Source organism: Brevibacillus sp. FW301-21C12A, from assembly GCF_058788915.1.
On record NZ_JBYTBG010000006.1, the window covers coordinates 143104 to 184151 of the forward strand.

Annotated in this window: 35 protein-coding genes and 1 pseudogene; 20 read left to right on the plus strand and 16 right to left on the minus strand. The window is 56.0% G+C overall.

Going from position 1 to position 41048, the window contains the following annotated elements; all coding sequences use genetic code 11:
- The 3 genes and pseudogenes from AC3WQH_RS06430 to AC3WQH_RS06440 form a co-directional block, all read right to left on the minus strand.
- Window positions 1–1247: pseudogene (locus tag AC3WQH_RS06430) on the minus strand (hypothetical protein); the annotation flags it as partial.
- A 167-nt stretch (window positions 1248–1414) separates the two neighbouring features.
- Window positions 1415–2617, minus strand: coding sequence for a BMQ_0737 family morphogenetic spore coat protein (locus AC3WQH_RS06435; protein WP_007783300.1), 1203 nt, complete (start codon window positions 2615–2617; stop codon window positions 1415–1417).
- A gap of 106 nt (window positions 2618–2723) precedes the next feature.
- Window positions 2724–3608 carry a glycosyltransferase family 2 protein gene (locus AC3WQH_RS06440; protein ID WP_026557779.1) on the minus strand — a complete coding sequence of 295 codons (885 nt, stop codon included), beginning with the start codon at window positions 3606–3608 and terminating at the stop codon, window positions 2724–2726.
- A gap of 143 nt (window positions 3609–3751) precedes the next feature.
- Between AC3WQH_RS06440 and AC3WQH_RS06445 the strand changes: the two genes are divergently transcribed.
- On the plus strand, window positions 3752–5368 hold the full coding sequence (locus AC3WQH_RS06445) for a hypothetical protein (RefSeq protein ID WP_492331950.1): 1617 nt from the start codon (window positions 3752–3754) through the stop codon (window positions 5366–5368).
- Between the two features lie 55 nt (window positions 5369–5423).
- Here the strand turns inward: AC3WQH_RS06445 and AC3WQH_RS06450 are convergent, their stop codons facing one another.
- Entirely contained in the window at window positions 5424–6521 is a 1098-nt protein-coding gene (locus AC3WQH_RS06450; protein ID WP_492331951.1) for a peptidoglycan-binding protein, read from the minus strand.
- A gap of 94 nt (window positions 6522–6615) precedes the next feature.
- On the opposite strand from AC3WQH_RS06450, the gene AC3WQH_RS06455 reads away from it, so the two are divergent.
- Window positions 6616–6960 (plus strand): DUF1360 domain-containing protein, encoded by a 345-nt coding sequence (locus tag AC3WQH_RS06455; protein ID WP_005833772.1) that lies wholly within the window; start codon window positions 6616–6618, stop codon window positions 6958–6960.
- A 6-nt stretch (window positions 6961–6966) separates the two neighbouring features.
- Here the strand turns inward: AC3WQH_RS06455 and AC3WQH_RS06460 are convergent, their stop codons facing one another.
- Both AC3WQH_RS06460 and AC3WQH_RS06465 read right to left on the minus strand, forming a co-directional pair.
- Window positions 6967–8154 carry a glycosyltransferase family 2 protein gene (locus AC3WQH_RS06460; protein WP_039971545.1) on the minus strand — a complete coding sequence of 396 codons (1188 nt, stop codon included), beginning with the start codon at window positions 8152–8154 and terminating at the stop codon, window positions 6967–6969.
- Between the two features lie 197 nt (window positions 8155–8351).
- Window positions 8352–9200 carry a DUF1698 domain-containing protein gene (locus AC3WQH_RS06465; protein WP_005833768.1) on the minus strand — a complete coding sequence of 283 codons (849 nt, stop codon included), beginning with the start codon at window positions 9198–9200 and terminating at the stop codon, window positions 8352–8354.
- Window positions 9201–9416: 216 nt separating this feature from the next.
- Here AC3WQH_RS06465 and AC3WQH_RS06470 point away from each other — a divergent pair, with 216 nt between their 5' ends.
- From AC3WQH_RS06470 to AC3WQH_RS06490, 5 genes are all read left to right on the plus strand, one after another.
- Window positions 9417–10265: a hypothetical protein gene (locus AC3WQH_RS06470; RefSeq protein ID WP_005833766.1), complete on the plus strand. Its 849-nt coding sequence runs from the start codon at window positions 9417–9419 to the stop codon at window positions 10263–10265.
- Between the two features lie 178 nt (window positions 10266–10443).
- Window positions 10444–11814, plus strand: a complete 1371-nt coding sequence (locus AC3WQH_RS06475) for a sugar phosphate nucleotidyltransferase (protein WP_005833764.1) — start codon at window positions 10444–10446, stop codon at window positions 11812–11814.
- Complete coding sequence (gene rfbG / locus AC3WQH_RS06480) at window positions 11811–12914, plus strand: CDP-glucose 4,6-dehydratase (protein ID WP_197186398.1); 1104 nt, start codon at window positions 11811–11813, stop codon at window positions 12912–12914. Before AC3WQH_RS06475 ends, rfbG begins: the two co-directional genes overlap by 4 nt.
- Window positions 12911–13678 (plus strand): glucose-1-phosphate cytidylyltransferase, encoded by a 768-nt coding sequence (rfbF, locus tag AC3WQH_RS06485; protein WP_290426454.1) that lies wholly within the window; start codon window positions 12911–12913, stop codon window positions 13676–13678. The genes rfbG and rfbF overlap by 4 nt, the downstream gene beginning before the upstream one ends.
- A gap of 31 nt (window positions 13679–13709) precedes the next feature.
- Complete coding sequence (locus tag AC3WQH_RS06490; protein ID WP_290426455.1) at window positions 13710–14606, plus strand: NAD-dependent epimerase/dehydratase family protein; 897 nt, start codon at window positions 13710–13712, stop codon at window positions 14604–14606.
- A 78-nt stretch (window positions 14607–14684) separates the two neighbouring features.
- Here AC3WQH_RS06490 and AC3WQH_RS06495 read toward each other — a convergent pair whose 3' ends face one another.
- The 5 genes from AC3WQH_RS06495 to AC3WQH_RS06515 are packed head-to-tail and all read right to left on the minus strand — an operon-like array spanning window position 14685 to window position 20452.
- Window positions 14685–16112, minus strand: a complete 1428-nt coding sequence (locus tag AC3WQH_RS06495; RefSeq protein WP_492331952.1) for an FkbM family methyltransferase — start codon at window positions 16110–16112, stop codon at window positions 14685–14687.
- Window positions 16113–16136: 24 nt separating this feature from the next.
- On the minus strand, window positions 16137–17243 hold the full coding sequence (locus AC3WQH_RS06500; RefSeq protein ID WP_221843294.1) for a glycosyltransferase family 4 protein: 1107 nt from the start codon (window positions 17241–17243) through the stop codon (window positions 16137–16139).
- On the minus strand, window positions 17240–18196 hold the full coding sequence (locus AC3WQH_RS06505; protein ID WP_238501447.1) for a GDP-L-fucose synthase family protein: 957 nt from the start codon (window positions 18194–18196) through the stop codon (window positions 17240–17242). The genes AC3WQH_RS06500 and AC3WQH_RS06505 overlap by 4 nt, the downstream gene beginning before the upstream one ends.
- A 31-nt stretch (window positions 18197–18227) precedes the next feature.
- Complete coding sequence (locus AC3WQH_RS06510; RefSeq protein ID WP_007783323.1) at window positions 18228–19469, minus strand: glycosyltransferase family 2 protein; 1242 nt, start codon at window positions 19467–19469, stop codon at window positions 18228–18230.
- Window positions 19469–20452 carry a GDP-mannose 4,6-dehydratase gene (locus tag AC3WQH_RS06515; protein ID WP_005833752.1) on the minus strand — a complete coding sequence of 328 codons (984 nt, stop codon included), beginning with the start codon at window positions 20450–20452 and terminating at the stop codon, window positions 19469–19471. Before AC3WQH_RS06515 ends, AC3WQH_RS06510 begins: the two co-directional genes overlap by 1 nt.
- A 269-nt stretch (window positions 20453–20721) precedes the next feature.
- Between AC3WQH_RS06515 and AC3WQH_RS06520 the strand changes: the two genes are divergently transcribed.
- Window positions 20722–21429: a hypothetical protein gene (locus tag AC3WQH_RS06520; RefSeq protein WP_197186401.1), complete on the plus strand. Its 708-nt coding sequence runs from the start codon at window positions 20722–20724 to the stop codon at window positions 21427–21429.
- Here the strand turns inward: AC3WQH_RS06520 and AC3WQH_RS06525 are convergent.
- The gene (locus AC3WQH_RS06525) at window positions 21426–23174 is read right to left on the minus strand and encodes a phospho-sugar mutase (RefSeq protein ID WP_492331953.1); all 1749 of its coding nucleotides are present in this window, start codon (window positions 23172–23174) and stop codon (window positions 21426–21428) included. The two genes, AC3WQH_RS06520 and AC3WQH_RS06525, sit on opposite strands and share 4 nt — an antisense overlap.
- Window positions 23175–23468: 294 nt before the next feature.
- On the opposite strand from AC3WQH_RS06525, the gene AC3WQH_RS06530 reads away from it, so the two are divergent.
- The 10 genes from AC3WQH_RS06530 (at window position 23469) to AC3WQH_RS06575 (ending at window position 35947) form a co-directional block, all read left to right on the plus strand.
- Window positions 23469–24437 carry a GDP-mannose 4,6-dehydratase gene (locus AC3WQH_RS06530; protein WP_005833747.1) on the plus strand — a complete coding sequence of 323 codons (969 nt, stop codon included), beginning with the start codon at window positions 23469–23471 and terminating at the stop codon, window positions 24435–24437.
- Between the two features lie 283 nt (window positions 24438–24720).
- Window positions 24721–25746: an asparaginase gene (locus tag AC3WQH_RS06535; RefSeq protein ID WP_005833746.1), complete on the plus strand. Its 1026-nt coding sequence runs from the start codon at window positions 24721–24723 to the stop codon at window positions 25744–25746.
- Between the two features lie 68 nt (window positions 25747–25814).
- On the plus strand, window positions 25815–27488 hold the full coding sequence (locus AC3WQH_RS06540; protein ID WP_005833744.1) for a peptide ABC transporter substrate-binding protein: 1674 nt from the start codon (window positions 25815–25817) through the stop codon (window positions 27486–27488).
- Window positions 27489–27562: 74 nt separating this feature from the next.
- Window positions 27563–29638 (plus strand): sigma-54 interaction domain-containing protein, encoded by a 2076-nt coding sequence (locus AC3WQH_RS06545; RefSeq protein WP_005833743.1) that lies wholly within the window; start codon window positions 27563–27565, stop codon window positions 29636–29638.
- Entirely contained in the window at window positions 29635–31071 is a 1437-nt protein-coding gene (gene pepV / locus AC3WQH_RS06550) for a dipeptidase PepV (RefSeq protein WP_005833741.1), read from the plus strand. The genes AC3WQH_RS06545 and pepV overlap by 4 nt, the downstream gene beginning before the upstream one ends.
- Window positions 31072–31086: 15 nt before the next feature.
- The gene (locus AC3WQH_RS06555) at window positions 31087–32019 is read left to right on the plus strand and encodes an ABC transporter permease (protein WP_005833739.1); all 933 of its coding nucleotides are present in this window, start codon (window positions 31087–31089) and stop codon (window positions 32017–32019) included.
- A 9-nt stretch (window positions 32020–32028) separates the two neighbouring features.
- Window positions 32029–32964 (plus strand): ABC transporter permease, encoded by a 936-nt coding sequence (locus AC3WQH_RS06560; RefSeq protein ID WP_206699011.1) that lies wholly within the window; start codon window positions 32029–32031, stop codon window positions 32962–32964.
- A gap of 23 nt (window positions 32965–32987) precedes the next feature.
- Window positions 32988–34010: an ABC transporter ATP-binding protein gene (locus AC3WQH_RS06565; protein ID WP_026557784.1), complete on the plus strand. Its 1023-nt coding sequence runs from the start codon at window positions 32988–32990 to the stop codon at window positions 34008–34010.
- A complete protein-coding gene (locus AC3WQH_RS06570) occupies window positions 34007–34957 on the plus strand; it encodes an ABC transporter ATP-binding protein (RefSeq protein WP_005833735.1) in 951 nt (316 codons plus the stop codon). The genes AC3WQH_RS06565 and AC3WQH_RS06570 overlap by 4 nt, the downstream gene beginning before the upstream one ends.
- A 246-nt stretch (window positions 34958–35203) precedes the next feature.
- Window positions 35204–35947, plus strand: coding sequence for a suppressor of fused domain protein (locus AC3WQH_RS06575; protein ID WP_290426461.1), 744 nt, complete (start codon window positions 35204–35206; stop codon window positions 35945–35947).
- A gap of 52 nt (window positions 35948–35999) precedes the next feature.
- On the opposite strand, the gene AC3WQH_RS06580 is transcribed toward AC3WQH_RS06575, so the two are convergent.
- The 4 genes from AC3WQH_RS06580 to AC3WQH_RS06595 form a co-directional block, all read right to left on the minus strand.
- Complete coding sequence (locus tag AC3WQH_RS06580) at window positions 36000–37067, minus strand: hypothetical protein (RefSeq protein WP_492331954.1); 1068 nt, start codon at window positions 37065–37067, stop codon at window positions 36000–36002.
- Complete coding sequence (locus AC3WQH_RS06585; RefSeq protein ID WP_005833729.1) at window positions 37051–37590, minus strand: RNA polymerase sigma factor; 540 nt, start codon at window positions 37588–37590, stop codon at window positions 37051–37053. Before AC3WQH_RS06585 ends, AC3WQH_RS06580 begins: the two co-directional genes overlap by 17 nt.
- Window positions 37591–37873: 283 nt before the next feature.
- Window positions 37874–38251, minus strand: a complete 378-nt coding sequence (locus AC3WQH_RS06590) for a DUF3899 domain-containing protein (RefSeq protein WP_007783343.1) — start codon at window positions 38249–38251, stop codon at window positions 37874–37876.
- An 18-nt stretch (window positions 38252–38269) separates the two neighbouring features.
- Window positions 38270–39142 carry a LysR family transcriptional regulator gene (locus tag AC3WQH_RS06595; RefSeq protein ID WP_026557787.1) on the minus strand — a complete coding sequence of 291 codons (873 nt, stop codon included), beginning with the start codon at window positions 39140–39142 and terminating at the stop codon, window positions 38270–38272.
- 131 nt (window positions 39143–39273) lie between these two features.
- Between AC3WQH_RS06595 and AC3WQH_RS06600 the strand changes: the two genes are divergently transcribed.
- Both AC3WQH_RS06600 and AC3WQH_RS06605 read left to right on the plus strand, forming a co-directional pair.
- Window positions 39274–40170, plus strand: coding sequence for a PhzF family phenazine biosynthesis protein (locus tag AC3WQH_RS06600; RefSeq protein WP_007783351.1), 897 nt, complete (start codon window positions 39274–39276; stop codon window positions 40168–40170).
- Between the two features lie 198 nt (window positions 40171–40368).
- The coding region (locus tag AC3WQH_RS06605; RefSeq protein WP_492331955.1) for a transposase at window positions 40369–41048 on the plus strand (680 nt) is incomplete at its 3' end.

Consider the following 41048-nt stretch of genomic DNA (forward strand, 5'->3'; position numbering starts at 1 on the left):
AACTGCTGTTGCTTCGCCAAAAGCTGCGTTTCGCGATCTTTGGCAGCTTCGAGCTGTTCGGAAGCGGCGTCCAGTTGCTTGCTCGTTTCGTCAAGCTGGGCAGAGGTGCTGTGCAACTGCGAGGTCGTGTCATCCAACTGTTTGCTCGTTTCGTCAAGCTGGGCAGAGGTGCTTTGAAGCTGCGAGGTCGCGTCTTCCAACTGCTTGCTCGTTACGTCGAGCTGGGCAGAGGTGCTGTGCAACTGCGAGGTCGTATCTTCCAACTGTTTGCTCGATGCATCGAGCTGCTGTGTGGCGGTGTGGAGCTGTTCCAGCGTCTGGACGTGCTGGTCGCTCAGTTCCTCGTAAGCTTGCTGGGCTGCTTGCAGCTCGGCGTCTTTTTGCGCCAGTTGCCCTTGCAACTGTTCCAACTGGGTAAGCTGCTCCTGCTCGATCTGCTGCGCGCTCTCGTATTCGGTGTGCATATGGTCAAACGCTTTTTTCCATGATTGTTCCTGCTGCTCCAGCCGGGTAATCGCCTCGAGCAAATGCTGGCGTTCCGCAAGCAGTTCTTCCATATTACTGCGCTGCTGTTGCTGCTCTTCATGCAGTTTCGCATTGATTTGCTCCTGGGAGGCGATAATCTGCGTCAATTCAGCTTCTTTTTGCCTCGCGCTTTCCAGTTGCTTTAGCGCGTGCTCGCTCGCAGACTCGAATGCTTTCAGCTCGGCCAGCCGTTGCTCCCATTGCGCTTCTTTTTTCTCGAAGCTCTCCACCCTGCGCTGCAGCAGTTCAATATGCTCCCGCAAGTGGGCTTCCTGGGCCTCGTGCTTGGAGAGCGCCTCTGCCAGACAGGGAGACTTTTCCTGGTTGTGTATTTCTTGTTTCAACTCTTCGATCGTTTGCTTCAGCTTGCCTTCCCGGTCTTTATAGGCGGCAATGGCCTTTTCGCGCTGCTGCGACAGGTTCTGGTAGTGGTCGAGCTTTGCTTCCAGCTCGGCGAGCAGCTTTTGCGACTGATCGGTGTACTGTTGCCATTCATTTGCTTTCTGATCCAGCGTGGAAAGCGTCTGCTGCAGCTCCTCCAGTTGGTTTTGGTACTCCTGGTTTTCCTGGCTGATCGCTTCTATTTGTTCTTCAAGCTCCACGACGCGCAGGCCCAGTTGGTTTGCTTTGTCTTCGTAGTAGTACGCCTGTTTTTTCAGCAAAAGGAGCTTCTCGTTTCCGGCTTTGGGCTTGCTTGTGCTGGAGGTTCTCTTTTTAAGCACCGTGTTGTCCTCCTTTTTTCCGTAAGATAATCCTCTATAGACATATGTAACGCATGCAAAATGGTGCATGTATCCCGGTAGAGCAAACGAAACCGCAGACGAAACGCAAAAAAGGGAGAAGCCATGGCCTTCTCCCGGTAGGAACGCATTTATTGGTCGCGGAGTCTTTACGGTGTGGTGATGACGATATCCTGGAAGGTGACGCAATCGCGCACAAGCAGTTGCTCGTCTGGAACGATGGTGATGTTGGCAGAGAAGACGAGAACGCCGTTTGTATCGGTCAGAGTCAGGATTATGACGTCCGGCAGGCCAAGGCCAGTTTCGGCGAGAGTCAACGAGTAGGTCAGGATCTCTTGGGTGCCGGTTGCGGTAAACGTTCTTACCCCGGTACCTGTCACGACGAGACCAGTCAACAGCTCGATGCCTGGCAGGACGGTAATGCATGTCGGCGAACTGATCGAAGTCGGCGAGAAGTTGAAGCTTTGGTCGCCCAACAGATCAGTAAGGACAGTGTCAAAGAAGTTAAAGGTAAACGAGCTGCTGGACGGATCGCAGCTTGGGCAGATGTCGGCGATCAGTTGGATAGTACCGACGGCGAGTTCGAGCGGGATACCGATGCTGATCGAAACGTTCGGAATCAGTGCGTTCACGGACGCCTGGCAATCGCAGTTGCGAACTGGGAAGATTGGCGGGCATTGTGGCGGGAACGTGATCGGCGGGCAACGGAAGGAAGGCGTTGGCGATGGTACAGGAATGTTGTTAGGACGTGGCGAGCAGAATTTGGCCAGCACTTCCAGTTTGACTTCCGCTTCGACCTGGATTTCCACGCAGACAATGACATCGAGTTGAACCATGCCGCCGAGGAGGACGTTTCCAGTTGGGTTGCACTCCAGGGCGCTGATGCGGCAAACGATGTTGTCCTCGTCGAGTGGTTCAGGCAGGCAGAGTACGACCTCCTGATCGAACTGGACGGTTGTCGTGAACTCGCAGAGTGGGGTTCCGTCTGCGAATATACGCACGACAACGGTTGCGCCGAACACGAAGCGGACGACACCTACGCGAACGGTGGTTCCATTGACGGTGATGTTTTCACGGCGAATGCTGACGACATTGCAAGAAGGTCCGGGAGACACAGGCTCCACGCACGAAATCGTGATTTCTTGCCCAGCGCGAATAGCTGCGTCCACAAGCGCTCGACAATCGTCGGGAAGGGCAATCTTGTTGCGGTAGCTGTTAGCTAGAACGACCCAGTCGTACACCTTTTGGACGCGAATACACTCTTCCTGAAGGTTGTTCGGGATCGGAGGAGTAGCGGTCGGCGTCGGTGTAGGGAGCTGGCGACCCATAATGGGCTTCACAGGATGTTTCACCGTAAGAATCCTTCCTTTCCTAGGGGATTTGCTTTGCAGTTACATACTATGTGGGCAAGGGGAAATTTGCTTGTCAACGAATGCCCATTTTTAGGTGAAGGACGGATCAAAACGGGATCTGGAACTGTTGGAAAAACCAGTTGTCATCGCGCTTGCGCTGGGCGAGGTAGCGGATTCGCTGGGCCGCTGCGCCGGAGGTGAGGACGTCGTCTTCGATCTCGTTCGCATTCGCGTACACGATGAGCTTTTTCGTCGCCTCGATCCGCTGTTCGTTAAAATGGCTGTACGCCATCCGCAGCATGTTGTAGTAGATGTGCTCGTGCACCACTGTATAAGGATGGGTTTGCCGGAACAGGTGCAAAATTTTCACGGACGGATGGACCAGGCAAGTGAATCCGAACAGCCACATTTTGATGGAAAATTCGATGTCTTCAAAGCCCCAGACGCGAAAGCCGCGATCAAAGCCGCCCACCTTCAAAAACGCCTCCCGCGTGACGAGAAAGCAGCCCCCTGGCAAAATCGCGACCGGAGAAGGGCGATGCGGGTTCGGATACCAGACGACGCCGAGCTTCTGATCGAGCTTTTGGCCGTAGCCGATCTTGTGCGGCTCGGTCATGGAGGCGATTCCCGGGGCGACGCCGTCCGCCTTTTTCGTGAGAACCAGCTCCAGCATGCGGTCGATCCAAAAGTTTTCAAAAGTGAGGTGAGCATCGCAAAAGATCAAATATTTTCCACGCGACTGCTCCACGCCCAGATTTCTCGCGGCAGCGGCCCCGATGCCTTCTGTCGTAATCAGCTTGATGTTTTTGCCGGTTTCCTGTTGGCGCAAAAAATGACAGCCATTATCAGTAGAAGCATCATCGACCACGATGACTTCATAGCTCATATTCGTTCTCGTATTGACGAGGGAAGTAATCGTGGAGCGCACATTGTCTCCTTCATTTTTTACAGGAATGATGATAGAGATCAGCGGCGGTTGCTCGACGGACATATGACCACTCCTTTCTAGTTGCCATGGTATGCCGTACAGCCTGGGAAGGAACGCCCAGTGCCAAAATTGCTCACTTTTGCCACTGGGCATTCATACAATATGGCGGAGTGAGTTTAGCTAGTGTCGTAAGGGAGTGAACGGAGATGGACGTCGAGGTCTACTACAGCGGGCAGCGTGGCGGGACGATGCCGTACGCGGCTCTGCCTGCTTTTCGCTTATTTTGCAAGCAAAACGGATTTCAACTGAAATGGGACCCGAAACAAAAACGGATTGATCTGGATTCGGGATTGAAAGGCAAGGTTTGCGTTCTCTTCACAGGAAGCTCTGCTACAGAAGCCGCCTATGAATGGGAAGTGCTGGGCAAGGTGCAGCGGTTCGTCTCCGATTATGGCATGGAGGTCGTGCTGACGAAAAACAACCTCGCCCTCGCCAAAAATACCGATATCGCGATTAGGTTCAGCATGAAGGAGCTGCGTCTGCTGGAAAAAACGCGGCTCGTTCTGTATCCGCACGAGAACGAGCGGCAAAGGGAGCTCATCAGATGCCTGCAGGCAGAGCTGAAGCAGACCGGAATCCCTTGCCAGCAAAAGGTGAGCAAAGGCGCCAAGCAAACTAGCGGAATCGTGCACATCCAACTGCAAATTCCGCTGCATACCGAAGTGCATCGCCGCAGGACGTATGGGGAAAAAATTGCTTTCTACCTCGCTTCGGGAATTTTGGAGTATATGCAGAGCGGCTTGCGCATTCAGCCGCTGGCCTACCTCCCGCCGAACATTTTGAAGCTGTTTTACTCCAGCGTATGGACAACGGAAGAAAGCCGTGCCGCAGATTCGACGACGCTGGCAGATGCTGAGGCGGAACTGCTGGATGAGGTAGAGCTGTTGCTTGATCGGCCGGAAGCGCACGAGGATGAGCGGGATGGAAAAGAGGAAAGCGAGCAGCAGGAAGCGGCTTTGCTGGCGGTTGAAAACGAAGGGGAGGAACGGGCGACCCAGGCGGTAGCGGGGCAGGCTGACGCGGGAACCGTGGAGCAGGCAGAAGCGGCGCAGCGAGCAGGAGCCGTGGAGCAGGCAGAAGCGGCGCAGCAAGCAGGAACCGTGGAGCAGGCAGAAGCGGCGCAGCGAGCAGGAGCCGTGGAGCAGGCAGAAGCGGCGCAGCGAGCAGGAGCCGTGGAGCAGGCAGGAGCGGCGCAACAAGCAGGAACGGTGCAGGTGCTGCAAGCAGAAGCAACTGCTCCTATTCCAATAGAAGCAACTACATCCGACCAGCCTCAAGAACCGTCCACAGAACCGCGGACGGCGGCAGAAGTGTTTTTCGACTATACGCTGATCCACTCCGACTCAGCCGAGAAGCCGTACTTGTTGATCGGCACGCTGCAAGTCAAAAATACGGGGACAGAGGTGCTGTACAACCCGATCGTGTGCCTGCGGGTGACGCCTGCCGATTCGATCAAGATGGGCGGGCAAATTTTGCCGCCAAAGCTCGTGGAAACGTTGGCCGTGCAAGGAAGCAACGGCCTGAAAGGCTGGAGATACCTCGACGACGACTGGTTCGCGCAGGCGATGGAGCGGGGCGAATACTGGATTGCGCCCATCCAGCCAGTGGTGATTCCCCCGCAGTCGGCAGAATCGTTTCAAAACTTCCAGGTTTCCTTCCTGAAGCAAGAGTCGGGCAAAGCGATCGTCGTGGAAGGAATCGTCCTCTGCAACGATCAATCGGTGCATTTTTCCGCCAACAACCGGATCGCTGTGTCGTTTTGAGCAAAAAAAAGCCACCATTTCGGAAGCGAAATGATGGCTTTTCCATTCGGGTGGTTTACTTTTTCAAAAACATTTGCACGAACGTTTTTCCGTGCGGGCCGCCGTTCACGACAGCAATCCCGACGTAGTCGTAGGTGGAGCTGACGATGTTCGCCTTGTGGCCCGAAGAGTTCATGAACATTTGATGGGCGCCGCTCACGGACGGATTTTGGGCAATGTTTTCTGCGGCCGCAATATAATGAATACCAAAGGTGTCCATCATCTGGAAAGGCGAGCCGTACGTCGGAGAGGTGTGGCTGAAGTAGCCTTTGCTGACCATTTCCTGCGCCTTGACGCGCGCTACTTTGACCAGTTGCATGTCTACCTGATACGGAGCGAGTCCGCGGCTCGCGCGCTCCTGGTTCACCAGTTGCACCATTTCTTTTTCGTCTGCCGTAAGCTCGGCAGGCAACGGCACTTGTGCGCCCGTGTCCGGCTTTTGCGGGGGTTCCGGCTGGGTTGGCGTCGGCGCTGGAGTTACTGGCGGCTTCGGCGTTGGAGTTGGTGCCGGGTCTGGCTTCGGTTGATTTTTGTTGTTCTTGTACTGGGTTTCAATCGCTTTGTACGTCTTCGCATCCGCTTCACCCGTCAACGTTTGCTTGTTGCGGGATTGGAACAGCATGACGGCAAAACGGGTCGAGTCGTCGAAATTGCCTGTCGCAGTTACCTTGTAGCCCAGGTCGGCGAGCATCTTTTGCAAATCTTTGACGCGCTCACCTGTGGAGCCCAGCTTGAGCGTCATCGACTGGTCGGCTGGCTGGGAAGGTTTGGCAGGTGTTTCCGGCTTTGGCGCAGGCTTTTTCGCAAGCGCATTGTACGTCTTTTTCAGCTTGTCGTAGGTAGCCTTGTTGACGATTCCCGTTTGCTTGAGCTTGTATTTCTTTTGAAATTGCTTGACGTTGTAAACCGTGTCGGCGGTATAAAGCTTGTCTACTTTCAGCTTATGGTCGAAGTGCAGGGCATCGAGCATTTTTTCCACTTCGAGTACACGCGCATTATTCATCCCTTTTTTCAAAGGGGAAAAAGTCGTTTTGGCAAAGGCTGGTTGTCCGATCATGGTGAAGGTGACGGACAGGGAAAGGATAGCTGCAATCTTCGAAATGTTGCGATTCATGTCATCACGCCTTTCTCTGGTTTGTCGCCCTCCCATGGTACTAGAGATTCCACCGCAAAGAAAACCACAAAATATTGGAAAGAGGGAAAAGTGGATGTTTGGCATCTCGTGGATTGACCTGGTCATTCTCGTGTTGGCCAGCTTTCGTCTCACTCATTTGATCGTCTATGACGAAATCACTTCTTTTCTGCGCAAGCCATTTTTTACCGTCGTGTACGAAGCGGACGCCAGCGGGCAAATGAATCGCCAATACCGGTTCAAAGGAGGAAAAGTGCGCCGCTGGATTGGCGAGCTGCTCAGTTGCCACTGGTGCATGGGCATGTGGGTGGCCGTATTGACGGTGGCGGTGTACGCGTATGTACCAGCCGCCTACCCGATTCTGCTCCTGCTGGCAATCGCGGGAGCGGCGGCCGTCATCGAAACGAGACTGTACATGTGAAGTCTGTCACGCTCTGGAAAACGTTTGGTACACCACAAATTCATCGTGGGAGAGCGGAATCACTTCTTCGGCCTGATAACCTCCGACCAGCCTGTTTTGCAAGGACGGGACAGACGATGGGGTGATGAGCGAAGAAGAGATGTCTACGCGATGAACGTTCGTGCGCGGATCGAGCGGAATTTCCAGGGCGAACTGCGATTTTTCTACGGCAAATGTCTTGGCTCGCCCCCCGTTTACGAGCGCAGTCAAGTGAAAAGGTTTTTCCAGCTTCGCGCGGGCCGCGGGAACTTGGCCTTTAATGAGCAGGATGTGCGCGGGATTCGCCGGATCGGACTGGACGATAATGCGCAGGACAGGGGGAGCCCATGAGCCGGCAAAACGGTTCATGCTCGTGACTTGCGCGGAATTGGAAGGGAACGACTTGTATATTTTCAACAGGTCAATGACGCCCATCCCGCGATATTGCGAGACGTGTGACACCCAACCGCTGGGAATGCTCGAATAATGCTTGGCGAGCGACTTGAACACTTCCGGAATCCCGACCGAGTGCCACTGGGTCGTCGACTTGCAGGTTGCGTGGATGCGCGCGTTGGCGAAAAACTCCGGGACGAAGCCGATCTGATGAAACTTGGCGATCCGCATCCAGAGTTCGTAGTCCATGCAAAAATGCAGCTTTTCGTCCACGCCGCCCATCTGCGCGATGACGTGGCGGCGAATAAAAGCAGCGGGCTGGCAGATGCAGCAGGTGTAGTACAACTGCTTGGAATCGGCGTGCGAGGAAGGAAATGTGTTGACGGCCTGGCTGTGTTCATTGATGACCTGGCATTTCCCATGAACCATTCCCCAAGCCGGGTGTTGCAAAAGCGCGTTAACCGCCTTGCGGATCGCTCCGGGAAGATAAGTATCGTCCGAGTTGAGCCAGCCGATGATCGTTCCTTGCGACATCGTAAAACCTTTGTTGAGCGCATGAGATTGCCCGTTGTCCGGCTCGGAAATATATCGGAAGCGGCTGTCCGCGTTGGCGTATTCCTGCAAAATGGCGAGTGTACCGTCTGTCGACCCGCCGTCGATCACGATCATCTCCAGATTCGGGTAGTCCTGGAGAAGCACGCTGTTGATCGTCTCGCGAATAAATTTTGCCTGGTTGAAGGAAGGGGTTACGATACTGACGAGAGGTAGCTGCCCACTAGACACTTCTGTCACTCCTTTCCAAGAAGTCAGCGCAGCAATAAACAGCACGCCTGCAATACAATATGTACAAGAACCGGATTTTGCATCGGGATACTTTTCTTATTTTTGTGGGCGGCAAAAAGCAAGCAGGTGTGCGCCCTCGCGATGGTGAGGGAGCGCACACCCGGTTGCCCGTCCACAGTGCCTCGTGCGTACAGCGATTACAGGTAGTCAGGAACCAAGCCCGGATTACGGTAAATGCGCAGCAGCTCCGCATACGAATCGGCGGCGGTTTCGCGCCCGCTGATCGCTCTTGCCACCATGGTGACGCGGCCGATCGGATAGTTGTTTTTCGTTCCCGAGCTGATCGTCGAGATGCTTTGCGGCAATACTTCAAACAGCGTGCTGGCGAGCATTTCCCGCAAGCACCTGATGGAAGGAATCCAGTAGGTGGTGATGTCGTGATAGATTCGGGTCATGTTGCCGGGAGGGCCGTTGTAGATCATTTTTGATTCGTTGTCGTCCAGGATGCAGGCGGTCTCCAAAAGCAGATGTCCTCCCGTCTTGATGACGCTGCGCGCTTGCGACAACGTCCACAGCGGATCGCGCACGTGATAGAGGAGGCCGGTATGCTGAACGATATCGAACAAGTTGTGGCGGATTTGCTGCGGGAACGGCAGCGGAACGGTAAAATCGTCCATCAGCAGCACTTTCAGCCCTTCCCACAGGTTGTACGGAGAAATGTTATACAACGGAAGCACCTTGCTGCCGAGAATGTCTTTGCACAGTTCAAAATTGGAGTACAGAGGCTGCATGCAATCGGTAGCGACGACAAGCGAGGCGCCGAGCTTCTCTGCCTCGAAAGCCCACATCCCGTCAAAGCTGGCGATGTCCAGCACGCGTTTGCCCGTGTAGCTGATGTGTGCTCTGGACTTGCGCGTACTCTCCCAGAGCGGCTCCAAAATTTTCAGGCCGGGGGTGGCGATCCCAGGGCGCAGTTGAATTTTATGGTACCATGTACGTTTTCCGATCTCGGCCAGGATTTCCCTGTCTGTCCATGTTCCTCCCACTCATGTACCTCCTTCGAGAAAATCGGCTGACTATGCCAAATAGCGATCATGCTACATTACGATATGAACGTCGCAGATGGCGGGAAACGGGTGTAATCCCCCATTCTCTGGCACAGGGCGGCGGATTTAGGCAGCAGGCGCAAGCAGTGGCCGTTTCCGCCGCAGCCAAAAACGCATAAGGTGAAGGAAAAATGAATGAACAGGAGGGGTGCACCGATGACCTTGCCTATCATTTTCATGCACAGGGGCGATGACGACTATCTAGCCTACAGCTTGCGGCAAGCAAAGCTCAGCAACCCCCAATCTCCCGTCTACCTGCTCGGCAAAGAGGCGAATCGCAAACATGCCGCTCCGGGCATCATCCATGTTCCGCTGGATTCGTACATGCAGACGGCGCAAATGTTTGCGAAGGTGTATCGGCACATGCATGTCATGAGCTACGAATATAATCTGTTCTGTTTTCAGCGCTGGTTTATTCTCCGCGACTTCATGCGCAAAAACAGGCTGCAGAGCTGCTTTTACCTGGACTCGGACGTGATGCTCTACACCAATGTCAATCAGCCCGAGTTTCAAGCGTTTTCCATGGAGTTCGCGTGGACAAGTTTCATAGGCTTGGACACGCTGGATCGATTCTGCAACATGACGATGCAATATTTTGTGAACCCGCAAATGTTTCGGCTGCTTGTGCAGAAGACTCTCGAATTCGACCAGGTGATCGAAGGGGTGCCACTTGTGTCGGATATGGTGCTTTTTCTGCTTTACTTCCGCTCTTACTCCGGCAGATCACATACGCACGGGACGTTTGGCGATGCCTTTTTCGACGAAAATTTGAATCGACCGCTCTGGGCCGAGAGTCTGGCAGGCAAGAAAAAAGTGTATGCAATCGACGGAAAGCTTTTTTGCAAGGATCTGGCCAGCGGTGCCTTCAAGCGGTTGTACTCGCTGCATTTTCAAGGGCTGACGGCCAAAAGCTACATGAAAGACTTCTGGTTTCCGCACATTCCCCGGCAGCCGGGAATCTACTTTTACGACTACGCCGCAGTCAAGTGGACCGCGCAGGCGTGAGCTGCGGAAATCCGATAGAGGCCATGCCCCGACCTGTAGCGTTGGGGCGTTTGTCTGGTAGGCGCGGTTGCGGAAAAAAGCGGGAGAACAGACCATTTTCACTCGCAAAACGGTCACCCTCTACCATCGTTTCATATGATGATTCATGCATGAAGTTTAACGGACAGAGGTGGCCTGGATGAAACTGGTGTTGCTATCGGGCGGTTCGGGCAAAAGACTGTGGCCGCTCTCCAACGATGTTCGCTCCAAACAGTTTTTGAAGCTGATTCGCAACGGGGAAAGCGAGCCGGAGTCCATGGTTCAGCGGGTGTGGAGGCAACTAGCTTCCAATCAATGTCTGGATATGGCCTATATTTCGACGAGTCAATCGCAGGTGGATCTCATATACAACCAACTGGGGCCGAATGTGCCGCTGATTTTGGAGCCGCAAAAAAGGGATACGTTTCCCACAATCGCGTTGATTGCCAGCTATTTGCACAGTGTCGAGCATTTGGGGCCAGACGAGGTTGTCACCGTCATGCCCGTAGATTCGTTTGTGGAGGACCATTTTTTTCAAAAGCTCAAAGGATTGGAGCGCGTCATCAAAGAGTCGGGAGCAGACCTCGCGCTGATGGGCGTCGCGCCGACGTATCCTTCAACCAAGTACGGCTATATCATTCCGGTCCAGACGAAAAAAGGTCCGCAAAGCTGCCTGCAGGTCGAGCGTTTTACCGAAAAGCCTTCTGTGGAGGCGGCAAACAAGCTGCTGGCGCAGGGCGCGCTGTGGAATTGCGGCGTTTTTGCGTTTCGCCTGGGCTATTTGCTGGGCGAATTGCAGAAGAAAAAGCTGCCTGTCGACTACGATGAGCTAGTCGCGCGCTATTTGGAGCTGCCGAAAATCAGCTTTGACTACGAGATTGTCGAGAAAGCCAAGCATGTCGTGGTCGTGCCCTACGAAGGCGACTGGAAGGACCTTGGGACCTGGAACACGCTGACAGAAGAGATGAGCGACAGCTCGGTTGGGCGTGTGCATCTGGAAGAGAGTGCCAACACGCACGTCATCAACGAATTGGACTTGCCGATTGTCACGATTGGCCTGTCGGATGTCGTTGTGGCCGCCAGCCCGGACGGGATTCTCGTCGCGGCAAAGGACAAAAGCCATATCGTCAAAGACATTGCCAACGACTGGTCGCGGCGGCCGATGTTCGAAGAGCGCAGGTGGGGCTGGTACCACGTCTTGCAGTTTCAGAAAATGAACGACAAGGTCGAGGTGTTGACCAAGCAGCTTCACCTGCACGCCGGAAAAAATTTGAGCTACCAATACCATCACTTTCGTAGCGAAGTCTGGATGATCGTGGAAGGCGAGGGCGATTTTGTCCTGAATGACCGTCTGCTCCGCGTCAAGCCAGGCGATGTGGTCGAAATCCCGGCAGGAGCCAAGCATGCCATCAAGGCGATAAGCGACCTGGATATTATCGAGGTGCAAATGGGCAGCAAGCTGGTCGAGGACGACATCGTTCGGCTGGGCATGAGCTGGCACGACATTATGGAAATGGTCAGTGAAGCATGATGCGACCAGACGCGACCTTTTGGCGAGGAAAAAAAGTGTTTCTGACGGGGCATACCGGCTTCAAAGGCTCGTGGATGTGCCTTTTGCTGCATGCGCTCGGCGCCCGGGTGACCGGCTACGCGCTGCCAGCGCCGACAGAGCCGGGTTTGTTTGCGCTGTGCCGCATCGACTCGTTGATTCATTCCGTGACAGGCGATATTCGCGCCAGCCAAAAGCTGACGGAAGAACTGCTCGCTGCAAGGCCCGACATCGTCATCCACATGGCTGCCCAGCCGCTGGTCGGGATGTCGTACGCCGAGCCTGTCGCTACGTATGAGACGAATGTGATGGGGACGGTGTACTTGCTGGAAGCGGTTCGTTCTGCGCGCGAGGCAGGGATTCCGGTCAGGGCGCTCGTCAATGTCACTACCGACAAATGTTACGAAAACAAAGAGTGGACGTGGGGGTATCGGGAGGTGGACACGCTGGGCGGGCACGATCCGTACTCCAACAGCAAGGCGTGCGCGGAATTTGTGACCGCCTGCTACCGGGCCTCCTTTTTTCAGGGGGGAACAGCGCAGGCTGATTTGCCGCCGATCGGCATTGCGACCGCACGCGCTGGCAATGTCATCGGCGGCGGCGACTTTACGCCTGGCCGCCTTGTTCCCGATCTGCTCCGCAGTCTGCTCGACGGCGAGCCGATGCAGCTTCGCCAACCGCAGGCGATCCGTCCCTGGCAGCATGTTTTGGAATCGCTGCACGGATATTTGCTGCTCGTGCAAAAGCTGTGCGAAGACAGCCAGCGCTACTCGGCGAGCTGGAACTTCGGGCCGGATGCGGACGATGCCAAAACCGTCGAGTGGCTGGCGGCGCGGCTGTGCGAAAAATGGGGGGCGCAGGCGACCTATCACATCCCCGACCGCGCCGCCTACCATGAGACGACGTCCTTGAAGCTGGACAGCTCCAGGGCGCGAGAGCTTTTGCACTGGCGGCCGCACTGGACAGTCGAGCAGGCGCTGGATCGCATCGTCGAATGGACAAGAGCCTACCAGCGCAAAGAAGACATGCGGCAGGTGTGCCTTGCGCACATCGAGCAATACAGAAAGGAGGGGGCTTCATGAAGGTCGTCATTTTGGCTGGCGGCTATGGCACGCGAATCGGCGAAGAATCGCAGCTTCGGCCGAAGCCCCTGATTGAAATCGGGGAAAAGCCGATCATTTGCCACATCATGTCCATCTACTCGAAGTACGGGTACAACGACTTCGTCATTTGCCTCGGCTACAAAGGCTACATGATTAAAGAGTTTTTCGCCCATTATTTTTTGCACCAGTCGGATGTGACGTTTGATTTTCGCCAGGGCAACGAAGTCATTTTGCACAATCGCTGCCGCGACCCGTGGAGGGTGACCTTGATCGATACGGGCAAAGATACGATGACGGGCGGCCGGATCAGGCGGATTCAGCCGTTCATCGGCGACGAGCCGTTTATGCTCACGTACGGCGATGGAGTAGGCAACATTGATATCGCCGCGCTCGTCGCCTATCACCAGTCGCACGGCAAGCTGGCGACGATTACCGCTGTGCAGCCTCCGGGCAGATTTGGCGCGCTCGACCTTGCTGCCAGCGGACAGGTCAAAGGTTTCCAGGAAAAGCCGAGTGGCGACGTGGGCTGGATCAATGCCGGATTTTTCGTGTTGCAGCCGGAGGTCTTTTCCTATCTGGCTGACGACGCGACGGTTTTTGAGCAGGGGCCGCTGGAGCAACTGGCGCAGGACGGGAAGCTCGCTGCCTATCGGCACACGGGCTTTTGGCATCCGATGGACACGCTGCGCGACAAAAACTACTTGGAGTCTTTATGGAAAAGCGGAAAAGCGGAGTGGAAGTAGCGCGGCCAGACGAGGCAAAAGGGGGCCGATTATGAAAGTATTGCTCACCGGAGCGACGGGCTTTTTGGGCAGCCATCTGGCGCGAGCGCTGCTGCGGGAGGGCCATCAGGTGACGATCTTGAAGCGGAGCACCTCGGATTGCTCTCGGCTGGAAGATATCGCCAGTGAGCTTGCCGCCTGCGATGCGGATGCGGCAGACCTGCTTTCTGTTTTTTCCCGGCACGGCCCTTTTGACGCCGTCATTCATGCCGCAACCGCTTACGGACGCCGGGACGAGTCGGACGCGGCGCTGGTGGAAGCCAATGTGCTGTTCCCTCTGCGCCTGCTCCACGCATGCTGCGAGCAAGGAACCGGGTTGTTTGTGAATACCGATACGTTTTCCCGCGCTTCCCCGGCTGCGGGCGCGACGCATTTGGCGGGCTATCATCTGACGAAAAAGCAGTTTGCCGAATGGGGAGCGCTCACCGCCAAACAGCACGGACTGACGTTTGCCAATATGCGGCTGGAACATGTGTACGGGCCAGGCGACCAGCCCGATAAATTCATCCCGTTCATCATCCGCCAATGCATGCGGGACGGGGCCAGGATCGCCCTTACTTCCGGCGAGCAGAAGCGAGATTTTGTGTATGTGGCTGACGTAGTGGAGGCGTATTTGCTCGTGCTGCGGCAAAAAGACTCGCTGCCAGCAAGGTACATGGACTATCAGGTGGGAACGGGCAGCGCGACCACGGTTCGCGAGCTGGTGGAAAAAATCCATTCGCTGACCCGCTCGACGGCGCAACTGCAATTCGGAGCACTGGCGCAGCGGCCGGGGGAGCTTATGTGCTCACAGGCCGACACACGCGCGCTTCAGGCGCTTGGCTGGCAAGGAAGAGTGTCGATGGAGGAAGGCTTGGCGCTGACCTTGCAACAAACAGCGAAAAATTGAAAACAACCCGGCTGCGCCCTTTCGTTTCGGGGGAGGCAGCCGGGTGTTTTTTTCGTCGGGGTTTTCTTTCGCTGCGGATCAAAGCAGGATTGTTTTGTTTGTGCAAAACAGGTCGCCGTGAAACGGCTTGATGGCATCCAGCAGTTGGGTGTACGAGGTGATTTTCATCAGCCCGCCATCCCGTTTTATCAGGTACAGATGCGAGTAGAGGGCGAACAAGCAGAGGAACAGCTCATTCGGGTCCTTGCCGAAATACCCGCGCAAGTTGTCAGGATTGAACTCGATGACCAGATCGGGGTCAAACGTTTTGAATGTCTCCATGCCCCCCTGCAATACTTGGATTTCGGAGCCTTCCACATCGAGCTTAATCAGGTCGATTCGCGACAGGCTGCGAGCGGCGACCCAGTCGTCCAGGCGCGTGCACGAGATCGTGTTCGTAGCGGCAGAGGTCGCTTCGCTGGCGATAAACGACCAGCCTCCCCCGCGATCCACCTCGCAAAACTCGATGATGCCGTTTCTGTCAAATACGCCGAGCGGAACAGGCTCTACGTTGCTTGCGCCATTGTCGTGCAACGTTTGCTTCATAAAGGCGAGGTTGACGGCAGAAGGCTCGAACGCGTACACCTTGCCGCGCGGCGCCAGATGGCTGAGCGCGAGCGAGATTGTGCCGAGATTGGCGCCGATGTCCAGGCACGTGTAATCGGGCTGGACGACGCGCTTCAGGACGTTGAGTACGTATTCTTCGTATAGGCCGCCCGCCATTTCGATGTAGTACAAAACGCTTTGGTCGGACGAGCTGCCGTGAACGAGAAACGATTTGTCGTCAAAAGGCAAGCGGAAGGTGACCGTTTTTTGCGCATTTTGCGGGATCGGCGTGTAGATGCGGATAATGTCGTCCTTGACCTCGAAGTGCAAATCAGGGCGCAGGTCGGCAACGTATTGCTTCAGTTCGGCGATGGTCGGGTAGTCTTTCAAGAGCGGGTTCGAGCCGATGAAGCAGCGGGCGTCGTCGATGAGAATGACGTGATTGCGAACGGGATGGGACAGGATGGCCGCCAGCTCCTCCAAAATCGGCGTATCCAGATTGCCTTTGGCGGATTCGGTCGACAGCGGGATGTAATGTCCGTCCAGCCAGAACAGGCAAGGCTCCGTGATGGAAGCGAGCAGCTCGGGCAGCACCTTGCTGCTGTCTCCGTGCAGGATGGATACGTGCTCGTCGGCGGCAAAATGGGTTTTGGCGGCGAGGTACAGGGCGGGGTCCAGCTCAATGGAATAAATGCGCGAGAACGCCGCCTTTTGCGCAGCTACCATGTAACCGCGGCATGTGCCTGTCTCAATGAAGGTGCGAATCTGATGGCGTTTTCCGTAGTCGGTGACGGCTGCGGTTTTGACCTCGTACTGCGGGGATTCCAGCAGCCAGAAATCCCACGTCTCCTGAGCGGTGAGGGGAAAGGGAATGCGCAACTCCTGTTGCCACACCCGCCGGATTTCGTCCATACGTGACATGAGCATGCTCCTTTCGTGATTGCGTTATTTTCCTGCCACCTGGTGCAAGACAGCGAGTGTCTGCTGCGCGCATTTGGACCAGGAAAACTTGCTCGCTTGCTGCAATCCTTTGGCGATGAGCCCAGAGCGCACTTCCTCGTTTTGCACTTCGACCATTTTTCTGGCGATGTCTTCGGGAGAAACCGGGTCGAATGTCAAGGCGGCGTCTCCGACGATCTCGGGAATGCTGCCGTTGTTCGAGCAGATGATCGGCAGCTCGGTCCGCATCGCCTCAACGAGCGGGATTCCGAAGCCTTCAAACAAGGACGGGAAGCAGAGGAAGTTCGCGTTGCGGAACAAATACGGCATTTCCTCCTGCAAAATGTAATCCAGCCACGTAATCTGGTCGGACAGTTGATGCTGGTTGATCGTCGCCATGACCTGCCCGTGCGCTTCCTGCGGCGCTCCGGTGAACACCATGTGGATTTTGAGCTTGTGCTCGTCGCGCAAATAGGCGAGTGCCTGCAGCAGCGAGACGTGGTTTTTGTGCCACCACGTGTTGGCCGGATAAAAGCCGTAATGCGCAGGCAGCTTGTATTTATGCCGGACAAGCTGATTTTTCGTCTCGTGGAACGGCAGGGTGAACTCATGCGCAGAGTCGAGATGGATGGCGTGCACGCGATTCGCCGGAACCCCGAATTTGGCGACGATGCTCTCCCGCGAGTATTCCGACAGAGTTAGCACCGCATTGGCTTTCAGCGCGGACGATTGGTAGGTCGACTTGCGCCACTGCAAGGAGTTGTCGTCGAAAAACTGCGGGTAAAACTCGTGCTGGATGTCGGGAATGTTAATGACGCTCGGAATGGAGACGTCAAACGGGTTCAACACCAAGAGCGGGCAAAACCACAGATCGAGGCGAAGGCCGCGAATCCAACTGTGGAACTGCTTGTGCGCATCAATGTGGTCGTGCATCATCACCTTCTGGATTTTCGGATGGTTGGGAAAGGTGTGGTAGTTGGTCTTGGTCAAAAACAAGAACCACTGGTTTTGATCGCCGCTTTGGATGGAGTAGGCCAGCAGGTTGCGCACGTACTGCTCCATGCCGCCGATTTTTCCGGGAATGCAGGCAAGCAGGTTCACTCCGATTTTCACAGTGTCTTCACCTCTTCGTCGCGCCTGTGCCGGCGGTACCAGTCGATCGTCTGCTGCAAGCCCGAGAGCAGCGGAGTGGAGGCGGTAAAACCGAACGCGGCTGTCGCTTTATCTGTCGCGAGCTTTCGCCGCGGCTGTCCGTCGGGCTTGCTTGCATCCCACACAATCCGGCCTTCGTACCCGCACAGCTTTTGAATCGTTTCGGCCAGCTCGCGAATCGTCATTTCCTCGCCAGAGCCGATGTTGACCGGATCAGAGGAGTCGTAGTGCTGTGTGGCGAGCACGATCGCGCGTGCGGCATCCTCTACATAAATAAACTCGCGGGTGACGTTGCCCGTGCCCCAGAGCACGATCTCGTCTCTGTTCTGTTCCTTGGCTTCCAGACATTTGCGGATGATGGCCGGAATGACGTGCGATGATTCCAGATCGAAGTTGTCGTGGGGACCGTACAGGTTTACGGGCAGCAAGTAAATGGAGTTGAAGCCGTACTGCTCGCGATACGCCTGCGATTGCACCAGCATCATTTTTTTCGCCAGGCCGTACGGGGCATTCGTCTCCTCCGGGTAGCCGCTCCACAAGTCTTCCTCCCGAAAAGGGACGGCCGCAAACTTCGGGTAGGAGCAGATCGTCCCGATGGCGACAAACTTTTTCACGCCAAACAGCCTCGCTTGCTCCATGAGCTGGGTGCCCATCATCAGGTTGTCGTAAAAAAATTTGCCGGGGTTTTTTTGATTGGCGCCAATCCCTCCTACGACAGCAGCGAGATGGATGATGATGTCCGGGGCAAAAGTTTGCAACATGTGGACGATGTCGTCTTCTTTGCGCAAATCAAAGTCGCGGCTTCTCGGCACGAACACATGCTGACAGTGCCGGGCTTGCAACTGGCTTAGCACATGCTTTCCGAGAAAGCCTGCTCCGCCGGTAACGACGATTCGTTTGTCCGACAGATTCATGAAAGCAACACCTTCCTTTTCGCGGATGTGGTCACAACGAAGGGACTGGATTCCTGTTTTTCAACAGCCAGCCAGCGACATCCCGGGGATTTTTTTTGTACTGCAAATAAAACTGGTACTCCTGCGCGGAGAGCGGCACTACGTTTTGCACCTGAAAGCTGACGGTACCGATGCTCGCCGCCATTTCGCTTTCCGGGAGCGCTTGCTGGCGGCTGCACACAAGCTCGACGACCGAGTTTGGCTCCTTGACGGGAAACGGGATGCTCGTTTCGAACGGCCCGGCCGGAATGACGTGATGGGCAACGGGCGTCTGGTTGACCATGACGTGCACATGAACGGGCTGGTTGAACAACAGGTTTACGCCTTTGATGACCAGCGCGTGCATCGGCTCGGCCGGATCGACGTGCAGGTGCAGCCGGTAGCGCGGCGGAACCCAGTAAGAAGAATGGCGGTTGCTGTCCACGAGAATCGGCGTGTCGCCGAAAACCCGGTGGCTTTTGAACAGGTCGAGGTACCAGAACACGCCCTTGTCAGGGTAGTGGGTGAGAAAATGGTACAGCCAATGGTTGGCGACTGTGCCGAAGTGGCGGACGCTGGCCAGCAAAATTTCCGGCAGGCCCAGATCGACCTCCAGCGCGATAGATTTACAGGCAGGATGCAGGCGGGAGGCGGCGAGAAAGTCCTGGATGTGGCCGACCGCGTACGACTTGGAAATGCGCATCCATAAATCGTAATCCATGCAATAGTGCAAATTTTCGTCCACGCCTCCGACCGCCTGGAACACCTCTTTGCGGATAAAAGCGGACGGCTGGCAGATGATGCAAAACAGAAACAGCGCCTGCCGGGAAAACGGCTTCGTCGGGTAGACACTGGTGATCTTGTCCTCGGCGTTGATGTGCAGGGCGTTGCCGTAAACCATGGCCCAGTGCGGATGGGCTGTCAGGGCGTTGATCGCTTTTGCGACGGCGCCCGGCATGTATTTGTCGTCGGAGTTCAACCAGCCGATGATCTGACCGTTCGCCATCGCCAAGCCTTTGTTGATCGCGTGCGACTGACCGCGATCCGGCTCGGAAATGTAGCGGAGGCGGTCCCCCAGATGCGCGTACTCCCGCAAAATTTCCAGCGTGCCGTCGGTAGAGCCGCCGTCGACGACGATGTGCTCGATGTTCGGATAGTCCTGGCTCAAAACGCTTTCGATGGTCTTGCGGATAAAAGCGGACTGGTTGAACGAAGGGGTAATGACACTGACCAGCGGCAGGTCCGGATGTCCCATCAGCCTTCCCCCTTTTTTCGCGCTTGGGCTTGCAGCGTGTCCCGCCAGTATTGCAGCAGGTCGCGCATCGTCTGGCGGAAGGGGATTTCCGGCTTCCAGCCCGTCTGCTCGCAAAAAGCGGTAGCGTCGCCGAGCAAGACCTCCACGTCAGAAGGCCGCAGCCGTTTTGGATCGACCAAAATTTGGACGGGAGCAGAGGTAAAGGAAAGCAGCGTATCCAGCACTTCTTGGATGGTGCGCGTGCTTCCCGAAGAGATGTTGTAGACACTTCCGGGCACGCCCCGTTCCAGTGCGAGCCAGTACGCTTTGACGACATCGCGCACGTCGGTAAAGTCGCGCCTCGCTTGCAAATTGCCTACGTACACGTGCGGGGGCTGCAAGCCGAGCTCGATCTGGGCAATTTGTTTGGCGAAGTTCGAGGTGGCAAACCGCTCTCCTCGTCGCGGACCCGTATGGTTGAAGGTGCGGGTGCGAACGATGGACATCCCGTAGCTTTGATAATATTGGTAGCCGAGAAAGTCCTGCGCGATCTTGCTGACGGCGTACGGACTTTGCGGGCGCAACGGGTTCGTTTCTTGCACGGGCAATTCTTCCGGATAGACAAGGCCGTATTCCTCGCTGGAGCATGCCACCTGGATTTTGCACGGGATATCCGCCGCTCTGACCGCTTCAAAAATGTGCAGTTGGCTGACGATGTTGTTCATTAACGTTTCGGCAGGAGAGCTCCAGGAGGCGGGGACGAAGCTTTGGGCAGCGAGGTGGTAAATATGCTCCGGCTTGATCTGGGCAATCGTCTGTTCGACAGCTTCGCGGTCTTGCAGCTCGCATTCCACGAGCCGGATGTGATCCACAATATGCGCGATATGGTCCATCCGGCTGCGTGCCCGGTAGGTTCCGTAGATTTCGACGTCGCCTCGCGCGAGCAGGTACTCTGCCAAATGGCTGCCGGCAAAACCGGTAATGCCTGTAATCAAAGCTTTCAAGAGGCGTCCCCCCTTGTTCGTGATGGTTTGGCGAATACAGGCGAACCGCCTGAAAAGCGAGAAAGCAGATGCTTTATATATAGTAAAAACATGCACAGGCTGGCACGGCGAATGTCTTTTGCGGCTCGACAGTTTGCAGGGCGCATGAAAAAGGAAGGGCAGGTGCTGTACGCCTTTTTATGGAACAAGGGGAGCAAATGACTAAGCCTTTTGGCCGCATCCCAAATACGATGAAGAAAAGAGCGCCAAAAGGGAGGTGCACAACCGAGATGGACTCCATCAATCGCTATGAAAAGCGAATTTTCTCACAAAACGGCGAAGACGGCATCGTCGAGGAACTGTTTTCCAGAATCGGGACGACGAATCGGTTTTTTGTTGAATTTGGCGTCGAGACGGGCGAGGAATGCATGTCTCGCAATCTGGCCTGCGTGCACAACTGGTCCGGGATTCTGCTGGAGGGGCACCCGCTCAAGCATCTGTACTTGCAGCAAAATTACGCCGTCTATCCCCAGGTAGCTACTCATCAGGCGTTCATCACGATGGAAAACATCGCGGCCCTGTTTGCCCGCTTGCAGGTTCCGCCAGAATTTGATTTGCTGACGATTGATCTGGACGGGATTGATTACTGGGTGTGGAAAGCGCTGCACGCCTACAAGCCGCGAGTGGTGATTATCGAATACAACGCGTCTTTTCCTCCGCCGCAAAAACGGGTGGTCGCCTACGATCCGGCGTTTTCGTGGAAAGGGACCACCTATTTTGGCGCGAGCCTGACTTCCTTGGCCGAATTGGGGAAAAAGCTCGGCTATGCGCTCATCGGGACGGACTCGCGCGGGGTGAACGCCTTTTTTGTTCGCCGTGATTTGCTTGCGCGATCCGGCTTTGCCGAGCTTACTCCGGAAGCAGCCTACCATCCGCCAAGCTACGGCGCTGCCGGAGGGGGCCATCCGCACGGAACAGGCCCCTGGCTGGAAATCTAGGCGGGCAAAAGCTGCTCGAGATAGGCAAGAACCGCTTTTTTGATGTCCGCCAGCGATTGCAGCGCAGCTTTCTCTGATGTGTCTTTCACGCCAAAATAAAGCTTGATTTTCGGCTCCGTGCCAGAGGGGCGGATGCAAAACCAGCCGTGCTCGCCCAGGGTGTACTTCAAGCCATCGCTTGCGGGCAAGGGCAAAGGCTCCGATTCGTTCGTCGCCGACAGCCAGCGCTTGCCGTGCAAATAGTCGTCAATCGAGCTGACGCGATGTCCTTCGACAGATGCCATCGGCTTGCTGCGCAGAGCGGCGAGGATGGCGGTCATCGTCTCCATTCCGGCTTTGCCCGGATACGTGATGGAAACGAGGTCCTCCCGGAAGTAGCCGTACGTTTCGTACAGCTCCTGCAAACGCCGGTGCAGGCTGGAGCCTTGCGCGAGCTGGCAGGCACACGCGTCCGCCAGCAAAAAGGCTGCCTGCACCGCGTCTTTGTCCCGGACAAAATCGCCGCGCAAGTAGCCGCAGCTTTCCTCCAGCCCAAACAAAAACGCATGCGCGCCGCTTTGCGCGAACTCGTGAATTTTTTCGCCGATGTATTTGAACCCGGTCAACGTATCTATTGTGGCGACTCCGTAGTCGGAGGCGATCGCCCGAACCATTTCCGAGGTGACGACGGTTTTCACGACGGCAGCCTGGGCCGGCAGCGTCCCCGCCTGCTTTTCTTGCGACAAAAGATAGTCGAGCAGCAAGACGCCTGTCTGATTTCCGTTCAGGATGAGATGCTGGTTCGGCCCTGTCCGGATCGCCACCCCCAGCCTGTCTCCATCGGGATCGGTGCAGATGATGAGGTCTGCGCCTTTTTTGCGTGCCTGCATCAGCGCCAGCCGGAAGCTTTCCGGCTCTTCCGGATTGGGCGTGGCGACCGTGGGAAACAGCGGATCAGGCTTAGCCTGCTCCGAGACGACTTTGACCTGCGTAAAGCCAAAGGCCTGCAAGCCTTGCGTGATCGGCGCGAGGGTCGTGCCGTGCAGGGGGGAAAAGACGATTCGCGGCTGGTGCGTGCGGAGGGCAAGCTCGGCGGCGGGGAGGCGCAACTGTTTTTGACAGGCCATGTAGGCGGCAAACACTTCGTCCCCGATCATCTGCAGCAGGCCGTTGTTGATGAGCGCACTCACTTCGCTCGTGCCGATTCGCAGTTCGTCTCCGGCTTCCTCGATTTTGGCAAAAATCCGCGCCGCTGCTTCCGGCGGGATTTGGCCCCCGTCCGCTCCGTAAATTTTGTAGCCGTTGTATTCGGGCGGATTGTGACTCGCCGTGATGACGACCCCTGCGCTCGCTCCCAGGTGGCGTACAGCAAACGAGAGCAGCGGCGTCGGGCACAGTTGCTCGAACAGGCAGGCTGTCAGGCCGTAATGTCCGAGCACTTTTGCCGTCTCCAGGGCGAATGTGTACGAATCGGCGCGCGAGTCGTAGGCAATCGCCACCTTTTGCGCGGCCGGGTCTGTCCCTTGTTCAAGCAGGTACAGGGCAAGACCAGCGGTAGCTTTGCGGATCGTGTACACGTTGATCCGGTTGATTCCCGGACCCATGACGCCGCGCATGCCACCCGTTCCGAAGGCAATCGGCTTGTAAAAGCAGTCCTCCAGCTTTTTTTCGTCGCCTGCCAACTGTTCGAGCTGGCGGCGAAGCTCAGGTTCCAGGTCTGAATATTCGTTCCAGCGTGTATAATGTACCCGCCAATCTGTTGTCATGGTTGTCTTCACTCCCACCGAAAAATGCTGGTCGTTGCTTTAAGATATTACCGGGCGGGGAGGGGAGTGAAGGCTTCTTGGCAAAATTGCTTTCGGCTGCGGCCGTCAGGGGCTTGCCCGAAGCTGGCTATGGGAAGAGGCGCAAAACATTTGCCAGCCGGTTTGCATATAAATAAAACAGTGCGAAAATTGCCGTGCTGGACAGCACAGGAGCCAGCAAGGCCGACGCCGTGCGCTTTTCGATGGCGGGAGGCAGTCGGCTCGCTGCTATGGCAACGAGGGGAGATGTGGCTGATGAAAACCGCTTTCCTTACAGGAGTCACCGGGCAGGATGGCGCGTATTTGGCAAAATTTTTGCTGGAGAAAGGCTATCGCGTGGTCGGACTGGTACCGCGCCGCAGCACCGTGGACCGCTGGCGGCTGGAGTATTTGGGCATCGCCGACGAGGTGGAGTACAAGGACGGCGACATTTTGGATCTGGCGTCCCTGACGAGGGCGCTCAAGACGACGAAGCCTGACGAAGTGTACCACTTGGCGGCGCAAAGCTTTGTCGGCTCCTCGTGGGAGCAGCCGATTTTGACGGCGCAGTCGACCGGGATGGGGGTTTTGCACGTCCTGGAGGCGATCCGCGAGACGAATCCGGCAATCAAAATGTACCAGGCCTCCTCCAGCGAGCTGTACGGGCTGATCCAGGAGCCGCAACAATCGGAGCAAACGCCTTTTTATCCGCGCAGTCCGTACGCCGTATCCAAGCTGTTCGGGTACTGGATGACGAAAAACTATCGCGAAAGCTTCCAAATGTACAGTTGCAACGGCATTTTGTTCAACCATGAGTCGCCTTTGCGCGGGCTTGAGTTCGTGACCCGAAAAGTGACGCACGCCGTCGCCCGCATCGTCGCGAACAAGCAAAAAGAGCTGCGGCTGGGCAACATCCAGGCGAAGCGCGACTGGGGCTTTGCAGGCGATTTCGTAGAGGCGATGTGGCTCATGCTGCAACAGGAGAAGCCGGACGACTACGTCATTGCGACCGGAAAAACATCGACGGTCGAGGACATGTGCAAAATCGCCTTTGACTACGTCGGGCTGAACTATCAGGATTATTTGGTGATTGATCCAGACCTGTACCGCCCGGCAGAAGTCGACGTCCTGTTGGGCAATCCGGAAAAAGCGAAGCGCAAGCTGGGCTGGGCACCGAAGACAAAGCTGGCCGAGCTGATTCACATGATGGTCGAGGCCGATCTGCAGCGAGTGGCAAAAGCGTAAAGTAGCGAACCAATAGCGACACCCTATTTCTGGCGAACCAAAAGAAAAGGGGTGTTTTTTTGTGGGAACGAAAATGAGCCAACCTATTACTGTAAATAAGCAACCTATTAAGTCTGATAGGATAGCCAGTTCATGCCGCGAACTGGCTTCTTTATTATCTCGTTACAGCGATAAACTTGCAGAAAATTCGCCTTTGAGTGTAATTTTCAGACGTTGGCACGCATCTTGCTTTAGAGAAGAGGTACAAACATTCCAACTTTACTCGCCAAAAGGAGACTTTGTTATGAATGTAGTTGCCAACGTGTACCGGGGGGAACAGGTGGAAAGCTCTCACCTTGGTCACATTGCGGTTGTGGATTTTGCAGGAACATTGCTTTACTCATTCGGCGATCCACACCGAATGACATATGCCCGATCGAGCATGAAGCCGTTGCAGGCGATTCCGGTTGTGGAGACGGGGGCTGCGGACCGTTTTGGATTTGAGCCAGCCGATCTGTCGCTTTGCTGCGCCTCCCACAGCGGAGAGCCGCGCCACCGCACCCGTGCGCTGTCGATGCTGGCGCGCGCAGGCCAGCCGGAAGCGACCTTGCAGTGCGGGACACACGTCCCACGCCACGAGGAGAGCTACAAGGAGCTGATCCGGGAGGGCAAGCCGCTCACGCCGGTATTTTCCAACTGCTCCGGGAAGCACTCGGGGATGATCGCGACTGCGACGCACATGGGCGAAGATGTCACGACGTACCATCTGCCAGAGCATCCGGTGCAGCAGCGGATTCTCGATGTAGTGGAAGACATCACCGGCTATCCGAAAGAGAAGATTAATCTCGGGGTGGACGGCTGCGGCGTCCCTGTTCATCAGTTGCCGCTCGCCCACTACGCCTGGGCTTTTGCCAAGCTGGCCAAGCCAGAGGTGATCGCCAATCCGGAGCGCCGCAAAGCGGTAGAAAGAATTACCGCAGCGATGACCGCCCATCCCGAAATGGTCGGGGGCGAAAACCGCTATTGCACCGATCTGATGACCGCTTTTGCCGGGCGCATCGTCGGCAAGGCAGGCGCCGAGTCCGTCTACTGCCTGGGCGATCGCCAAACAGGTCTTGGCATCGCGGTCAAAATCGAGGATGGCGGCCCGCGCGCGATCAATCCGGTCGTGAACGAGGTTCTCCGTCAGCTCGGAATCGGCACGGACGGCCCGCTTGAAGCGCTCGCGGAATATACGAATCCGCCGATCAAAAACATGAGCGGAAACGTCGTGGGCCGAATCGAAACGCCGTTTTTGCTGACCAAAACTAGCGTGGTCTTAGGGGTATAAGCGGCAGCTTCCTGATCGTTGCCGTTTATCTATAAAGATTTTGCAAAAGAAGAAGGGGGTCACACCAAATGAAGTTGCAAAAAGGATGGAAGCTGCTCAGCACGGCGGCTCTTGTCGCGGTTCTGGCCGTGACAGGTTGTAGTCAGTCGGCAGCTCCGGCTAAGACGGGAGAAGGAACTGCTCCTGCCGCCCAGCCAACAGGCGATGCGGGTGGACAAGCTGACGCGACAGCGCGGCTGAAGCTCAATCTGAAGACAGAACCACCATCCCTCGATCCGCCAAAAGGCTTCGACAGCACCTCCAATGAAGTGCTGAACGCGACGATGGAAGGTCTGGCACGTCTGGACAAAGACCACAAGCCACAGCCTGCCATGGCGGAAAAATGGTCCGTGAGCGAAGACGGGAAGACGTACACGTTTACGCTGCGCGACAGCAAATGGTCCAATGGCGATCCGGTTACTGCGCAAGACTTCGAGTTCGCCTTCAAGCGCATCGTCGACCCGAACAACGCGTTCCCGTCTGCCTTCCTCGCGTATTACATCGAGGGCGCGGAAGAGTACAACAAAGGAACCGGAACCGCAGACGGCGTGAAAGTAAAAGCGGTGGACGAAAAGACGCTGGAAGTGCATCTGAAAGCGCCGGCAGGCTTCTTCCTGCACATCCTCACGCAGCCGACTTTCTTCCCGGTGAACAAAAAAGTGGTGGAAAGCAATCCGAAATGGGCTGAGAACGCTTCGAGCATCGTGACCAACGGCCCGTTCAAAATGGAAGACTGGGTGCATGACCAGTCCGTCAAGCTGGTGAAAAACGACGGCTACTGGGATCGCGACTCCGTCAAATACGCGGGGATCGACTGGGTAATGGTCAACGACGAGAACACGCAATACCAGATGTACTCGACAGGACAGTTGGACATGATCCAGACTGTGCCGAACGACCTGAAGAAAAAGCTGATCGACTCCGGCGAAGCGAAGGTAGAATCCGAGGCAGCCATCTACTACTACCGGATGAACACCGAAATGCCGCCGTTTAACAACGTCAACATCCGCAAAGCGTTCGCCCTGGCAATCGACCGCCAGACACTGATCGACAACGTAGTCCAAGGCAAGCAGGCGCCAGCACTCGCGCACGTGCCATTCGGCTTCCCTGAGCCGGAAGGCGGAGACTTCCGCGAAAAAGGCGGAGATTTCATCAAGGACAACGACATTGAACAGGCAAAAGCCCTGTTGAAAAAAGGGATGGAAGAGGAAGGCTGGACAACTTTGCCGCCTGTAACCATGACCTACAACACGAGCGACGCGCACAAAGCTATCGCGCAAGTTTTGCAAGAAATGTACAAGAAAAACCTCGGCGTAGACGTGAAGCTGGAAAACAAAGAGTGGAAAGTTTTCCTCGATGAGCAGCGCGCTCGCAAGCTGCAATTCTCCCGTTCCACCATTCCGGCCGATTACGGCGATCCGGTCAACTACCTGGAGCTGTTCGTCACCGATCACCCTGGAAACCGCATCAACTACAGCAACAAAGAGTACGACGCCCTGGTAGAAAAAATCCGCAACACCGCAAACGAAACCGAGCGCTTCAAGCTGATGCACGACGCAGAAAAAATCTTCATGGAAGACATGCCGCTTGTGCCAATCTATTTCAGCACAAAAGTATTCATGGACCAGCCGAATGTGAAAGGCATCATTCGCCATCCAGTAGGGACACTTGACTACAAATGGGTAGAGATCGGAAAGAAATAGTAGAATAGACGAAAGACAGGAGCGCAAGGGAATCTTGTGCTCTTGTCTTCACACTACATCTTGGAGCGAGTGTCATGGCGAAAAAAACGATTACGTTTGTTGCGAAAATGGACGAGTTTCTGCAATCCGTCGTCAGTCAATGCCACGAATTGGGGATATCTGAAGACATCCATGTGGAAGCGATCCGCGTCGATCAGCTTCCGTTTCGACCGATTACACCGGGGGCTTTGGTGGTGGTGTCCACGAAAAGCATCGTGCCGCTGGTAGAACCGTACCTGCCTGGCGATTCCGGCATTCTCATCGCCAAGCGCATGCTGCCGTATCACAATTTGCGCGGCATGCTGGAAATTCCGAAGGGAGTCAAGGTGCTTCTGGTCAGCGATACGAAGGAAACCGCCGAGGAAAACGTGGATTTGCTGCGGGCGTCGGGCATGGATTTCGAGCTGTACCCGTATTACCCGGGGGCGGAATACCCGGCAGATATCGAAATCGCGGTCACGCCTGGCGAAGCGGAGCACGTCCCGCCGAACATCCGCAAAGTGGTCGACATCGGGTTCCGGATTATTGACCTGTCCACCTGGATGGCCATCTACTCGCATTTTGACAGTGGAAATTTCCAAAAGGTGACGGCGCGAGCCATGCAATCTTTGGTCTACATCACGAAAGAGCTGAACAACGAGATTCAGCACGCGCACCTTTTGAGCAAATACTTGGAAGCGATCGTCAACCGGATCGAGGATGCGATCATCGCTTTTGATGAAAAGGAACGGATTCGCTTCATCAATCAAAAAGCGATCGAGTCGCTGCACCTGGAAGGCAGGCAAGCGGTAGGAGAGCGCGCAGCCGACTGTCTTCCGTCTGACTTTTACGAGCTGATCCGGCAGTGTGAAGAAAACGAGGACGTGCTGGTAGATTGGGCGAACAAAACCTACTTTTTCCGCAAGATGCACATTGTCATGGAGGGCAGCTTTTTAGGGAGCCTGCTCTTGTTCCGCAAAGCGGCGGAAATCGAAAAGCTGGAGCACGATTACCGCCTGCGCCTGTACAGCAAAGGGCTGGTTGCCAAATACCAGTTCGAGGATATTTACGGCGAGAGCCCCTCTGTGCAAAAGGTGATCCAGATCGCCAAAAAAATTGCCCGGAGCAATTCGACGGTGCTTTTGCTCGGCGAGACGGGAACCGGAAAGGAATTGCTCGCCCAGGCTATCCACAACGCCTCCCCGCGCAGGCGCGAACCGTTTGTCGGCGTCAACTTCGCGGCGATTTCCGAATCGCTTTTGGAAAGCGAGCTGTTCGGCTACGAGGAAGGAGCGTTTACGGGGGCGCGAAAAGGCGGCCATATCGGCTGGTTTGAGCTGGCCCACAAAGGAACGATTTTTCTCGATGAGATTGGCGATGCCAGCGGAGCGATTCAAAATCGGCTGCTGCGGGTGTTGCAGGAGCGCCAGATCATGCGCGTCGGAGGCAGCAAAGTCATTCCGACGGACATTCGCGTCGTCGCAGCCACCAACCAGGACTTGCAGAAAATGGTGGCGGAAGGCTCCTTCCGCGCGGATTTGTACTACCGGCTGAACATCTTGCCGATTCATTTGCCGCCGCTGCGCAAGCGCAGGGAGGACATCCCGTGGCTGGTGCAGCAGTTTGTGAAAAAATACTCGCTCGACTTGCGGCGCCCGCCGTTCACCCTGACGCGCGAAGCGATGAAGGCGCTGGTGGAGTACGATTGGCCCGGCAACATTCGCGAGCTGGAAAACGTCATCGAGTATTTGGCGCATGTCGTCGAGGAAGAAGCGTATGTGCATCATTTGCCGTTTTTAAGCGAAGTGCCGGAAGTGCCGCTGGCAACAGACGGGCTGGAGGAATGGTTCGAGCCGATACGCGCCGAGTACGCGCGGCGAGGCTTTTTGCAGGAGATCATCGCGATTTTGCAGGAGCTGGGAGCGGGCAGCGGCGGCCGTTACTCCTTGATGGAGCAGCTTGGCGAGCGCGGTGTGGCGCTTTCGTCGCAACAGCTTCGCTACCGCTTGAAGCTCATGCAGCAAGACGAGCTGATCCATGTAGGAAAAGGAAGGCAGGGAAGCCAGATTTCCGCCAAGGGCGAATCGTTTCTGGCCTTCCTGCAGCAGAGGAAAGCAGGTGGACAAAAATGAGCGAGTACTGGAAAGAGCAGGCGTTGTTACAAAAAGCAGCGTTTGTCGAAGACGTGAAGGCATTTCTTTCGATCAACAGCATTGAAGATATGACGACCGCAACCGCAGGCAAGCCGTTCGGGGAAGGGGTGGCGGCGGCGCTGGAGTCGCTGCTTGCGCGCGGGGCGCAGGACGGCTTTTGGACGAAAAATCTCGACGGCTACGCGGGCACGATTGAGCTTGGCGACGGCGAAGAGGAAGTCGGCGTGCTCGTCCATATCGACGTCGTCACCGTTGGCGAGGGCTGGACGACTCCGCCCTTTGAGCCGACCATTCGCGATGGCCGCCTGTACGCCAGAGGGGCGCTCGACGACAAAGGGCCGGCTCTGGCCGCCTACTATGCGCTTCGGCTGGTGCGCGATTCCGGGCTGGCGCTCACAAAACGGGTGCGGCTGATTATCGGGACAGACGAAGAGAGCGGCTGGCTGTGCATGAAGCACTTCATGGAGCACGACCGCGTGCCGCCGATCGGCTTTTCGCCGGATTCGTCCTTTCCGATGACCCATGCGGAAAAAGGCCAGATCAACCCGACCCTCACCATCGCTCCCACGCAAGGGAGTGCAGACGGGGAGGGGCGCTTGCGGCTCCTGTCGTTTGTTTCCGGCGATCAAGGAAACAGCGTGCCGGACAAGGCGGAGGCTGTCGTTTGCCTCGGGGCTGCGGCTGGGGAGCAGCTCGCTTTGGCGCAGCTTGCGTCGCAGTGGGAACAATTTTTGCAGGAAAAAGCGACAAGCGGGCGGATGGAGCAGCTTGCGCCAGACAGGCTGAAGTTCACCGTGGCCGGAAAGCCCGCGCATGGCATGGCGCCAGAAGAAGGCGTCAACGCGGGAACGCTGCTCGCCTGTTTCTTGCGGGAGCGGTCGTTTGAAGGTTCTGCCTCTTCGTTTCTTTCGCTCTTGTCAGACATTATTCACGAAGACTATTACGGGCAACGTTTGCAGCTCGCTTGCGAGGACGACGTATCCGGCAAGCTGACCGTCAACGCAGGGATTTTGCGCTACAGCGAGACGGACGGGGGCAGCGTTCGCCTGAACATCCGCTATCCCGCGACTATCTCCTGTGAGGAGTACGTGGAAAAGCTGAAAAAACGGGTAGCGGAGCTGGGCTGGACGATTGATAGTCTGCGCACCTCGAAGTCGCACTACGTGCCGAAAGACCACCCTGTCATTCAAACCTTGTCCAAGGTGTACGAGGAGCATACAGGCCAGCCCGCTACGCTGCTGTCGTCCGGCGGTGCGACTTACGCGAAAATCATGCCGTATGGCGTAGCTTTCGGGCCGTTGTTTCCAGGCAAGGAATCGACTGCGCACCTGATCGATGAATACGTCGAGATCGACGACCTGCTGCGGGCGATGGCGATATACGCCCACGCCATTTACGAGCTGGCCAGATAAACGAGGAGGAACTCCATGTCAAACTACCTGGTGAAACGCGTTTTGATGATGATCGTCACGCTTTGGATCATCGTGACGCTGACTTTTTCCTTGATGCATGCCATTCCGGGAAATCCGTTCGCCTCCGAGTCGGATCAGTTGCCGGAGCAGATTTTGAACAACCTGCGGGCAAAGTACAATCTCGATCAGCCGTTGCCCGTCCAATACGTGCTCTATTTGAAAAACTTGCTGCTGCTCGATCTGGGGCCGTCGATCAAGTCGGACTCGCGCGGCGTCAATGACATGATCGCCGACGGCTTTGGCGCTTCGGCCTGGCTGGGGGCGCAAGCGATCCTGATTGCGCTCGTGTTCGGGATCACGTTTGGCATCGTGGCGGCGCTCAACCGCAACAAGTGGCTGGATTACGTGGCGATGGCCCTGGCAGTACTCGGGGTAGCGATTCCGAGCTTTATTATGGCGCCGCTGCTCATCAACTTTTTTGCGATCAAGCTCCCGGTTTTTCCGGTGGCGACATGGGGCACGTGGATGCATACCGTGCTGCCGTCGCTTGCCCTCGCGTTTGGTCCGGTCGCCGTCATTACGCGGTATATGCGGGCCAGCATGATTGAAGTGATGAACCAGAACTACATCCGCACAGCGGAAGCGAAAGGCATTCCGATGTTCATCATCGTGCTGCGCCACGGAATCCGCAACGCGATTTTGCCTGTCGTGACGTTTCTCGGCCCGTTGATCGCTTCCTTGATTACCGGAACGTTTGTCGTCGAGAAAATTTTTGCGATTCCCGGCATCGGGAAATATTTCGTAGACGGCATTTTTAACCGCGATTATCCCGTCATTTTGGGGACGACCATTTTTTACAGCGCGATTTTGATCGTGACGATTTTTTTGATCGATATCGCATATACGCTGATCGACCCGCGTATCAAGCTGACCAACAAGGAGAGATAGCCTGTGGCGATGGAACAAAGAGTAGACCCGTTATTTCGGCCGCTGACCAAAAATGTGCAGGCGAACGTCATTGCCCGGCCGAGCCTGAGCAACGGACAGCAAGTCATCCGCAAGCTGGCGAAAAACAAGCTGGCAATGCTCGGGCTGTTCATTATCGTCGCGCTCGTGGCGATGGCGATTATCGGACCGAGCCTCGTCCCGTACAGCTACTCGGATCAAAGCCTGCTGACGAAAAATCAGCCCGTGTCGTCAGAGCACTGGTTTGGCACCGATGAACTCGGCCGGGACATGTTCGCCCGGACGTGGTACGGAGCGAGAATTTCCTTGACGATCGGGGTAGTCGCTGCGCTGATCGACCTCGTCATCGGGGTGACGGTCGGCGGGATCGCCGGCTACATGGCCGGGCGCGGCAAACGCGGCGACCGCATCGACACGATCATCATGCGCATCATTGAAGTGCTGTACGGCTTGCCGTATTTGTTGGTCGTCATTTTGCTGATGGTGGTCATGGAGCCGGGCATGTTGACGATCATCATCGCGCTGTCGGCCACCGGCTGGGTCGGGATGGCGCGGCTCGTGCGCGGGCAAATTTTGCAGTTGAAAAACCAGGAGTTCATTTTGGCTGCGCAAGTGCTCGGGGCCAAATTCAACCGGATTTTGCTCAAGCATTTGATTCCGAACACGTTTGGCGTCATTATCGTAAACTTGACCTTTACCATTCCGTCCGCGATTTTTGCCGAGTCGTTTTTGAGCTTTTTGGGACTGGGCGTGCAAGCGCCTGTGGCGAGCTGGGGGACGATGACCAACGACGGGCTGGGCGTCATTTTGACCGGAGACTGGTGGCGGTTGTTTTTCCCGGCGCTCATGATCTCGCTTGTGATGTTCGCTTTTAACGTATTTGGCGACGGCTTGCAGGATGCGCTCGATCCGCGCCTGCGCGACTGATGAGGGAGGGAGAGGAAATGACGATGAATCAGCATCTGCTTATGATCGACAACCTGCGCGTCAACTTCAAGACTTACGGTGGCGAGGTGCAGGCGGTGCGCGGCGTCTCCTTTCACGTAGACAAAGGAGAGACGGTCGCCATCGTGGGAGAGAGCGGCTGCGGGAAGAGCGTCACCGCACAAGCGATCATGGGACTGATCCCCAACCCGCCAGGCAAAATCGTCGGAGGGAGCATCGTTTTCGACGGACAGGAAATCAGCGGGCTTGCGAAAAAAGAACTGCTGGGCATTCGCGGCACGCAGATCGGGATGGTGTTCCAGGACCCGATGACGGCACTCAACCCGACGATGAAGGTCGGAGCGCAAATCGTGGAAGGGTTCGTGCGCAGCCAGAAGGTCACGCGCGAGGAAGCGCGCCAGCGCGCCGTCGAGATGCTCAGACTGGTCGGCATTCCGGACCCGGAAAAGCGGATCGACCAGTACCCGCACCAGTTCAGCGGCGGTATGCGCCAGCGTGTCGTGATCGCGATTGCGCTCGCCTGCCAGCCGCGCCTCGTAATCGCCGACGAGCCGACTACAGCGCTCGACGTGACGATTCAGGCGCAAATTCTCGATTTGCTGAAGCGGCTGCAGGCGGAGCAGGAGCTGTCTGTCGTCATCATTACGCACGACCTCGGCGTCGTGGCGGAAATCGCGCACCGGATGGTCGTTATGTACGCGGGCATGGTCGTGGAGACCGGAACGGTCGAGGACGTGTTCGCCAATCCGCGCCATCCGTACACATGGGGCCTGATGCGCTCCCTGCCGCGGCTGGACGAGGGAGAAAAGCAACGGCTGGTGCCGATTGAGGGAACTCCGCCGGATTTGTTTGATCCGCCAAAAGGCTGTCCGTTTGCAGCACGCTGTGATTTTGCCATGGAAATATGCGACCAGCAGATGCCTGTCACAACCGACTTCGGGTGCGGCCATCAGGCGTCTTGCTGGCTGCACGATCCGCGGGCGCCGCGCATCGAGGAATTGGTCGCCGCAGGGAGGCAGGGAGTATGACAGAAGCGTTAGTTGATGTACGCGATTTGAAAAAGCATTTTTCCATCGGGCCTGGCTTTGACCTGAAAGCGGTAGATGGCGTGTCTTTTACGATTCAAAAAGGCGAGACGCTCGGCCTGGTCGGCGAGAGCGGCTGCGGCAAATCCACGCTGGGGCGGACGATCATCCGGCTGTATGAGAATACGGCAGGAGAAGTGCTGTTCCGCGGGAAAAACGTCCACCAACTGCGCGGCAAAGAAGTGGGCCAGTTCAATCGCGATGTCCAGATGATTTTCCAGGACCCGCAGGCGAGCCTCAATCCGCGGATGACGGTCGAGGATATCATTGCCGAGGGGCTGGACATTCATGGACTCGCCAAAGGCTCGCGCCGGGAGCGCGTCTCAGAGCTGCTTCAACTGGTCGGCCTGCACAAAGACCACGCCCAGCGGTTCCCGCACGAGTTCAGCGGAGGCCAGCGCCAGCGGATCGGCATTGCCCGTGCGCTCGCCGTCGAGCCGCAGTTCATCATCGCGGACGAACCGATCTCGGCGCTGGATGTCTCGATCCAGGCGCAAGTCGTCAATTTGCTGGAAGATTTGCAGCATGATCGCGGGCTTACGTATTTGTTCATCGCCCACGACCTGTCCATGGTCAAGCACATTTCCAACCGGATCGGCGTAATGTACTTGGGCAAAATGGTCGAGCTGGCGGCGAGCAACGAGCTGTACGCCCGGCCGCTCCACCCGTACACGCAGGCGCTGCTTTCCTCTGTGCCTGTCCCCGATCCGACGGTGAAGCGCGAGCGGATCGTGCTGCAAGGCGACTTGCCAAGCCCGGCGAACAAGCCGAGCGGCTGCGGCTTCCGCACGCGCTGCCCGCTCGCCACCGCGCGTTGCGCCGAGGAGGAGCCGAAGTGGCTGGAGGCGGAGCGCGGACATTGGGTAGCGTGCCACTTGATCGAAGCATAAGGAAAAAGGAAAGACTCGGGAAGGACGCCTCGTCAAAAGGGCGTCCTTTTGCGCATGCTGGTGGTGAAGGGCGAGAGATAGCGCTTCTATGTCTCGCTATTTACAATAGTTATTTTTTTACATATAGTAAAGTGATCTGGGCTGAAAGGAAAGTGGGGGAGCGATCGGCCAATCACTGCTCCCCGCTCCCGAAACCAGCCAAAACTGCCGATGTAACGGAAAACAGGAAGAGAGCGAGGACCTGCCATGAATTTTTTCAAAAAGCTGTTTGGCGGTGTGGAAAGCAAAGAAAAGGCAAAGGACGGCACGGCGATATACACCTACAACCAGCAAGCCGCTTTTGAACCGCTCGCCCCGATGCAATACGTGGAAGAGATCGTGACCCACTTTGAAGCGGTGTTTGCAGGCAGAGACAGCAGTGTTTTTCACGAGATTATTTCCGATACTATCCATATTGACGTGAACGTGATGAGCCCTACGGAAGAAGAGCCGTTTTGGGTGTTGTACACAAACGGGATGAGCGATTTGCCGATGACGATTCCGGATGAGATTCAGGAGCAGATGGAAGAGGTGGTCGATCGGGCGGAAGTGATGATGTTTTTGCCCGGCTCCTGGGAACTGACAGAAGAGTCGCTGCAGGATGAAAACAACTACTGGCCGATCCGGCTGATGAAGCAAATGGCGCGGTTTCCGCACCAGTACAATACGTGGCTGGGGTACGGGCACACGATTCCGAACTACGAGAACTATGAGCCGTATGCGGATGGGACAGGCTTAAACGGCGTGATTTTGTTTCAGTTGTCCGAAGAAGTCAGCGTCATTTCGGCAAAAGACGGAACGAGGATTCACGCTTTCTTCTTGCTTCCTTTATATAAGGAAGAAATGGAGTACAAGCTGGAGTACGGCATGGATGCGTTGTTGGAAAAACTGTTTGCCCTGGGCGATGACGCGCTCATTTTAAACCCGAACAGAGCAAATACGTGCAAGTAAAACAAGAGAAAGCTGCCGACCGTGATTTTGGGTCCGTAGCTTTCTCGCGTTTTTAGTCCATGCTGATTTGATAAAGATTGCCTGCATCGAGATCGTGCAGGAGAATGGAGAAGCTTGGTTTCCCCGGGCTTCGCAGCACATAGCCGCCCCAGTCTTTGCCGCCGTGCGCCGTATATCCGCTGACGTCCACGCCAAAAATGGCTTGAATCAGCGGCCTGGTCACGGGAATGGCTTCATCGCGCGCTTTGATGTGATAGTCATCGGTTACATGGGTCACTTTGTACACTTGCCCCGTTTTCGCGCCGATTGTCACCGAATAGCGCCCTTGTTCATTGCTGAGCAGCCACATCTCTTCGCTTTTGTCTGACCGTTTTTCGGCCTCGGAAAAGGACAGGTGGCTGTCGTTGGCGAAACGCTGCAAGGCTGTTTTCGCGATAGAGACTACTTTTGGATCTACGTCTTTCGGGTTGTAATGCAAACGGAAGTCAACCACTCTGTTTGTGGCAAGATCGACGGTGACGTACTGTTGGTCCGCTAGCGGAAAGGAAAAATAGTGCACCCCCGTGCTTTTGAAAAACCGGGCTGTTTGCAGGTGAACCTGCTGGGAAGCTTCCTGGAATGCCTGCTGTGCCGTTTCTGCATATTTTTGCTGGGACGGCGTCAATTCGTTGAGCGCAAATTGGGCGGAGACCGTGCGAACTTCTGTCGTGCCAGGCTGGAACGTCACGATGGCTGCGTAATCTTTCGCGCGCACAATCGTGTATTCCGCTTCTTTTTCAAGCTCGGCAAAAGGAAAGGTTTTCGCAATGCCGCTCGCTGTTTGCACGGCTTTTTGCGCAGCGGCAAAATACGTTTGCTCCTCGGGAGTCAAAGTTGCATGGCCCGCCTGTTCAACCGGAGCGGAAAATGGTTGCAACCAGAAAAAAACGAGCAGCAAGCCGCAAGTAATCAGCCCGTTTGCCATCCAGCCGTAATACCTTTTTCGTTTGTTCACTTTTTCCAGTCGACCTCCTGCTTCGCGCACACCTTCTAGGATCGCCTGGCTTCGTTCCCGGGACAGGCTGGGCTGCGGGAATTGATTCAGCTCTTCCAGGATGATCTGCTCATCTCGTGATGGCATCGTGCATCACCTCCGCAATGGAAACATGCATGTTATTTTGAATTGCCTTCATTGCTCTGTGCATAGTGAGATTGACCTTGGCTTCGGTCCATCCTAAAACCTCCGCCGTCTCCTTGCTCGACAAACCTTTGATTCCGCGCAGGATCAAAACGTCCCGATACGAACGCTTCAACTGATTGAGTATCTCGTACAGCAGACGTTTGTTTTCGCTTAGCTCCAGTGACTCTTCCGGTGTTTTATCGCGGGAAACGAGATGCTGCAAAAAGACATCTGGCAGCCAGTCGATTAGTTTGGCTCGGCGCCTTTCATCAATCGCTACGTTTCGCGCAACGGCAAACAGCCACGTTTTTGGATTCTCAATCATCTCCGCTCGCCGTTGCACAGCTTTCAGCGCACGAACAAAAGTCTCCTGAACCAGATCGTCAATATCGGTTCGCCCGGTATAGTAGACGAGAAAGCGATAGACGTCCTGGCTGTATGCGTGAAACCATTGCTCGATGCGGGCGCCCGTACGCTCATCCAATGTGTTCCACCTCCTTGGCACTGTAAAGACGGATAAGCTGCGGGCAATCTTTCAGTTCCCGCATAAAAAAATGGGAGAGTTCCGAAACGGGGCCGTCAAATCGGTCAGATCGCAGCAAAATCGGGCAGTAGCTGGCGAGTCCCCGCCAAGTGCCAAAGCAAAAAGGCTGCCGACTTGATCGACAGCCTGGAGACGTCGCGAAAAGCGCGGACGTCTTTTTTGCTGGGGAAAATCTTTTTCCCACTCGCAACCGAGCGGTCCTTCCCCCGTAGCCAAACGCTGTTTATAAATAGTAGAAACAGGTAAGTACCAACGAAAAAACGATCATTCCGGTCCCGGAGGAGAGAAACAGGGTCGTTGCCGCTCGCATGGCCACTTCTTTTTTTTGCGCAAAAACGGGGTCGTCTCCCCGCACCAGATCGCTGTCCATCAGCCGTGGCTTGCGGAAAAAGAAGCTTTTCAACTGCTGGAAGCCGCGCAGAAAGATGGTGAAAAAACCGGAGCGGGTCACGACGACAGCACATCCGGCCATCAACAGGACGAGGCCGAACAGAAAGCTCTGGTTGATGTAGGGCAGCAAGGCAGGCGACTGGAAGCTCAAGCCGAGCGCGAAGCTGCTGACGACAGCAAGAACAACAATGAGTACAGGCCATTTTTTCAAGGTGAGTGCACGTCCTTTTTACGATAGGGTAGAAAAGCGCTGGGCCAGTTGGATAAAAGCGTGGACGGCTGGCGAGGCATCGCGCAAGGAGCGGACGGCGACGCCGATTTCGCGTTTCAAAGGCGGCGAGAGCTCGCGTGCGGCTACGGACGAAAGCGGCTCGGGCAAAGTAAGCGCGGGCACGACCGTCACTCCTACGCCGGCTTCGACCATGGCGAGAATGGTAGCGTTGTCCGCCACCTCATAGGCGACATTTGGCGTCAAATTAGCGGCGGCAAAAGCCGAGCCGATCAGAGCTTCACAGCCCGCCATCGGCATGATGAACGGCTCAGCCGCCAACTGGGACAGCGCAAGCTCCTTGGCTGCCGCAAGCGAGTGGCCGACAGGCAGGACGGCCAGCAAAGGGTCGTGCAAAAGCAAGACGCCTTCCAGCTCATCATCTGGCCAGGGAAGAAAGCCAACGTCTACGACGCCTGTGCGCAGCCACTCTTTGATCTCCTGGTAGCTGCCTTCAAACAGCCGCGTGTCCAGCTCGGGATAGGAGCCGTGCAGCGCCTTCAACAGCCGGGGCAACATCTGGACGGAGACGCTCGGAAACGCCCCGATGCGAATCGTCCCGGACAGAGAGCCGCCGTTCGCTTCTGCCGCGATTCGCTTCATCTGGCTGACCTGGTTCAGCACAATCCGGGCCGAGGCGGCGATTTGCTCGCCTGTAGCGGTCAGCCTGACTCCGCCGCGCTCGCGGATGAACAGGGAGATGCCGAGCTCTTTTTCGAGAGAGCGGATCGTGTGGCTTACGCCCGACTGGCTGAGGCCGATTTGCTCCCCGGCGCGGGTGAAGTTGCCCGTGTTCATGACCGCAATGAGTACTTCCATTTGAAACAGCGTCATCAAGGCCGTCGTCCTTCCATGAAGTTTTTATCATGTCTGACATGCCAAAGCTTCATTTTACAAGTCCGGCTCTCCCGACTAAGATGAGAAGCAAGAGCTGCGATCACAGGTGAAAAGGGGAGAGGAAGCGAATGAAAAACATACGTGTCTATCATGTTGACGCATTTACCCGAGAACCATTTGCGGGAAACCCGGCAGGCGTGGTTCCGGATGCAGGTACTTTGACTTTACCGCAAATGCAGAAGATTGCCAATGAGTTGAATCTTCCTGAGTCGGCCTTTTTGCTGCCGGCCGAGCACCCCGAGGCAGATTTTCGCATCCGCTATTTTTCGCCGACCGTCGAAATCGACTTTTGCGGCCATGCGACAGTGGCCTCTTCGTGGGTGCTCGCCACCGGGCTGGGCTGGCTTGCCAAAAGCAGCCGCATCGTCTTTGAAACAAATGTAGGGCTGATTCCGGTCGAGCTGGAAACGGCGGAGGGCAGGCTGCAACGGGTGCAGATGACGCAAATCAAGCCGTCGGTCAAAGAAATCGCGCTCGATCGCGAAGCCGTCGCGCGGATGGTCGGCATCGCCCCTGACGATCTGGACGAGCGCTACCCGCTGAAGCTCGCCTCGACTGGCGGCGTGCACCTGCTCGTGCCCGTCCGCAGCCGCGCGGCGATCGACCAGGCCGAGCCTTTGTTCGCCGAATTGGGCAACCTGAACAAACAGCACGGAATCACAACGACGCACCTTTTCACGACGGATGCGTCCAGCGGTTTCGACTTGTACACCCGCGACTTCGCTCCGGCGATCGGAATTATGGAAGACCCGGTTACAGGAGCCGCGAATGGCGCGTTGGCAGGTTATCTGGCGCTGGAAAAGCTGCTTCCTGCCGGAGAACAGCATCATTTGGTCATCGGCCAAGGCCACGCCATCGACCGTCCGGGAACGTTGTACGTGACGGTAGACACGACTGGGCAGGACCCGGTTGTTCGCGTGGCGGGCGCGGCGCACGTGACGATTGCGGGACTTATGCGCGTGTAGGGAAAAGAAAAGCGAGTGGAAAAGACGTTCCAGGGGCCAGGGGCGTTTTTTTGTTGGAGTTGAGCGCTTTTTGAAAAAAGAGGGAAAAGAACAAATAAAAGATTCATCACCATAACCCGTGCTAGACATTGAAAAAACGCAGATGTTCCTTTATCGTGGGAGTTGTCGAGACAACCACTGAAAAGGAGGAAATCTGCGTTGTGCCTTGATTTTAGCACAGACTTTATCAGACTTCCATCATTCCATCTCACACATTGGGAAAAAACAAAGGAAACGGATTGGATCGCTGTTCTGGAACCGCATTCTGCCTGTCATCTTTGTCCGATCTGCCTCGGAGCCAGTACCAACCATGCACGTCCTGGACGGCGTATTCTTCGTCATCGTTTCGTTCCTTCTTGGGGGACCGTCTGGGTATCCGTTCCCGTGTATCGCCAGCGCTGTGCTAGTTGTATGCTTACATGGACAGTGGAATGGAACGGTATCCCGCCTCGAGGATCCGTCACCTCTGCTTTTCAAGAGATGGCGGTGGATATGTGCCGCAGTCGGGATTTGCTCTCGGTTGCCAAGCAATTGAGTGTGGCCTACTCGACACTCGAACGCTGGTACTACCAACTGGCCCCCCAACGCCTTGCTCAACCAAAAGAACATGAAGCTCCTGAAGTGGTCTGTCTGGATGAGTTTGCTCTGCAAAAAGGACATAAGTATGGCGTGAACCTCATGGATGCTCAAACCGGTCATATCTGGCAAGTCACAGAAGGACGTTCACGTGAACAAGTACGAAACGCGCTGCAGCAATGGCCCTTTCGTAAGGCTCCCCATGTAGTTGTCACGGATTTGGCTCCAGGAATGGCTGAAACCGTACGCCAGGTCTGGAAGCA

Excerpts from the sequence above, each read along its gene's own strand:
- AC3WQH_RS06450 (WP_492331951.1), bottom strand. The coding sequence starts at position 6,521 with ATGAATCGCAACATTTCGAAGATTGCAGCTATCCTTTCCCTGTCCGTC.
- AC3WQH_RS06510 (WP_007783323.1), bottom strand. The coding sequence starts at position 19,469 with ATGGGACATCCGGACCTGCCGCTGGTCAGTGTCATTACCCCTTCGTTC.
- AC3WQH_RS06560 (WP_206699011.1), top strand. The coding sequence starts at position 32,029 with ATGGAACAAAGAGTAGACCCGTTATTTCGGCCGCTGACCAAAAATGTG.
- rfbG (WP_197186398.1), top strand. The coding sequence starts at position 11,811 with ATGATGCGACCAGACGCGACCTTTTGGCGAGGAAAAAAAGTGTTTCTG.
- AC3WQH_RS06440 (WP_026557779.1), bottom strand. The coding sequence starts at position 3,608 with ATGTCCGTCGAGCAACCGCCGCTGATCTCTATCATCATTCCTGTAAAA.
- rfbF (WP_290426454.1), top strand. The coding sequence starts at position 12,911 with ATGAAGGTCGTCATTTTGGCTGGCGGCTATGGCACGCGAATCGGCGAA.
- AC3WQH_RS06575 (WP_290426461.1), top strand. The coding sequence starts at position 35,204 with ATGAATTTTTTCAAAAAGCTGTTTGGCGGTGTGGAAAGCAAAGAAAAG.
- AC3WQH_RS06600 (WP_007783351.1), top strand. The coding sequence starts at position 39,274 with ATGAAAAACATACGTGTCTATCATGTTGACGCATTTACCCGAGAACCA.
- AC3WQH_RS06595 (WP_026557787.1), bottom strand. The coding sequence starts at position 39,142 with ATGACGCTGTTTCAAATGGAAGTACTCATTGCGGTCATGAACACGGGC.
- pepV (WP_005833741.1), top strand. The coding sequence starts at position 29,635 with ATGAGCGAGTACTGGAAAGAGCAGGCGTTGTTACAAAAAGCAGCGTTT.
- AC3WQH_RS06455 (WP_005833772.1), top strand. The coding sequence starts at position 6,616 with ATGTTTGGCATCTCGTGGATTGACCTGGTCATTCTCGTGTTGGCCAGC.
- AC3WQH_RS06490 (WP_290426455.1), top strand. The coding sequence starts at position 13,710 with ATGAAAGTATTGCTCACCGGAGCGACGGGCTTTTTGGGCAGCCATCTG.
- AC3WQH_RS06520 (WP_197186401.1), top strand. The coding sequence starts at position 20,722 with ATGGACTCCATCAATCGCTATGAAAAGCGAATTTTCTCACAAAACGGC.
- AC3WQH_RS06475 (WP_005833764.1), top strand. The coding sequence starts at position 10,444 with ATGAAACTGGTGTTGCTATCGGGCGGTTCGGGCAAAAGACTGTGGCCG.
- AC3WQH_RS06495 (WP_492331952.1), bottom strand. The coding sequence starts at position 16,112 with ATGTCACGTATGGACGAAATCCGGCGGGTGTGGCAACAGGAGTTGCGC.
- AC3WQH_RS06525 (WP_492331953.1), bottom strand. The coding sequence starts at position 23,174 with ATGACAACAGATTGGCGGGTACATTATACACGCTGGAACGAATATTCA.
- AC3WQH_RS06545 (WP_005833743.1), top strand. The coding sequence starts at position 27,563 with ATGGCGAAAAAAACGATTACGTTTGTTGCGAAAATGGACGAGTTTCTG.
- AC3WQH_RS06445 (WP_492331950.1), top strand. The coding sequence starts at position 3,752 with ATGGACGTCGAGGTCTACTACAGCGGGCAGCGTGGCGGGACGATGCCG.
- AC3WQH_RS06530 (WP_005833747.1), top strand. The coding sequence starts at position 23,469 with ATGAAAACCGCTTTCCTTACAGGAGTCACCGGGCAGGATGGCGCGTAT.
- AC3WQH_RS06470 (WP_005833766.1), top strand. The coding sequence starts at position 9,417 with ATGACCTTGCCTATCATTTTCATGCACAGGGGCGATGACGACTATCTA.
- AC3WQH_RS06580 (WP_492331954.1), bottom strand. The coding sequence starts at position 37,067 with ATGCCATCACGAGATGAGCAGATCATCCTGGAAGAGCTGAATCAATTC.
- AC3WQH_RS06570 (WP_005833735.1), top strand. The coding sequence starts at position 34,007 with ATGACAGAAGCGTTAGTTGATGTACGCGATTTGAAAAAGCATTTTTCC.
- AC3WQH_RS06535 (WP_005833746.1), top strand. The coding sequence starts at position 24,721 with ATGAATGTAGTTGCCAACGTGTACCGGGGGGAACAGGTGGAAAGCTCT.
- AC3WQH_RS06555 (WP_005833739.1), top strand. The coding sequence starts at position 31,087 with ATGTCAAACTACCTGGTGAAACGCGTTTTGATGATGATCGTCACGCTT.
- AC3WQH_RS06540 (WP_005833744.1), top strand. The coding sequence starts at position 25,815 with ATGAAGTTGCAAAAAGGATGGAAGCTGCTCAGCACGGCGGCTCTTGTC.
- AC3WQH_RS06565 (WP_026557784.1), top strand. The coding sequence starts at position 32,988 with ATGAATCAGCATCTGCTTATGATCGACAACCTGCGCGTCAACTTCAAG.
- AC3WQH_RS06505 (WP_238501447.1), bottom strand. The coding sequence starts at position 18,196 with ATGAATCTGTCGGACAAACGAATCGTCGTTACCGGCGGAGCAGGCTTT.